General features: G+C 70.0%; 53 protein-coding genes (1 of these 53 cut by a window edge). 24 read left to right on the top strand and 29 right to left on the bottom strand.

Translation table 11 applies throughout. The features are described 5' to 3' along the window. From ACYVKL_RS33665 to ACYVKL_RS33635, 7 genes are all read right to left on the bottom strand, one after another. Positions 1-409, bottom strand: the 5' portion of a protein-coding gene (locus ACYVKL_RS33665; RefSeq protein WP_379167069.1) for a Dabb family protein. The gene continues 191 nt to the left of window position 1, outside the view; 409 of the gene's 600 nt are visible here — the first part of the coding sequence; the start codon lies at positions 407-409; its stop codon lies beyond the left edge, outside the window. Beyond that, complete coding sequence (locus tag ACYVKL_RS33660; protein WP_379167071.1) at positions 406-732, bottom strand: hypothetical protein; 327 nt, start codon at positions 730-732, stop codon at positions 406-408. Before ACYVKL_RS33660 ends, ACYVKL_RS33665 begins: the two co-directional genes overlap by 4 nt. Continuing rightward, entirely contained in the window at positions 729-1634 is a 906-nt protein-coding gene (locus ACYVKL_RS33655) for an LLM class F420-dependent oxidoreductase (RefSeq protein WP_379167073.1), read from the bottom strand. Before ACYVKL_RS33655 ends, ACYVKL_RS33660 begins: the two co-directional genes overlap by 4 nt. 194 nt (positions 1635-1828) lie before the next feature. After that, positions 1829-2644 carry an SDR family NAD(P)-dependent oxidoreductase gene (locus tag ACYVKL_RS33650; RefSeq protein WP_379167075.1) on the bottom strand — a complete coding sequence of 272 codons (816 nt, stop codon included), beginning with the start codon at positions 2642-2644 and terminating at the stop codon, positions 1829-1831. Positions 2645-2673: 29 nt separating this feature from the next. Further along, the gene (locus ACYVKL_RS33645; protein ID WP_379167078.1) at positions 2674-3405 is read right to left on the bottom strand and encodes a glucose 1-dehydrogenase; all 732 of its coding nucleotides are present in this window, start codon (positions 3403-3405) and stop codon (positions 2674-2676) included. 1 nt (position 3406) lies between these two features. Continuing rightward, entirely contained in the window at positions 3407-5104 is a 1698-nt protein-coding gene (gene kstD / locus ACYVKL_RS33640; protein WP_379167080.1) for a 3-oxosteroid 1-dehydrogenase, read from the bottom strand. A gap of 12 nt (positions 5105-5116) precedes the next feature. Continuing rightward, positions 5117-5872: a glucose 1-dehydrogenase gene (locus tag ACYVKL_RS33635; protein WP_379167081.1), complete on the bottom strand. Its 756-nt coding sequence runs from the start codon at positions 5870-5872 to the stop codon at positions 5117-5119. Between the two features lie 154 nt (positions 5873-6026). Between ACYVKL_RS33635 and ACYVKL_RS33630 the strand changes: the two genes are divergently transcribed. From ACYVKL_RS33630 to ACYVKL_RS33615, 4 genes are all read left to right on the top strand, one after another. Then, entirely contained in the window at positions 6027-7154 is a 1128-nt protein-coding gene (locus tag ACYVKL_RS33630; RefSeq protein ID WP_379167083.1) for an LLM class flavin-dependent oxidoreductase, read from the top strand. A gap of 34 nt (positions 7155-7188) precedes the next feature. Continuing rightward, positions 7189-7941 carry an SDR family NAD(P)-dependent oxidoreductase gene (locus tag ACYVKL_RS33625; RefSeq protein WP_379167085.1) on the top strand — a complete coding sequence of 251 codons (753 nt, stop codon included), beginning with the start codon at positions 7189-7191 and terminating at the stop codon, positions 7939-7941. Positions 7942-7990: 49 nt separating this feature from the next. Then, positions 7991-8944 (top strand): alpha/beta hydrolase, encoded by a 954-nt coding sequence (locus tag ACYVKL_RS33620; protein ID WP_379167086.1) that lies wholly within the window; start codon positions 7991-7993, stop codon positions 8942-8944. Positions 8945-9017: 73 nt separating this feature from the next. Beyond that, positions 9018-9449 carry a DUF4189 domain-containing protein gene (locus ACYVKL_RS33615; protein ID WP_379167088.1) on the top strand — a complete coding sequence of 144 codons (432 nt, stop codon included), beginning with the start codon at positions 9018-9020 and terminating at the stop codon, positions 9447-9449. 30 nt (positions 9450-9479) lie between these two features. Here the strand turns inward: ACYVKL_RS33615 and ACYVKL_RS33610 are convergent, their stop codons facing one another. The 3 genes from ACYVKL_RS33610 to ACYVKL_RS33600 all read right to left on the bottom strand — a co-directional run bounded on the left by ACYVKL_RS33610 (position 9480) and on the right by ACYVKL_RS33600 (position 10843). Beyond that, on the bottom strand, positions 9480-9848 hold the full coding sequence (locus tag ACYVKL_RS33610) for a DUF5313 family protein (protein ID WP_213557328.1): 369 nt from the start codon (positions 9846-9848) through the stop codon (positions 9480-9482). Beyond that, complete coding sequence (locus ACYVKL_RS33605) at positions 9845-10330, bottom strand: MarR family winged helix-turn-helix transcriptional regulator (RefSeq protein ID WP_379167090.1); 486 nt, start codon at positions 10328-10330, stop codon at positions 9845-9847. Before ACYVKL_RS33605 ends, ACYVKL_RS33610 begins: the two co-directional genes overlap by 4 nt. 90 nt (positions 10331-10420) lie before the next feature. After that, on the bottom strand, positions 10421-10843 hold the full coding sequence (locus ACYVKL_RS33600) for a nuclear transport factor 2 family protein (protein ID WP_379167093.1): 423 nt from the start codon (positions 10841-10843) through the stop codon (positions 10421-10423). An 84-nt stretch (positions 10844-10927) separates the two neighbouring features. On the opposite strand from ACYVKL_RS33600, the gene ACYVKL_RS33595 reads away from it, so the two are divergent. The 4 genes from ACYVKL_RS33595 (at position 10928) to ACYVKL_RS33580 (ending at position 15086) form a co-directional block, all read left to right on the top strand. Next, positions 10928-11485, top strand: a complete 558-nt coding sequence (locus ACYVKL_RS33595) for a TetR/AcrR family transcriptional regulator (RefSeq protein ID WP_379167095.1) — start codon at positions 10928-10930, stop codon at positions 11483-11485. A gap of 44 nt (positions 11486-11529) precedes the next feature. Beyond that, positions 11530-12393 (top strand): aminotransferase class I/II-fold pyridoxal phosphate-dependent enzyme, encoded by an 864-nt coding sequence (locus tag ACYVKL_RS33590; protein WP_379167097.1) that lies wholly within the window; start codon positions 11530-11532, stop codon positions 12391-12393. Between the two features lie 171 nt (positions 12394-12564). Beyond that, positions 12565-13788: a glutamate ABC transporter substrate-binding protein gene (locus ACYVKL_RS33585; RefSeq protein ID WP_379167099.1), complete on the top strand. Its 1224-nt coding sequence runs from the start codon at positions 12565-12567 to the stop codon at positions 13786-13788. Positions 13789-13862: 74 nt separating this feature from the next. After that, complete coding sequence (locus tag ACYVKL_RS33580; RefSeq protein WP_379167101.1) at positions 13863-15086, top strand: RtcB family protein; 1224 nt, start codon at positions 13863-13865, stop codon at positions 15084-15086. A 6-nt stretch (positions 15087-15092) separates the two neighbouring features. On the opposite strand, the gene ACYVKL_RS33575 is transcribed toward ACYVKL_RS33580, so the two are convergent. Further along, positions 15093-15572, bottom strand: a complete 480-nt coding sequence (locus ACYVKL_RS33575) for a hypothetical protein (RefSeq protein WP_213557333.1) — start codon at positions 15570-15572, stop codon at positions 15093-15095. 365 nt (positions 15573-15937) lie between these two features. On the opposite strand from ACYVKL_RS33575, the gene ACYVKL_RS33570 reads away from it, so the two are divergent. The 3 genes from ACYVKL_RS33570 (at position 15938) to ACYVKL_RS33560 (ending at position 18572) form a co-directional block, all read left to right on the top strand. After that, a complete protein-coding gene (locus ACYVKL_RS33570) occupies positions 15938-16123 on the top strand; it encodes a hypothetical protein (protein WP_379167104.1) in 186 nt (61 codons plus the stop codon). 90 nt (positions 16124-16213) lie between these two features. Then, positions 16214-18355 carry a RecQ family ATP-dependent DNA helicase gene (locus tag ACYVKL_RS33565; RefSeq protein ID WP_379167106.1) on the top strand — a complete coding sequence of 714 codons (2142 nt, stop codon included), beginning with the start codon at positions 16214-16216 and terminating at the stop codon, positions 18353-18355. Positions 18356-18392: 37 nt separating this feature from the next. Beyond that, entirely contained in the window at positions 18393-18572 is a 180-nt protein-coding gene (locus ACYVKL_RS33560) for a hypothetical protein (RefSeq protein ID WP_379167108.1), read from the top strand. 5 nt (positions 18573-18577) lie between these two features. On the opposite strand, the gene ACYVKL_RS33555 is transcribed toward ACYVKL_RS33560, so the two are convergent. Further along, positions 18578-19063 (bottom strand): MarR family winged helix-turn-helix transcriptional regulator, encoded by a 486-nt coding sequence (locus tag ACYVKL_RS33555; protein ID WP_357193047.1) that lies wholly within the window; start codon positions 19061-19063, stop codon positions 18578-18580. A 92-nt stretch (positions 19064-19155) separates the two neighbouring features. Between ACYVKL_RS33555 and ACYVKL_RS33550 the strand changes: the two genes are divergently transcribed. Continuing rightward, a complete protein-coding gene (locus ACYVKL_RS33550; RefSeq protein ID WP_379167110.1) occupies positions 19156-19995 on the top strand; it encodes an NAD(P)H-binding protein in 840 nt (279 codons plus the stop codon). Positions 19996-20127: 132 nt separating this feature from the next. Then, a complete protein-coding gene (locus tag ACYVKL_RS33545; RefSeq protein ID WP_379167112.1) occupies positions 20128-21231 on the top strand; it encodes a methyltransferase in 1104 nt (367 codons plus the stop codon). Positions 21232-21482: 251 nt separating this feature from the next. On the opposite strand, the gene ACYVKL_RS33540 is transcribed toward ACYVKL_RS33545, so the two are convergent. The 5 genes from ACYVKL_RS33540 to rplU all read right to left on the bottom strand — a co-directional run bounded on the left by ACYVKL_RS33540 (position 21483) and on the right by rplU (position 25884). Further along, a complete protein-coding gene (locus ACYVKL_RS33540; RefSeq protein WP_379167114.1) occupies positions 21483-22022 on the bottom strand; it encodes a DUF4254 domain-containing protein in 540 nt (179 codons plus the stop codon). A gap of 379 nt (positions 22023-22401) precedes the next feature. Continuing rightward, a complete protein-coding gene (gene proB / locus ACYVKL_RS33535; RefSeq protein ID WP_379167912.1) occupies positions 22402-23481 on the bottom strand; it encodes a glutamate 5-kinase in 1080 nt (359 codons plus the stop codon). A 176-nt stretch (positions 23482-23657) separates the two neighbouring features. After that, entirely contained in the window at positions 23658-25109 is a 1452-nt protein-coding gene (gene obgE / locus ACYVKL_RS33530; RefSeq protein ID WP_379167116.1) for a GTPase ObgE, read from the bottom strand. Positions 25110-25265: 156 nt separating this feature from the next. After that, positions 25266-25532, bottom strand: a complete 267-nt coding sequence (rpmA, locus tag ACYVKL_RS33525; RefSeq protein WP_040806195.1) for a 50S ribosomal protein L27 — start codon at positions 25530-25532, stop codon at positions 25266-25268. A gap of 40 nt (positions 25533-25572) precedes the next feature. Beyond that, positions 25573-25884 (bottom strand): 50S ribosomal protein L21, encoded by a 312-nt coding sequence (gene rplU / locus ACYVKL_RS33520; protein ID WP_213557343.1) that lies wholly within the window; start codon positions 25882-25884, stop codon positions 25573-25575. A 307-nt stretch (positions 25885-26191) separates the two neighbouring features. Here rplU and ACYVKL_RS33515 point away from each other — a divergent pair, with 307 nt between their 5' ends. Next, positions 26192-26599: a DUF3224 domain-containing protein gene (locus tag ACYVKL_RS33515; RefSeq protein WP_379167118.1), complete on the top strand. Its 408-nt coding sequence runs from the start codon at positions 26192-26194 to the stop codon at positions 26597-26599. 333 nt (positions 26600-26932) lie between these two features. Here ACYVKL_RS33515 and ACYVKL_RS33510 read toward each other — a convergent pair whose 3' ends face one another. The 5 genes from ACYVKL_RS33510 to ACYVKL_RS33490 form a co-directional block, all read right to left on the bottom strand. Continuing rightward, positions 26933-29926, bottom strand: a complete 2994-nt coding sequence (locus ACYVKL_RS33510; RefSeq protein WP_379167914.1) for a translation initiation factor IF-2 N-terminal domain-containing protein — start codon at positions 29924-29926, stop codon at positions 26933-26935. Positions 29927-30466: 540 nt separating this feature from the next. Continuing rightward, positions 30467-30883, bottom strand: a complete 417-nt coding sequence (gene ndk, locus ACYVKL_RS33505; protein ID WP_213557345.1) for a nucleoside-diphosphate kinase — start codon at positions 30881-30883, stop codon at positions 30467-30469. A gap of 165 nt (positions 30884-31048) precedes the next feature. After that, the gene (locus tag ACYVKL_RS33500; RefSeq protein WP_379167120.1) at positions 31049-31453 is read right to left on the bottom strand and encodes a DUF4233 domain-containing protein; all 405 of its coding nucleotides are present in this window, start codon (positions 31451-31453) and stop codon (positions 31049-31051) included. Next, on the bottom strand, positions 31450-32895 hold the full coding sequence (gene folC / locus ACYVKL_RS33495) for a bifunctional tetrahydrofolate synthase/dihydrofolate synthase (RefSeq protein ID WP_417629431.1): 1446 nt from the start codon (positions 32893-32895) through the stop codon (positions 31450-31452). Before folC ends, ACYVKL_RS33500 begins: the two co-directional genes overlap by 4 nt. Continuing rightward, a complete protein-coding gene (locus tag ACYVKL_RS33490; RefSeq protein WP_357193029.1) occupies positions 32892-35576 on the bottom strand; it encodes a valine--tRNA ligase in 2685 nt (894 codons plus the stop codon). Before ACYVKL_RS33490 ends, folC begins: the two co-directional genes overlap by 4 nt. 199 nt (positions 35577-35775) lie before the next feature. Between ACYVKL_RS33490 and ACYVKL_RS33485 the strand changes: the two genes are divergently transcribed. The 7 genes from ACYVKL_RS33485 to ACYVKL_RS33455 all read left to right on the top strand — a co-directional run bounded on the left by ACYVKL_RS33485 (position 35776) and on the right by ACYVKL_RS33455 (position 41235). Continuing rightward, positions 35776-36417 carry a class I SAM-dependent methyltransferase gene (locus tag ACYVKL_RS33485; RefSeq protein ID WP_379167122.1) on the top strand — a complete coding sequence of 214 codons (642 nt, stop codon included), beginning with the start codon at positions 35776-35778 and terminating at the stop codon, positions 36415-36417. A gap of 168 nt (positions 36418-36585) precedes the next feature. Beyond that, complete coding sequence (locus ACYVKL_RS33480) at positions 36586-38055, top strand: MFS transporter (protein WP_379167124.1); 1470 nt, start codon at positions 36586-36588, stop codon at positions 38053-38055. Further along, the gene (locus ACYVKL_RS33475; protein WP_379167126.1) at positions 38052-38429 is read left to right on the top strand and encodes a nuclear transport factor 2 family protein; all 378 of its coding nucleotides are present in this window, start codon (positions 38052-38054) and stop codon (positions 38427-38429) included. Before ACYVKL_RS33480 ends, ACYVKL_RS33475 begins: the two co-directional genes overlap by 4 nt. Positions 38430-38460: 31 nt before the next feature. Next, the gene (locus ACYVKL_RS33470; protein WP_213557350.1) at positions 38461-38901 is read left to right on the top strand and encodes a MarR family winged helix-turn-helix transcriptional regulator; all 441 of its coding nucleotides are present in this window, start codon (positions 38461-38463) and stop codon (positions 38899-38901) included. A gap of 50 nt (positions 38902-38951) precedes the next feature. Further along, positions 38952-39773: an SGNH/GDSL hydrolase family protein gene (locus ACYVKL_RS33465; protein ID WP_379167128.1), complete on the top strand. Its 822-nt coding sequence runs from the start codon at positions 38952-38954 to the stop codon at positions 39771-39773. 25 nt (positions 39774-39798) lie between these two features. Further along, positions 39799-40458 (top strand): DUF4386 domain-containing protein, encoded by a 660-nt coding sequence (locus tag ACYVKL_RS33460; RefSeq protein WP_379167130.1) that lies wholly within the window; start codon positions 39799-39801, stop codon positions 40456-40458. 12 nt (positions 40459-40470) lie between these two features. Continuing rightward, entirely contained in the window at positions 40471-41235 is a 765-nt protein-coding gene (locus ACYVKL_RS33455; RefSeq protein ID WP_379167132.1) for an SDR family NAD(P)-dependent oxidoreductase, read from the top strand. Between the two features lie 60 nt (positions 41236-41295). On the opposite strand, the gene ACYVKL_RS33450 is transcribed toward ACYVKL_RS33455, so the two are convergent. Together ACYVKL_RS33450 and ACYVKL_RS33445 are read right to left on the bottom strand one after the other, a co-directional pair. Further along, entirely contained in the window at positions 41296-42222 is a 927-nt protein-coding gene (locus tag ACYVKL_RS33450; protein ID WP_213557354.1) for a diacylglycerol/lipid kinase family protein, read from the bottom strand. Further along, the gene (locus ACYVKL_RS33445; protein ID WP_379167134.1) at positions 42219-43853 is read right to left on the bottom strand and encodes an FAD-binding oxidoreductase; all 1635 of its coding nucleotides are present in this window, start codon (positions 43851-43853) and stop codon (positions 42219-42221) included. The genes ACYVKL_RS33450 and ACYVKL_RS33445 overlap by 4 nt, the downstream gene beginning before the upstream one ends. 62 nt (positions 43854-43915) lie before the next feature. On the opposite strand from ACYVKL_RS33445, the gene ACYVKL_RS33440 reads away from it, so the two are divergent. Beyond that, positions 43916-44512, top strand: a complete 597-nt coding sequence (locus ACYVKL_RS33440) for a TetR/AcrR family transcriptional regulator (RefSeq protein ID WP_379167136.1) — start codon at positions 43916-43918, stop codon at positions 44510-44512. 157 nt (positions 44513-44669) lie between these two features. Beyond that, the gene (locus ACYVKL_RS33435; protein ID WP_379167138.1) at positions 44670-46208 is read left to right on the top strand and encodes a glycerol-3-phosphate dehydrogenase/oxidase; all 1539 of its coding nucleotides are present in this window, start codon (positions 44670-44672) and stop codon (positions 46206-46208) included. Positions 46209-46327: 119 nt separating this feature from the next. Here the strand turns inward: ACYVKL_RS33435 and ACYVKL_RS33430 are convergent, their stop codons facing one another. Beyond that, on the bottom strand, positions 46328-46738 hold the full coding sequence (locus tag ACYVKL_RS33430) for a hypothetical protein (protein ID WP_379167139.1): 411 nt from the start codon (positions 46736-46738) through the stop codon (positions 46328-46330). Between the two features lie 184 nt (positions 46739-46922). On the opposite strand from ACYVKL_RS33430, the gene ACYVKL_RS33425 reads away from it, so the two are divergent. After that, a complete protein-coding gene (locus ACYVKL_RS33425) occupies positions 46923-48533 on the top strand; it encodes an FHA domain-containing protein (protein WP_379167141.1) in 1611 nt (536 codons plus the stop codon). 25 nt (positions 48534-48558) lie between these two features. On the opposite strand, the gene ACYVKL_RS33420 is transcribed toward ACYVKL_RS33425, so the two are convergent. The 4 genes from ACYVKL_RS33420 to ACYVKL_RS33405 all read right to left on the bottom strand — a co-directional run bounded on the left by ACYVKL_RS33420 (position 48559) and on the right by ACYVKL_RS33405 (position 56260). Then, the gene (locus ACYVKL_RS33420) at positions 48559-51633 is read right to left on the bottom strand and encodes an FAD-dependent oxidoreductase (protein WP_379167142.1); all 3075 of its coding nucleotides are present in this window, start codon (positions 51631-51633) and stop codon (positions 48559-48561) included. 213 nt (positions 51634-51846) lie between these two features. After that, positions 51847-54024 carry a serine/threonine-protein kinase gene (locus ACYVKL_RS33415; protein ID WP_379167145.1) on the bottom strand — a complete coding sequence of 726 codons (2178 nt, stop codon included), beginning with the start codon at positions 54022-54024 and terminating at the stop codon, positions 51847-51849. After that, positions 54021-55754, bottom strand: coding sequence for a hypothetical protein (locus ACYVKL_RS33410; protein WP_379167148.1), 1734 nt, complete (start codon positions 55752-55754; stop codon positions 54021-54023). The genes ACYVKL_RS33415 and ACYVKL_RS33410 overlap by 4 nt, the downstream gene beginning before the upstream one ends. Positions 55755-55798: 44 nt before the next feature. Next, entirely contained in the window at positions 55799-56260 is a 462-nt protein-coding gene (locus tag ACYVKL_RS33405) for a hypothetical protein (protein WP_357192997.1), read from the bottom strand. Between the last annotated feature and the right edge of the window lie 97 nt (positions 56261-56357).

Raw genomic sequence — 56357 nt, 5'->3', positions numbered from 1 at the left:
GGCCGGGCACCCGGCTCAACGACCAGGACTTGATGGCCGGGATGTGCGCGGGCATGGCCATCAGGTCGGATTCGAAGCGCGACACCGTCTCCGGCGACGTCCCCTCGCGCACCGTGAGCAGCAGGGTCCGCTTGACTCGGCGGCGCGCGTCCAGCCGCACCACCCGAGCGTGCACGGGAGCCAGCGGCACCACATCGGCGGCCGCGGTCAGTCCCGGCAGCACCGCGGCGGGCGCGGAATCGGTGGTCAGATCCCACACCGCGCCCTGCCCGCCGGTGCTGCCCGGCAGGTCGACCCCGGCCGAACAGTGCGTGACGCGGGGACTCGCGGCGGCCGCCGAGGCGAAGGCGGCCAGCCGATCGTCGGTGTCGTCCGGGTGCGGGGCGGCGAGAATCACCCAGCGGCTCATACCGATTCCTCCTGCATCGCCATGACATGCCGTTCGCGGGTCAGCGCGACGGCATCGGTGTCCGACCAGAACGCCGCCACCGCGGGATCGGCCGCCGCGGCGGCGCGCATGCCGTAGAAGTCGTAGATGCCGGGCAGCTCCCAGATGATCTGCAGCGCCACCGAATCGGTTCCGGTGTGCTCGCGCAGCACCTGCGGGGCGCGCAGGCCGCGGGCGGTCGCGCCGGGCAGGTAGTCGCCGCGCCAGCGGGCCAGCCAGTCCTGGGCCCGGTCCGCGGGCAGCACGACCCGGTCGAGGACGCGGACGGGGGTCGCCGGGTTCACAGCTTCGCCTCCACGTCGTTGCGGTAGCGATCCACATACGCCGCAAGGTTTTCCACGCCGTTGAGCAGCGACTCCGGGCCGAACATGGGCGGGGTCAGCACGATGCGGCTCGCGCCGGCGGTGACGTAGGGGCGCACGTAGTCGGCGTCGAACTCACGCACGAAGTCGAAGGAGCCGGGCCAGATGGTCATCTCGACGGCGTCCTCGGAACGTCCGGCGGCCGCCGACAATTCGCGGATCTTGTCCGCGCCGTGCGCGAAATCCTCCGACGAGATCGTGTACGGGAACCAGCCGTCACCCTCCCGGGCCGCCCGGCGCACGGCCGGAGCGCTGTTGCCGCCCAGCACGATCGGGATGGACCGTTCCGGCTGCGGCTGACAGAACTGCCGGTCGAACGACACGTGCTTGCCGTGATAGTTCGCCGGGGCCTCCGTCCACAGAGCGCGCATCGCCCCGATGCAGTCGTCGAGGCGGCCGCCACGATCCTCGAACGGGACGCCGATGGCCGCGTATTCCTCTTTCTGCCAGCCGATTCCGAGGCCCAGCAGCAGCCGTCCGTCCGAGATCCGGTCGAGGGTGGCCGCCCGCTTGGCCAGCACCACCGGACTGTGCAGCGGGGCCACCATCATGGCGGTGCCCAGCTTCACGGTGTGCGACGCCGCGGCCACGAACGCGAGGGTCTCCAGCGGGTCGGTCATCGGCACCCCGATGCCGCCGCCGCCCGGCATCCGCCCGTCCGGCGAGTACGGGTACAGCGGCTCGTAATCCTGGGCCACCACAACGTGTTCCACGGTCCAGATCGATTCCAGCCCGCATTCCTCGGCCGCCGCGGCGAACTCCCGTAGGAATCCGCCCGAGGTCACCAGGCCGTCGAGATATGGCATGAGCATGCCGATGCGCATCGGCCGCCTCCGTCCTTCCGGGTAACGGCCCGTCAGTGGGCCACGCGTCGATCGTGGCGTGTTGCCGAGGTCACAATCAGGAAGGGTCCCGTTCACTGGGACCGTATATAACCGCAGGTCAGATCTATTTTTCCGGACAATGACCGGTAGCCCCGCACCTGGGGTGCGGGGCTACCGGAACGAACGTGAGTTGCTTAGATTTCCTTGCGCATCTGGGCGGTCAGGGGCTTCATGTAGCCCGAACCCAGCAGGCGGCGCATGACGTTCATCGCCTTGGCGTCCTTGCCGATCAGGATGAGCGGCTTGTTCTTGCGGATGCCGTTGACGATGGTCTTGGCGCAGTCCTCGGGGCTGGTCTGGGCCAGGCGGTCGAAGTTGGCGGCCAGGTCGTCGCGGTCACGGGTGGCGGCGGCCCGTGCCTTCCAAGCGATCTCGGTCTTGATCATGCCGGGGTGGATGCTGGAGACGCCCACGTTGTGGCCGGCGATGATCATCTCCTGACGCAGCGCATCGCTGATCGCGTGCATGGCGTACTTGGAGGAGCTGTAGCCGCCCTGGCTGGGGCAGGCCACCAGGCCGAACATGCTGGAGACATTGGCGATGTGGCCGTCACCGGAGGCGACCACGTGCGGCAGGAACGCCTTCACGCCGTGCAGGGTGCCCCAGTAGTTGATGCCGAAGATCCACTCCAGGTCTTCCCAGGAGACTTCCTCGATATTGGCGGTCAGCGAGACACCGGCGTTGTTGATGACGATGTTGACCTTGCCGAAGTCGGCCACCACTTCGTCGGCGTGCGCGTAGACGGCGGCACGGTCGGCCACGTCCAGCTTGTAGGCGCGGGCCTTGGCGCCCGCCTTCTCGCACAGCGCCACGGTCTCGGCGACGTTGTCGTAGTTTCGGCCGGACAGCGCGAGCTGCGCCCCGTTGCGAGCCAGCTCGAGGGCCAGCGCGCGGCCGATGCCCGCGCCCGCACCGGTGATCACAGCGACTTTGCCGTGGAAGTCCTTCATGGGTGTTTCCTTGTCTCGCAACGGAGTTGTTACTGGGTGGTGAAGCCGCCGTCGGCGATGAACTCGGCGCCGGTGCTGTAGGAGGAGTCGTCGGAGATGAGGAACAGCACCATGTTGGCGAGTTCCTCGGGGGTGGCCGGGCGGGCGATGGGCTGGTTGGCCGCGATGCTCGCCGACCGCTCGGACGCCGCGACCATCTCGGTGGCGACGATGCCCGGGTGCACGGAGTTGACGCGGACATTGTCGGCCGCGAATTCCTGTGCGGCGGTTTTGCTCATGCCGCGCACCGCCCACTTGGAGGCCACGTAGCCCAGGATGTTCGAGTAGCCGATCAGGCCGCCGGTCGAGGAGATGTTCACGATGGAACCGACCCCGGCGCGACGCATGGAGCCGATGACGGCTTTCATACCGAGGAACACCCCGACCTGGTTGACGTCGATCACCTTGCGGTAGTCGGCCTCCGAGAGCTTTTCGATCGGGTCGACGTGCACGATGCCCGCGTTGTTGACCAGACCCGAGATCGGCCCGAAGGCCGCCTCGGTCTGCGCGACCACGTCGTTCCAGGCCGCCTCGTCGGTCACGTCGAGCGGGAAGAACCGTGCGGTGTCACCGATTTCGGCGGCGACAGCCTGCCCGGCCTCGGTGAGCACGTCGGTGATGACCACCTTCGCACCCTCGGCCGCGAGCTTGCGGGCGAAGGCCGCCCCCATGCCCCGTGCACCGCCGGTGACGATGACGACCTTCGAATCAACCCGTCCCATGTCAGTTCTCCTGTGCCGCTCGGGATTCCGATGCCACGACGGCTTCCGCGTCCGCCAGATGGTTGGCCGCGATGAAGCCGAACACCATGGCGGGGCCGATGGTCGCGCCGGCGCCGGCGTAGTCGTTGCCCATGACGGCGGCGGAGTTGTTGCCCGCCGCGTACAGGCCGTTGATGACCGTGCCCTGGTCGTCGAGCACGCGGGCGTACTCGTCGGTGACCAGGCCGCCCTTGGTGCCCAGGTCGCCCGGCACCATCTCGACCGCGTAGAACGGGCCGCGCTCGAGCGGGGCCAGGGTCGGGTTGGGCTTGACGGTCGGGTCGCCGTAGTAGCGGTCGTAGGCCGAATCTCCGCGACCGAAGTCCTCGTCGCGGCCGTTGCGGGCGAAGCCGTTGAAACGGTTCACGGTCGACGCCAGGGTGTCGGCCGGAACGCCCAGCTTGGCGGCCAGCTCGGCGAGGGTGTCGGCCTGCTTGATGATGCCCGCGTCGAAGTACTTCTGGGGCAGCGGCCGCTTGGGGAAGTTGCCCAGGAAGAGGTACCGGTCACGGAAGTTCTGGTCGAAGATGAAGTGCGCGGGAATGCTGCCCGGCACCTTCTTCTCCTCCTCGTACATGGTGTGCACGACGTTCACGTACGGCGCGGACTCGTTGACGAACCGCTCGCCCTTGGCGTTGACCACGATGGCGCCCGGCTGCGAACGCTCGGCCAGCATGAAGAACGGCGGGCCGTCGGGGTTGCGCACCGAGGGACCCCACCAGGCGTCGTCCATCAGATCGACCGCGGCGCCGGCCTTCTGGCCCGCCACGATGCCCTCGCCGACGTTCTCGGTCGCGCCCACGGTCCAGCCGGTGTTCTGCGGGCCGTCGATGTACTGCTCGCGCATCTCCAGGTTGTGCTCGAAGCCGCCCGCGGCCAGCACCACGCCGCGGCGCGCCTTGATGGTGACCGTGCGGCCCTCGTGCTCGGCGCGCACGCCGACCACGGTGCCGCCCTCCACGACCAGGTCGGTGAGCGGGGTGTTCAGCCACACCGGCACGCCCGCGTCGCGCAGCGACAGCCACAGCCGCGCGGCCAGCGCCTTGCCCAGGCTCAGCGGCTTGGCGCCCTTGATCATGTTCAGCGCGGTCTGGGCGCCGACCTTCATGGCGGTCTTCTTGCCGGCCCAGGTGCGGGCGATCATGTTCAGGTCGTGGAAGTCCTTGACCGTGATCGCGATGCCCTTGGGGGCGGACATGGTCGGGCGGTTGATCTTGTCCAGATCCGCGCCGAGCAGACGGCCGTCGATGATCTTGGGCTCGATGCTGCGACCCTGCGCCAGACCACCCGGGAACTCCGGGTGGTAGTCGGAGTAGCCGCGGTCATAGGCGAAGGCCCAGTGCTTGGAGCGGGCGCCGATGTAGCGGAACATCTCCGGGCCCTGCTCCAGGAAGGCGCGCTGCTTGGCTTCCGGAACCCGGTCGCCGACAACGGCTTTCAGATAGGTGCGGGCCATCTCCGGGCTGTCCGGCACGCCCGCGGCCTGCAGCACCGGGTTGTTCGGCACCCAGATGCCGCCGCCCGAGCGCGCGGTGGAGCCGCCGAACAGAGCGCTCTTCTCGATCAGGGTGACCGACAGGCCCCGGTAGGCGGCGGTCAGCGCGGCGGTCATGCCGGCCGCGCCGGAACCCACCACAACGACGTCGAATTCGAATTCCATGAATCTCTATCCTTAGTAGCCGCAGCTGGTCAGCATGCCGCCGTCGACGACGAATTCGCCTCCGGTGCAATAGCTCGAGGCGTCGGAGGCCAGGAACAACGCCACCTCGGACACCTCGACCGGCTGACCCCAGCGCGGAATGGGCAATTCGGAGAAGAAGGAGTTGCCGTCCACCCCGGACGCGCCCGCCACGGACGCGGTCATGGGGGTGGCGATGCCGCCGGGATGAATCGAGTTCACCCGGATACCCGAGTGACCCAGCTCCCGGGCGGCCGACTTGGTGAGACCGCGCAGCGCGAACTTGCTCGCGCTGTAGGCGGACAGACCGGCCGCACCGACGAAGCCCTCGACCGAGGACACGTTCACGATGGACCCGCCACCGGCGGCGATCAGCGCGGGCGCGGCGGTCTTGATACCGAGGAAAGCGCCCGTGACGTTGATGTTCATGATGGTGTTGAACTCGTCCAGGCTCATCTCGAGGATGCGCTTGAACCGCAGGATCCCGGCATTGTTGACCAGCACGTCCAGCTTGCCGAACTGCTCGACAGCCGCGGAAACCGCCGCCTGCCAATCGGATTCGCTGGTGATGTCGTGGTGCACGTAGTGGACGGCGTCGCCCAGCTCGGCGGCCAGCGCCTTGCCTTCGTCATCGAGCACGTCACCGAACACGACCCGCGCGCCCTCGGCGACGAACCGGCGCACATGCTCCGCTCCCATGCCGCGAGCGCCACCGGTCACCAGTGCCACCTTGCCGTCCAGCTGTCCCACCTGATCCCGTCCTTCCTCCGCTGTTCAACCGACGCTAAGTCCCGATGCGGAGGACCGGCACGGTGTGGTCCCGGCCACTGAGACAACCTCATGACCTGAGGCTATGGGTGCCGTTGTATTTCGTTTAGGCATAGCGGCGCGGTAAGGAGCTCGGATGAAGTTCTCGATGATCTTCGAAGCGCAGATGACCGACCCCACCGCCGCCCACGAAGCCCAGGTGCTGCGCGACTGCGTCGAACAGGCCGTGCTCGCCGACCAGGTCGGCTTCGACACCGTGTGGGCCGTCGAACACCACGGACTCAAGTGGTACGCCCACATGAGCGCACCGGAGATCTTCCTGACCTGGGTCGCCGCCCAGACCACCCGGATCCGCATCGGGCACGGCGTGGTGTGCATGCCGTTCAACTTCAACCACCCCGTCCGCGCCGCCGAACGCGCCGCCATGCTCGACGTGCTCTCCGGCGGCCGGCTGAACCTGGGCGCGGGCCGCGGCGCGACCGCCGTCGAAACCTCCATGTGCGGCGTCGACCCCGACCGCACCTACCAGGAGGTCGAGGAATCGCTGCGGATGATCGCCGCCGCCTGGCAGGACCCCGAGGGCGGATTCGAATACCACGGCGAACTGCTCGACATCGGCCCGCACCATCTGCTGCCCCGGCCGGTGCAGCGCCCGCATCCGCCGCTGTTCATGGCCTGCACCAAGAAGGACACACTGAAACTGGCCGCCGACTACGGAATCGGGGCGCTCGTGCTGGGTTTCGCCGGCATCGAGGAAATCGCGGAGCTGCGCCGCATCTACGATGCCGCCATCGCGGCCCGCACCGGCGAACGCTTCGTCTCCACCGTCGTCAACGACCACTTCGCGGCGCTGTGCCCGACCATCGTCCTCGACGATCGCGAGCGGGCCCGCCAGATCGGCGCGCGCGGACAGCGGTTCTTCGCGCAGTCCATCAAGTACTACTACGGCGCGGGCCCGGTGCCCGACGAGGCCGTGGACCCGGGCGCGGACGAGCTCGCCAAGATGCGTGAAGTCGCCGACGAGCACGTCGCCTACCTGCACGAGGCCAAGATCCCGGTGAAGACCGGGGCGACGGCCATCTTCAACACCGAGCACGCCTACGGCACCGCCGAGGACGCCATCGCCTACGTCGAGCGGCTGCGCGACGCGGGCGCCGACGAGATCCTGTGCCTGATCCAGATGGGCACCGTCCCCCAGGAGGCGTGCCTGGAAACCATCCGTCAGTGGGGGGAGAAGGTCATCCCCCACTTCCGCAACAAGTAGCACCGTCTCAACTCAGACAGAGAAGGAAACCGAAATGGCTGATCTGACCGGCAAAGTCGCCCTGATCACCGGTGCCGCTCGCGGCCAGGGCGCGGCCGAGGCCCGCCTGTTCGTCGAGCGCGGCGCGAAGGTGGTCATCACCGACGTGCTCGAGACCGAGGGCAAGGAACTCGCCGAATCCCTCGGCGAGAACGCGCGTTTCGTGCGCCACGACGTCACCGACAGCGACAGCTGGGACGCCGGCGTCGCGGTCGCCGTCGACACCTTCGGCAAGCTGGACGTGCTGGTCAACAACGCGGCCATCTACACCATGAAGCCGATCGCCGAGACCACTCCCGAAGAGCTGGAACGGATTCTGACGGTCAACCTGGTCGGCGCGTTCCGCGGCATCAAGGCCGTGCTGCCGGCGATGACCGCGAACGGCGGCGGCTCCATCGTGAACATCTCCTCGCAGTCCGGGCTCGAGGGTCTGATGAACCACTCCGCCTACGGCTCCTCCAAGTGGGGCCTGCGCGGCCTGTCCAAGGTCGCCGCGCTGGAGCTGGGCCTGTCCCAGATCCGGGTCAACTCGGTCTATCCCGGTCCCATCGCCACCCCGATGGTCCCCTACCTGACCACCGGCCCCGGCAGCTTCCCGACGCTGCCGCTGGAGCGCACCGGCCTGCCCGAGGAGGTCGCCGAACTGGTCGCCTTCCTCGCCTCCGACGCCTCGGCCTACATCACCGGCGCCGAAGTGGCGGTCGACGGCGGCCTGGCCGCGGGCAAGTTCATTCCGCGCGGCATGTAGCAGCCCCGCGGAACCCGAACCACGACAGCGCGATCCAGGAAGGCCCGAAATGACCCTGTCCCCCGAATGGCAGACCTTCGTCGACGCCGCCACCGCGGCGTTCCCGGCGCTCGGCACCGAGGTGTTCGACGCCGCCGAAGCCCGGGCCTTCCTGGCCGCCCGCAAGGCCGCTCCGGTCGAACCGATTCCCGTTGCGGGAGTGGAAGACTGGCTGGTGCCCGGCGCGATCGGCGCACCCGAGGTGCCGGTGCGGGTGTACCGGCCACTCGACGCCGAAGCCGTTCCGGCCGTGGTGGTCTTCTACCACGGCGGCGGATTCGTGCTGTGCGGCTTGGACTCTCACGACCGCTTCTGCCGCACCATGGCCAACGACGCCGGGGTCATCGTGGTGTCGGTCGACTACCGGCGCGCACCCGACGCGCGCTTCCCGGCGGCGGCCGACGACGCCTACGCGGTGCTGCGCTGGGTCGCCGACCACGCCGAAGCCCTGGGCGGGGACCCGGATCGGATCGCGGTGGGCGGGGACAGCGCGGGCGGCAATCTGGCCACCGTCGCCGCCATCACCGCGCGCGACAACGGCGGGCCCGACATCGCGTTCCAGCTGCTCATGTACCCGATGCTGGATCCGGCCTGCGACCGTCCGTCGCACACCGAGAACGCCGAGGGCTACTTCACCACCGCGGCGCACATCCGCTGGTACTGGGAGCAGTACCTGTTCTCCGACGCCGACAAGTCCGACCCCTACGCCAATCCCACCATCGCCGACCTGACCGGCCTGCCGCCCGCCCACATCGCCACCGCGGAATTCGATCCGCTGCGCGACGAGGGCGAGGCCTACGGACAGCGGCTGCGCGCGGCCGGCGTGGAGACCGAGATCCACCGCTGGGACGGCACCGTGCACGGGTTCATGTCGATGGCGTTCCATCTGCCGGAAACCCAGCGCGCCAACGCTTCCGCGTTCACCGCGCTGCGCCGGGCGCTGTCGCGCACACCCGTCGTCTGAATTTCGGCATTCGTTCACGGGCCGACCGGTTAGCATCACCTACGTTCGCCCGTTTGAAACGTCAGGAATTCAGTTGCCGGTTGCACGCCCTACCCCGACCGTCACCGCAGCGGCCGCGCTCACCGCGGCCATGGCTCTCACCGCCGCACTGGCCGGCAGCGCCGACGCCGCCCCCCAGGGCTACGGCACGCTGGCCCTGTCCCGGCTGCGCAACGCCGCGGTCGCGCTCACCGACACCAACAAGGTCGTCGCCGACGCCGCCGCCATCCGCGACTGCGCCAGCTACGACTGCGAGATCGTGCTCCGCTTCACCGACGGCTGCGGCGCCGTCGCGCAGGGCGCCGACGGCACCTGGGGCTGGGCCCTCGGCCCCAGCCTCGCCGAAGCCGAACAGAACGCGGTCACCGGCCTGGGCCAGAGCGCTCCCCCGTTCCCCGACCTGGGCAGCGCCCAGCCGCGCGCCGCCCGCGTCGCGGCCAGCGCGTGCACCAATGGCGTGCAGTAGCAGCGAGATTCGCGAGTTCGCGACCGGGGCTCAGTGCGGGTACTGGGCCTCGTAAGCCGCGCGTTCGGCAGCCCGGCGCGCGGCCCGGGCCGGGCTCTCCAGATCCTGCGGGAAGCCATGCTTCATCAGCCGATGCGCACGGTTCATCGGCATGTACGCCACGATGTAGAACAGCGCCAGCAGCAGGCCCAGCAGAATCACCGCCAGCTGCAACCACAGCTCACCCGGCAGCAGGAACGCCAGCGCGAACACCGGCAGCAGCGGCACCAGCTGACGCACCACGTGCCGGGGTCCGGCCCAGGGGCCGGTCAGATCGTTGCGGACCCACTCGCGCAGCTCCTCGGGCAGCACCGCGCCGCACGAGTAGCCGATCCACTGAACAGGGTTGGGGCGCTTCATTTCCGGGTTCCCTTCTGCGATCCGGCCTGCTCGGTCTCCGCCGAAACCGACTGCCGCGCCGCGGCATTCACCCGGTTCAGCACATCGCGCAGTTCTTCGAGGTCGGCCAGGCTGACGCCGAGCCGGGCCACCACCGCCGGCGGAATCTTCTCCGCCTCGTTGCGCAGCTCCCGCCCGGCGGCGGTCAGGTCGACGACCAGGTTGCGCTCGTCGTGGCTGTCACGGCGGCGGGTGATCAGACCCGCCGCCTCCAGCCGCTTGAGCAGCGGTGAGAGGGTCGGCGAATCGAGCTGAATGGCCTCGCCGATGTCCTTGACCGACATCGGCGCCTCACCCCACAGCGCCAGCATCACCAGATACTGCGGATGCGTCAGGCCCATCGGTTCGAGCAGCGGCCGATACACCGCCAGCACCGCCCGATTCGCCACCGCCAGCGCGAAACACACCTGCCGGTCCAGCCGCAGCGGGTCGTCGACCTCCACTGTTCCGCCCTCCTCGCTCGCCTTCGTTAGGGCAATAATAGTTAATGCACTAACTGTTAGTCGACGACCCGGTGCGTAATTGGCGTCACATCACCCGCGCGAAGCCCGCATCGCCGCGATCCGGCCGGTGTCCATGTAGTCGCGGAACAGCGTGACCAGGCCGTTCTCGACCCGGATCACATTGACCGAGGTGCGCACCCACTGCCGGTCGGAGCCCGGGCGGGTGACATCGACGTCGACCTCGGTGATGAGCAGGCCCGGATCCACGGTCTCGTGAATGACCGGGCGGATGGCGTGCACCTCGACGCCGGGCATGTTCGACCACCGCGCGGCCAGGTAGGCGCGAATCTGCTCGCGGCCCGCGATGCGGGTCGGCTCACCCTGAATCGGGAAGGGGATCTCGAAGACGACATCCGGGGCGAGCAGCGCGGCGAATCGATCCGCATCGCGCGAGGGCAACACCTCGAACAGTCGGACAACCAGGTCACGAGGGGTTTCTACAGCGGTGGACACGAAAGCCTCCTAAACGGAACGTTGGACCCGCTTAATAATCGGGGCGTGCGCCCCGCTTGTCAACGGCTGGGTAGGCTGTCGGACGTGACGGACCGACCCCTGCGCGCCGACGCCCGCCGCAATCGCGAGCGGGTACTGGCCGCCGCCCAGGAAGCCTTTGCCGCCGAAGGCATCTCGGTGCCACTCGACGAGATCGCGCGACGCGCGGGCGTCGGCGCGGGCACGGTGTACCGCCACTTCCCCACCAAGGAAGCACTTTTCGAAGCCGCCATCCTGGATCAGGTCGAAAAGATCACCGCACATGCGCGCGCACTGACCGCGGCCGAGGATCCCGGCACGGTGTTCTTCGACTTCCTGGCGATGATGGTGCTCGAGGGCGGAGTCAAGCGCGACCTGGCCGACGCGCTGCGCTCCGGCGGCGGCGAATATCCGCGCACGGTGTCCCACGATCTGAAAGCGGCCCTGGGCACGCTGCTCGCCCGCGCCCAGGACGCCGGGGCGGTGCGGCCCGAGATCAGCGTCGACGATCTGCTGACCATCATCAAGGGCGTCTTCCTCGCCGTCCACGAGGCCGGAGCCGCACCGGGATTGCGCGAACGCACCTTCGCCGTGATTGCGGATGGATTGCGAGCGACCCGCTGACCTGCGACAAAGGGGCGGACAACGCTGTCTGGCACTCGAGGCCAATGTCGGCCTGCTCCAGGCCGATCTGCGATGCCGAGACCCCGGTGTACATCGACTATCTGGCCCACATGTCGCTGTGGCAAGGCGCGAAACTCGCCGGAGCCCCGATCCATCCGTTCCGCCACAACGATGCCGAGCAGCTGCGTGACCGGGTGGACGAGTACGGGCCCGGCGTCATCGCCGTCGACTCGCTGTACTCCACCAATGGCAGCCGTGCCCCACTGGTCGAGCTGTGTGCCGTGGCCGCAGACACCGGCAGCGTCCTGGTCGTGGACGAATCCCACACCCTGGGCATCTACGGACCGGACGGTGCAGGACTGGTGGTCGAGGAAAACCTCGCCGACCGAGTGCATTTCCGCACCGCGAGCCTGTCCAAAGCCTTCGGCGGGCGCGCCGGATTCATCACCACACCCGACCGCGAGTTCGCCGACTACTTCAAGATGGAGTCCTACCCGGCGATCTTCTCCTCCACCCTGCAACCGCACGACATCGCCGGACTGGCCGCCGCGCTCGCCGTGATCCGCGGCGCCGACCAGCGGCGGTCCCGGCTCCGGGAGGTCGGCGTGCGCCTTCGAAACGGACTGCGACACATGGGATTCGACCTGGAGGACTCGGTCGGCCAGATCATCCCGGTACTCGGCGGACCTGAGCAGCGCACGATGGCCGTGCGCGACCTGCTCGAGGAACACAACGTGTTCGGGTCGGTCTTCTGCGCGCCCGCCACCTCCCAGGATCGAGCGATCATCCGGCTCTCGCTGCACGCCGCCCTGACCGACGACGATGTCGACCAGATCCTGACCGCTTGCCGAACGGTTCGCGACACCCTGGGCGCGCGCCCGCCCGCTCACCTCCGCCGCGCCTCCTGATTCCGCTCGCAGCCGCCAAGCAATGTCGCTGAAATATTGCGGAATAAACTGAAGCGCAGGCGAATCGCGCCCGTGCTGCCGCAATATCCGGGCATTTCGCCGAATCTGGTGCTTTGATGCTCCCTGTGCTGAACAATTGCCACCGGAGCTGATGACAGGAGATCAGATTCGATGAAGCGTGCGATCCGCGCCGTCGCCCTCACCGCCGGTCTGACATTGGCAGCCTGCGGCAATAGTCCGAAACCCGACGACGCGCCGCCACCGCCGCCACCGCGGACGCTGACCATCGGCATCAAATTCGACCAACCCGGCCTGTCGGTCAAAGGAATCGACGGCCGGCCGCGCGGCTTCGACATCGACATCGCCACCTACATCGCCGGCAAGCTGGGCGTCACCCCCGAACACATCACCTGGCGCGAAGCCCGCTCCGACCAGCGCGAAACCCTGCTGACCTCCGAGACCGTCGATTTCGTCGTCGCCTCCTACTCGATCACCGCCGCCCGCCAGCAGCTGGTGTCCTTCGCCGGGCCCTACCTGATGGCCGGTCAGGACCTGCTGGTGCGGCAGAGCGAGCGCGCCATCGACGCACCCGAGGACCTGGACGGGCGCACCGTCTGCACCGCCGAGGGCTCCACCTCCGCCGACAAGATCCGGAGCAGCTTCGCCCGCTTCGTCAAACTCACCACCCGCGAGACCTACCCGCAGTGCGTCGCCGACCTGATCGCCGGCACCGTCGACGCCGTCACCACCGACGACGTCATTCTCGCCGGCTACACCCACGAACAACCCGGGATGCTGCGCCTGGTCGGGCACCGATTCACCCGCGAACGGTACGGGGTCGGCGTGCGCAAAGGGGATCTCGAATTGCAGAGCCGCATCACCGCGATCATTCACGCGATGATCGACGACGGCAGCTGGCGGCGCGCATTGGAAGCCCACCTCTACGGGACGGGCTACAAACCGCTACCCGCACCGGTGGTATTCAACGCCCCCGACAGAACCGTCGAACCCGGCGACCCGGCCACCCTCGATCCCGCATTGGTGAATGCCGCCAAAGCCGTCGCCGCCACCTCCAATGCCCGTGACTGGGAAGGATTCCGCTCCCTGGTCTGCCCGGAGAACGCCGACGCCATCGACGAAATCGTTTTCCAATACACCCCCCAATACGACCGGAGCCTGGGCGCGGAAATACGCAATGCCGGGTACACCAATACCGTCACCGGCGTCACCCAATCCGACCCGAACTCCGGCACCTTCGCATTCCACGAAACCTTCACCAACGTCCCCGAGAAATACCGCGCATACTTCAAGGACATCGATTACACCGGAACGATGGTCCGCCGCGACGGCGCCTGGAAGCTGTGCGGCCTCACCGCCGACTTCGTCGAACCCTGACCGCCGAATAATGCGGTGCGCCGGGACGGGCGGTGCACCTACCGTGAACGGCAGTCGAAAGAAAGGACTGTCCAATGTTTCCCGTCGAGCTGCGCGGTACTCGAGCGCAGACGCTCATGTGGGCCCACGAGCACGAAGTCGGAGCGGCCGCGCTGCAGCAGTTGCGCGACATCTCCCAGCTGAAATGGGTGTACGGCGTCCGCGTGATGCCGGACGTGCACCTGGGCAAGGGCGCGACGGTCGGATCGGTCATCGCCATGCGGGACGCGGTCGCGCCGGCCGCCGTCGGGGTGGACATCGGGTGCGGCATGGAAGCCGTGCTGACCTCGCTGACCGCGTCCGACCTGCCCGATAACCTGCACTCGCTGCGATCGCGGATCGAGGCGGCGCTGCCGGTCGGGTTCGCGGCGCACCGCGAACCGGTGGACGTGAACCGGCTGAACGCGGAGGTCTTCGGCCAGCGCGCCGCGGGCACCACCATGCGGGCAGGCTGGGAGCGGTTCTGGAAGGCCTTCGACTCGCTGGATCCGATCGTGCGGCCCCGGGAATCCAAGGCCCACAACCAGATGGGAACCCTCGGCGGCGGCAACCACTTCCAGGAACTGTGCGTCGACACCGAGGATCGGGTGTGGATCCTGCTGCACTCCGGCAGCCGCAATATCGGCAACGAGATCGCGCAGCGGCACATGGCAGTCGCGCGCACGCTGCCGCACAACCAGGACCTGCCGCATCGCGACCTGTCCGTATTCCTTTCCGACACCCCGGAAATGGACGCGTACCGGCGCGATCTGACCTGGGCCCAGGAATACGCGGCCCGCAACCGGGCCGTCATCCTGGCACTGGTCTGCAGGGCCGTCCGCGATGAATTCGACGGTTTGGCAGTGCATTTCGACGAGCCGATCTCCTGCCACCACAACTATGTGGCGGAAGAGGTCATCGACGGAATCCCCATGCTGGTCACCCGCAAGGGCGCGGTCCGGGCGGGCGCGGGCGACCTCGCGCTGATTCCCGGCTCCATGGGGACGCGGTCGTATGTGGTTCGGGGCAAGGGAAATCCGGCCTCGTTCCAGTCGGCGTCGCACGGCGCGGGGCGGCGAATGAGCCGCAACGCGGCCAAGAAGCAGTTCACGGTGGCCGACCTGGTCGCGCAGACCGAGGGCGTGGAGTCCCGCAAGGACGCCGGGGTGATCGACGAGATTCCCGCGGCCTACAAGGACATCGACCAGGTCATCGCGGCACAGTCCGACCTGGTGGACGTCGTCGCCACGCTGCGGCAGGTGCTGTGCGTGAAGGGGTGAGCCGGGTCAGCGGCGACGGAAGGTCGCCGCTGCACCCGCACCCACCAGCAGGATGCCCACGATGAGCGGGAATCCGGTTTGCAGCCACTGGTACAGCGCGACATGCATCTCATCGGACAGCGGGAGATCGCCGATCAATCGGAACGTGTCGTCCGGGAAGATGAAATGGATGATCCCGGGCAGCACGCCCCACACCAGGCCGGCCACGATGGTGCCCGCCGGGGAGTAGGCGGCCAGGGCCGCGACCACCAGGAAAAGGGCTGCGGCCAGCAGAATCTGGATGGTCGAGCCGACGCGGTCGGCGAAATCCCCCAGAATCGTCCACTGCCTGGTTCCGGCCGCCCCGCGCGCGGCCAGGGCGATGCCGACGGGCGTGATGAGCAACCCCGTCAGTGTGCCGGCCACCGTCCGCGAAACATTGCCACTGCTGCGGAACTGCGCCCCCGGCGGAGTCCACCCCGCGGGCGACGGAAACTTCTCCGGCATGTGCGTCTCCCTGCGCGCCCCCGGACGCCCTTCGTGCCCGGAACCCTATTGTCCGTCCGCGCACCGGATTCCGCGCGATCTTGACGGCACCGCAATCAAGGCGGTGTCCAGCGGCGTCCTAGACCTCGAGCGACTGTCCGGTTTGGAGTAATTGCACGGTTGTCTGCGGGGCCAGTTCGGCTGCGGCGGCACGGAAGTGCTCCGCGCCCGCGCGATCACCCTTCGTCATGACACGATCGCCGAGCGGTCCGCTGGAGAAGGCGTAGTGAATCAGGACCCACCCAGGCCACTACCGCGTCTTGTTCGGCACCTCCGGCACCCCCGGCAGGGAACCCAGCAGCGGCTAACTCCCCGGCCTGCCCACCATGATGCTGCTCGTCGACACCGCGGCCGCCGCCGGCGCACCCGACCCCGAAGCCACCGCCCAATGCCTGTGGGCGGGCATGCACGGCCTGATCACGCTGCGCCAAGACCGGCCCAGCTTCCCGTGGCTGCCCCTCGATCGCCTGGTCGAGACCCTGGTCCGCGCCTACCTCCGCACCGGCGGCTGATCCGCGCGTGCCCGTCCACGCCACCGGGCGGGGTGCGAAGTTGCCCGAATTCCGAGCGGCGAGGTCACCGTGTCGGTGCGGTGGGGCACGATGGAGCGCGTGACCCCAGCCGACTCGAACCGCTCCGACCTCGAACTCGTCGATTCCGCGCGCCCCGGCGACGGCGGATTACGGGACGACGCGGAACGGCTGCTGCGGGAGCTGGCCGGGCCCGCCGCACGGTTGCGGGAGGATCAGTGGGTCGCGATCGAGGCGCTGGTGGTGCAGCGGCGACGAGCCCTGGTGGTGCAGCGCACCGGGTGGGGTAAGTCCGCGGTGTACTTCATCTCCGCGAAACTGCTGCGGGCCCAGGGGCGGGGGCCGACGGTGATCGTGTCGCCGCTGCTGGCGTTGATGCGCAACCAGGTGTCCTCCGCCGAACGGGCGGGAGTCGTTGCGGCGACCATCAATTCGGGCAACGTCACCGAGTGGGACGAGATCCACGCGCGGGTGGCCGCGGGGGACGTCGACGTGCTGCTGGTGAGCCCGGAACGGTTGAACAATCCGGACTTCCGGGATTCGGTGCTGCCCAAGCTGGCCGCCGACGCCGGGCTGGTGGTGATCGACGAAGCACACTGCGTCTCGGACTGGGGGCACGACTTCCGGCCCGACTATCGCCGGATCCGCACCCTCATCGCCGATCTCGGCTCGGAGGTGCCGGTGCTGGCCACCACGGCCACCGCCAACGACCGGGTGGTGACCGACGTGGCCACCCAGATCGGCACGGACACACTCGTTCTGCGCGGCAGCCTGGACCGCGAGTCGCTGCACCTGTCGGTGGTGCGGATCGCCGACGCGGTGCAGCGCACCGCCTGGCTCAGCAAACGGCTGCACGAACTGCCCGGGTCGGGCATCGTCTACGCGCTCACCGTGGCCGCCGCCCACGATCTCGCCGACGTATTGAACTCGCACGGACACCACGTCGCCGCCTACACCGGGCAGACCGATCCCACCGAACGCGAAGCGCTCGAGGCCGCACTGTTGAACAACGAGGTGAAGGCGCTGATCGCCACCTCCGCGCTCGGAATGGGTTTCGACAAGCCGGATCTCGGGTTCGTGGTGCACCTGGGCGCACCCTCCTCCCCCATCTCCTACTACCAGCAGGTGGGCCGCGCGGGCCGCGGCACCGAGCGGGCCGAGGTGGTGCTGCTGCCCGGCCACGAAGACCGCCAGATCTGGAGCTACTTCGCGTCGGTCGCCTTCCCGCGCGAGCACATCGTGCGCTCGGTGCTGGCCGCCCTGGACACCGAGCGTCCGCTGTCCACCGCCGCCCTGGAACCCTTGGTGGAGCTGAATCGCTCCCGCCTGGAGATGGTGCTCAAGGTGCTCGACGTCGACGGCGCGGTGCGCCGGGTGCGCGGCGGCTGGCTCGGCACCGGCGAACCCTGGGTCTACGACACAGAACGCTACGAACGCCTCAGCGTCGCGCGCGAGGCGGAGCAGCAGGCCATGATCGACTATCAGTTCACCGCCGAATGCCGGATGACGTTCCTGCGCAGCCAACTCGACGATCCGGGCCTGGTGCTCGGCACCCACTGCGGCCGCTGCGACAACTGCACCGGCGCCCGCCAGGACACCGCCGTCGACGACACCGAACTGGCCGAGATCCGCACCCGCCTGGACCGCCCCGGCATCGATCTCGCGCCCCGCAAGCAGTGGCCCACCGGCCTGGCCAAACTCGGAATCTCGCTGTCCGGCAAGATCACCGACGGCCCCGAGACCGGCCGTGTGCTGGGCCGCTTGAGCAATCTCGGCTGGGGCCAGCGCCTGCGCCCCCTGCTCGACGGCCCCGACGCGCCGGTCCCCGACGAGGTCTTCCGCGCCTGCACCACCGTACTGCGCGAATGGGATTGGGCCCAGCGCCCCACCGCCGTCCTGGCCCTGGACTCCGGCACCCGCCCCATGCTGACCCGATCCCTGGCCGCCCGCCTCGCCGAGATCGGCCGCCTCCAGGACCTCGGCGTCCTCTCGCTGCGCCCCGATCTACCGCCGGTGTCGGCCGCCAACTCGGCCCACCGCGTCGCCGCCCTCCACAATGCCTGGGAGACACCGGATCTCACCGCGGTGGACGGCCCGATCCTGCTGGTCGACGCCCTCACCGACACCGGCTGGACCTTCACCATGGCCGCCCGCACCCTCCGCGCCGCCGGAGCCGACGCCATCCTGCCCTTCGCGTTGGCTACCCCGTCCTGACCTTGGGGCGTACCGTCGAATGGGGAAGGGAGAGAGCATGACTACGGGGAACAGCGGCGACGAGGCGAACGATCCACGGGCGCGCTGGCGCAAGCTACCGCCCGAGCCGACGCAGTGGATCGAGGAGGTCGACCGGGAGCATTCGGCCGTCGACTTCGGCCCGGACCCCGATCCGGACGCCAAGGCCACCCTCTACGGGGGAACCTCCGGGCCCTGACGCGCTCAGGCGTCGTGGGCGGGCCGCCGGTTCTCGAGGTTCTCGATGGCGTCGACGTAGCGCAACATGAGGCGCGCGAAGTCGAGGCGGTCCTGTTCCGGCCACTCGGCCGTGATGTATTCGAAGGCGACGCGCTGCTGTCCACGGAAGCGGGTCATGAACTCCAGGCCCTCGGGGCTGAGTTCGAGGACGGCGCGGCGGCCGTCGAGCTGTGAGGGGACCCGCAGCAGGTAGCCCGCCTTGATGTTGTCGGTGACCATGCGACTCGCCACCGACGGGTCCACACACATGGCCGCGGCGATACCGCCGACGGTCATCTCCCCCGGCTGGTCCTGCCCGCAGCCCAGGACCAGGCCCAGCACCAGGGCGCGGGTGGAGTCCTTGGCGCTGATCGGATTCTCGACCTGCTGCAGGACACCGCGGCGGAGCTTGCCGAACGCCGGGCCGATGGCATCCAGCAGCTCGTCGGGGGTGCGGTCGTCCGTCGTCATCCCCACATCGTATCTGCATGCATATCAGCATCTGCGTGCACATCGGAACATATGTGTTGACGCACAACTGTGTGCATGACAGCATGCATTTCATGACCATTCTCGTCACCGGCGCTCGCGGCCAGATCGGCCGCGCCGTCCTCACCACCCTGCACGCGCGCGGCCTGCCGGTTCGCGCCGCCAGCAAGGACCCCTCGGCCCTCGACCTCCCCGCCGGGATCGAGGCCACCAGCCTGCCCGAGGACCTCGAAAGCCTCACCGCCGCACTGAAAGACGTGCGCCAGGTCTTCCTCTACGCCAACCCGGCCGCCGCCGACACCTTCGCCCAGGCCGCCGCGGCCGCCGGCGTGGAGCACGTCGTGCTGCTGTCGTCCTCGGCGGTCAACGATCCGAACGCCGCCGCCAACCCCATCGGCGCGAGCCACCTGGCCGTCGAGAACGCTCTCGCCGCCGCGAATCTCGCCACCACCACGCTGCGTCCGGGAGGCTTCGACAGCAATGCCTTCGGCTGGATCGCGGCGGTGTCGGCGGGCGAGCCGATCGAGCATGCCTATCCCGACGCCGCCCTGGCCATGATCCACCCTCTCGATATCGCCGACATCGCGGTCGCCGCCCTCACCGGCGACGAATTGCGCGGCCGCACAGTCACTCTCACCGGACCGGCGGCGATCAGCTTCCGCGCGCAGATCGGCCACCTCGCCGAGGCCATCGGCCGCGAGATCCCGATCACCACCATCACCCCGGCCGAGGCCGAGGCCCAGCTGTCGCGCACCATGCCGCCCTACATCGTGAATTCCCTGCTCCAGATCTGGGCACTCACCACCGACCAGCCCGAAACCCCCGCCGACACCACCGAGACCCTGCTCGGCGTCCCCGCCCGCACCTTCGCCCAGTGGGCCCGCGAGAACGCGCCCGCCTTCAGCGCCGCCTGAGCCACGCCGCAACCCGCCCGAGCCACGCCGCGCCCGGTAGCCCGGTCGTCGCGGAAACCACTGCCCACCAGGGGCGCGGCGCGTAGGCTCGGACGAATCCCGCAGTCGCCGAACGATCCCGGGGAGTTCAGCATGGCGTCCGCACCACCACCGAAGGTTCCACCACTGCCGCTCCTGCGCGCCCTCACCTGGGTCCGCGACGGACTGGCCGCCCTGCACCGGCGGCTGGTCCCGGGGCACATCGCCCTCCTGGAATTGTCGACTTCCGGGTACCTGACCCAGGCCACCTGCGCGGCGGCCGAACTCGGCATCGCCGACGCCCTGGCCGAGGGCCCCCGGCAGCCCGCCGACCTGGCGCGCGCCATCGGCGCCAGCGAGGACGGGGTGCGCCGGCTCATGCGCCTGCTGATCAGCGCGGGCGTGTTCGGGCAACGCCGCGACGGGGCCTACGAGCTGACCGGCATCTCCCAGGGGCTGCGCGCCGACGCCGCGGTCTCGATGCGCGACCTGTTCGTGTTCCTCGGAAACGACCTGCACCGCAAGCACTGGTCGTTTCTGGCCGACTCGGTCCGCTCCGGCCGATCGCTGTGGCCGGAACTCGAAGGCATGGAGTTCTTCGAGTTCGCCGAGCAGCATCCCGAGGCCGGGCAGATCTTCGACCAGGCCATGACCAGCGTCGGCAGCCTGTCCACCGAACCGCTGCAGGCCGCCTTCGATTTCGGGCGCTTCGGCTCGATCGTGGACATCGGCGGCGGCCGCGGCAGCCTGCTGGTGGACATCCTGCACCGCCATCCGTCCATGCGCGGCACCGTGTTCGACCTGCCGCGGGTGGCCGACGGGCTGGAGGAACAGCTGCGGGGCCCCGGGCTCACCGGCCGCCTCACCGTGGAGGGCGGCAGCTTCTTCGACACGGTCCCCAAGGGCGCGGACGCCTACCTGCTCAAGCACATCGTCCACGACTGGTCCGACGCGGACGCCGAACGCATCCTGCGGACCGTGCGCACCGCCATGGAATCCGAAGCGCGGCTGCTGATCATCGAGATGGTGATGCCGGAGCACCACCGCCCGCACCCCGGCAAGGTGATCGACCTGGAGATGCTGGTCAATACCGCGGGCGGGCGGGAGCGCACCAAGACCGAGTTCGGAAACCTGCTCTCCCGCAGCGGTTTCGTACTCACCGGGATCACCCCGACCGCCGCCCCGGAGTGTGTGATCGAGGCGCATCCAACGTGGTGAACCAGGCACATCCCCTGGTTATCGCAGCGTGGCGCGTACTGAACGAGTAGCGTCCTGCCCGGTGACAGATACGTGCCGGGCAGGCTGATCTCCCGACGCGCCCGGTGACAAATACGTGCCAGGCAGGCTGATCTCGACGCGCCCGGTGACGGGCACCGGGAACGAGGCGCCCGCGGGGCGTGTGCGGCGCAATCCACACGCCCGGCGCGGGCTACCTCCGACCGCCCGGATCCGGTTGTGACACCGGCGTTTCAGGCGGTACGGCGGATCCGTGGGCCGACAACCCCTGCGGCCCGATCGGTCCAACCGTCCGCCATCTGCGCCAGCAGAAACCAGGCGGCGTGTACTTGTTCGTCCGACACCTTCGCTGCCGTTCTGAGCAGATGCACCGCGCGCACGTGTGCGGCGGCCATGGCGTCGACCACGGCTCCCAAGGATTCGGCCCGCGCTGCACCCCTCGGCAGCGCCCGGCTCGATACCCACTCGTCGATGAAGGTCACCAGCTGAGCGCGTAGCTCGTCGATCCCGCCCACATCGCCGGAGCGGGTGTGACGCCGTTGCAGATGCAGCTCCGCCAGCGCCCGGGACCAGCGGGTGACCGGGTGGTCCTCGGGCTGGTCCCCGATGTGCCCGCAGAAGGCGGCCAGCAGTTCGTGCCAGTCGGGTAGCAGCGGACGATCGTCGTCGAACCGGGCGGTCCGATCCTCGGCGGGGCCGTGGCGGTGGTCGAATCTGGTGTCACGGCCGCTCGCCCGCCACAGCGGTGTGCTATCAGGTTGCGGTACGTACATACCTACCTCCACGGGCGGTGCGGGCGCACCCGGGCCGCGGGCGGCCACCGGACCGCGAGCCCGGCGCGGCAAGGGCGGACCGCGCCGGATCCGGGCAACCGCTATCGGCGAAGGGCACATCTCGATGCGGCACCGGGTGCACCTCCAGCATGAACCGATCGGCTGTCCCGGCCACCGCCCTTCCCCCGCCCTCGCACTGCCCCTCCAGCGCGAGACCAACCGCCCAGTCCGTACTGTTACTTGCCCTCTCCCCCAATGCAATTCGCTCGTAACAGACATGTCGCCACCACGTAGCCCGGGCGACGCCAGACCTTCACCCGAGCCGCGAAACCACGCTGCCACCACGCAGCGAAATCAGATCACCACGAGGGCAGCGGACCTAGACCTTCACCAGGTCGTCGGCGTGCACCACCGGACGCTGCATGCTGTCCGGCAACGCGGTGGTGGAAAGACCCTTCATGGTCTCCAGCTCATCACTGTCATACGCCGCGACCCCGCGCGCGACCAGCACACCGTCCGGCGCGATCAGATCGATGACGTCACCGCCGTAGAAATGCCCCGTCACCGAGGTGATGCCCGCCGCCAGCAGCGAATGCCGGCGCTCAGACACCGCCGACACCGCACCGGCGTCCAGATGCACCGCGCCCCGGGCGTCGGCGGCGTGCCGGACCCAGAACTTGCGGGCCGACAACCGAACCGGGCGCGCGGCGAACGCCGTACCGACCGTCGCACCCGAAAGTGCCGCCGCCGCATCGGAAGCCGCGGCCAGCAGCACGGGCACGCCGGCATCGGCGGCCAACCGGGCCGCCGACAACTTGGAAGCCATGCCCCCGGTCCCCAGCGCGCCACCGGAACCGGCGATCACACCATCCAGATCCGCGCTGCTGCGCACCTCCGGAATGAAATTCGCCGAACCCTTGCGCGGGTCACCGTCGTAGAGGCCGTCCACATCCGACAGCAGGATCAGCGCGTCCGCGCCGACCAGATGCGCGACCAGCGCGGCCAGCCGGTCGTTGTCGCCGAAACGGATCTCTTCCGTTGCGACGGTGTCGTTCTCGTTCACCACCGCGATCGCGTGCAGCGACCGCAGCCGGTCCAGGGTGCGCTGGGCATTGCGATGCGGCTCGCGGCGGCCGAAATCCCCGGCGCTCAACAACACCTGGCCGACCACCCGGTCGTAGCGGGCGAAAGAGGTTCCCCACGCGTGCGCCAACGCCAGCTGCCCGACACTCGCCGCGGCCTGCTTGGTCGCGAGATCCTTGGGCCGCTTGGACAATCCGAGCGGAGCCATGCCCGCACCGATCGCGCCCGAGGACACCACCACGAGATCCGAACCCGCGCGCATGCGGGTCTCCACCGCATCGGCCAGCCGGTCCAGGCGGCCGGTATCGAGACCGCCCTCCAGGCTGGTCAGCGCCGACGAGCCGATCTTCACCACCACGCTGCGCGCCGACGCGATGGCCTGCCGCGCCGCGCTGAGTTCCCCGGCGCCCCGCTCGGCCGCCTGAGTGCCACTCGAACTCACTTGCACCACACCTCAATTCGCCTGCGATACCGAAGCACCGTCGCACCCGAATCCGTCGTTCACCCACACCGGGCTGTCCGCTCCGTCGCGAACAGCCCAGTGGCACTGTATTACTCGTCCTCGTCGACCAGGCCACGGCGCACGCGGGAAGCGTGCTTGCGCTCGGCCGCGCCGATGCGCTCGGTCTGATCCAGGCGCGGGTCCACGCCGCGGCGGGTCAGCAGGGTGTCCACACCCGCGGAAATCGAAGGCTCCCAATCGAAGCAGTAATCCGCGATGGTCACCGAAGCGCCCGGCTCGGCGCCCAGCTTGACCAGCTGGTCCTCGACACCGAGGCGGGCCAGGCGATCCGCCAGGTAGCCCACGGCCTCGTCGTTGTCGAACTGGGTCTGACGCACCCACCGCTCGGGCCGCTCGCCCACCACGATGAAGCCGCCCTCGACCTCGGGATCACGAATGACCCGGAAACCGCTGTCGCCCTTGGCGACCGGGCGGATGATGGCCCGCTTCGGCTCCGCCTTCGGATGCGCCTCGCGGTACTCGGCGACCATCTCCGCCAGCGCGAAGGTCAACGGCCGCAAGCCTTCCCGGCTCACCGCCGAGATCTTGAACACCGGCCAGCCGCGCTTCTCGAACTCCGGCAGCACGAACTCGGCCAGCTCGTCGGCATCGGGGATGTCGGCCTTGTTGAGGATCACCACGCGCGGACGATCGGCCAGATCACCCAGACCGGTGTCACCGGCCAGCGCGGGCTGATACGCCGCCAGCTCGGCCTCCAGAGCGTCCACATCCGACACCGGATCACGGCCGGGTTCCAGCGTGGCGCAGTCCACCACATGGGCCAGCACCGCGCAGCGCTCCAGGTGCCGCAGGAAGTCCAGACCCAGACCGCGGCCCTCGCTCGCGCCCGGAATCAGACCCGGCACATCGGCCACGGTGAACGTCGTATCGCCGGCGAGCACCACACCGAGGTTCGGCACCAGCGTGGTGAACGGGTAATCCGCGATCTTCGGCTTGGCCGCCGACAGCACCGACACCAGTGACGACTTTCCGGCCGACGGGAAACCCACCAGGCCGACATCGGCGACCGACTTCAGCTCCAGAACGACATCGCGCTCCTGGCCGTCCTCGCCGAGCAGCGCGAAACCGGGAGCCTTGCGCGCCTTGGACACCAGCGCCGCGTTGCCGAGCCCGCCGCGACCACCACGGGCCGCCACGTACTGGGTGCCCGCGCCGGTCAGGTCCGCCAGCACCTCGCCGTCGGTGCTCATCACCACGGTGCCGTCCGGCACCTTCAGCAGCAGCCCCTCGCCCTGCTTGCCATTGCGGTTGCTGCCCTCACCGGGCTTGCCGTTCCCGCCCTTGGCATGCGGGTGGAAATGGAAGTCCAGCAGCGTGTGCACGTTCGGGTCGACCTCGAGGGTCACGTCCCCGCCGTTGCCGCCGTTACCGCCATCGGGTCCACCCAACGGCATGAACTTCTCCCGGCGCACCGAAGCGCAGCCGTGTCCACCCTTGCCCGCACGCACGTGCAGCTCGACACGGTCGATGAATTTGGACATATCGGTGATCATCCTCCTTCAGGACTTGTCGACTGAATGTGACGCCCCGGGACTCGGCAGGAAGCGCGAGCGGGGCTGCGAACAGCAAAGCGGGCCAGGGTTAGTGCAACCCTGACCCGCTTCGAAAAGCTAGTGGAGCGGACTCCGGTGCGCCGGTCAGGCGTTCACCGGCTCCGGCACCACGATGTTGACGGTCTTGCGACCACGCTTGGTACCGAACTGCACCGCGCCCGCCTCGAGAGCGAACAGCGTGTCGTCGCCGCCACGGCCGACGTTGACGCCGGGGTGGAAGTGCGTGCCGCGCTGGCGAACCAGGATCTCGCCGGCCTTGACGGTCTGACCGCCGAAGCGCTTCACGCCGAGCCGCTGGGCATTCGAATCGCGACCATTGCGCGAGCTGGATGCACCCTTCTTATGTGCCATTTCAAACTCCTCGTGCCGGGGTGACGAACCCCAAGTCGGATTACTTGATGCCGGTGACCTTCAGGACCGTCAGCTTCTGACGGTGGCCCTGACGCTTGTGGTAGCCGGTCTTGTTCTTGAACTTGTGGATGCGGATCTTCGGGCCCTTGGTCTGTTCGACGACCTCGGCGGACACGGAAACCTTCGCCAGCTTGTCAGCATCGGTGGTCAGCTCGGCGCCGTCAACGACCAGCACCGGCGCCAGGGACACAGCAGTGCCCGGCTCACCCTCGATCTTCTCGACCTTCACCAGGTCACCGACCGCGACCTTGTACTGCTTTCCGCCGGTCTTGACGATTGCGTACGATGCCATCGGTCGGCTGCCCTTCTTTCTTTACAAGTGCTCGGCACTATGTTCACACGGCTGGTCATCCGATTCACAACCGGTAACCGCCGCAGACTGGTCTGGGTATTCACCGCCGCCTCGGGCCAGTGGCTCTAACGAACCGAACCGGGCCCACTCACAGCACTAGTCACAACAGAGTGCCGTCGCAGGGGGCAGCGACTGACCAAGACTACAGGACACCGGTGACCACTCCAAACCGGGGCTGCCGCACCGCTCTCCCGCAGGTGTCGCGTTCTTACAAGATCGCGGCACGCCACCCGGGCAAAATCGAATCATGCGAGCGACAGGCACCTTCAGCGTCAAGTCCTTCACCCCCACCGACATCACCCCCGACCCCGCCGTCGCCACCGGACTGCCGGTCGGACTGTCGAAGATGGAGAAGCAGTTCGAGGGCGAGGTCGCGGGGCGTTCCGCCACCCTGTTCACCGCCGCCTTCGACCAGGAGCAGGGCATCGGGACCTACCTGGCGATGGAATCCTTCGAAGGCGCCCTGAACGGGCAGGCGGGCGCGTTCAACTTCGTGCACGCGGCCTCGACCACCGGTACCGACCGCAGCGACGGGTTCTTCGCCATCGTGCCGGGCAGCGGCACCGGCGCGCTGACGGGCATCACCGGCGAGGGCGACATCGCCATCGACGCGGACGGCACCCACCGCATCTGGTTCGACTACGAACTCGCCTGACGCACACCGAAAGACCGTGGCCCCGCCGGGATTCCGGCGGGGCCACGGTCGTCTCACGCGAGCTGCGAGCTACTTCGCGCTGAGGGTGCTGCTGCCGGCGGACAGCAGCTTGGTGATGATCTGGACGAGCAGGTCGCTCAGGAAGTCGGCTGCGGAACCCATATGATTTCCCCTTCTGTGATGGATCGAACGGTGTGATGGATCGAACGCCCGGAGCCTGTGCGAACAACGTTGCCGGACCGTGAGCGGTCCGTGAATGGCGTTCATCATACGAGAAAAAGCTGTGGCCCCACCGGAATCCGGCGGGGCCACAGTCGATCTCCGACGTGGAGGCTAGTTCTCGCCCTCCGGCGCACCGGCGGGACGGCCCGCGGCCCGGCGGCGCGGGCGGGCGCGCGGCGGGACCACGGCCGGAGCCAGGTCGTCGAGGTTGAAGCCCGGCTTGTCGGCCTGCTCACCGCTGGAGAGCACGAACACCGCGCCCTGGCTGTCGGACGCGGGAGCCGCGGCCGTGCGCGCCACCCGGCGACGGGCGGGACGACGACCCGACGTCACCGGTGCGGCGGCCTCCGCCGCGGCCACGGCGGCGACGGCCGCCTTCGCCTCGGCGATCGGCGATTCGATTGCCTCCGGCTCGGATTCGACCACCACGGTGTCCGCGGCGGGCGCGGACGCGGCGGCCTGCACCTCGGACGCGGCCTCGGCCTCGTCCACCAGCGCCTCGGCGGCAGCGCCGTTGGTGAGCGCCGCGCCCTCGGCGGCCAGTTCCTCGTCGGTGGCGTGCGCGGCCATGGCGAGAGCGACCGGGTGGGCCCGCTTGGTGGCGGCCTTCTCGGCCTTCTCCGCCAGATCCTCGGGCTTCTCGGCCGGCTCCTCGGCCACCGGTTCGACGGCCGGGGCCGGCTCGGCGGCAGCGGCGTTGCGGTCCTTGCGACGACGACGCGAACCCTCGCGACGGCTCACGCCCTCCCCGCTGTCCGCACCGGCCGGAGCCGAGGATTCGACCGGGTAGTTGTGCACCAGGATGCCGCGGCCGTGGCAGGTCTCACAGGTGGTGGAGAACGCCTCGACCAGGCCGGTGCCCAGCTTCTTACGGGTCATCTGGACCAGGCCCAGCGAGGTGACCTCGGAAACCTGGTGGCGGGTGCGGTCGCGGCCCAGCGCCTCGGTCAGGCGGCGTAGCACCAGATCCCGGTTGGACTCGAGCACCATGTCGATGAAGTCGACGACGATCATGCCGCCGATGTCGCGCAACCGCATCTGGCGCACGATCTCCTCGGCCGCCTCCAGGTTGTTGCGGGTCACCGTCTCCTCGAGGTTGGACCCGCCCGACCCGGTGAACTTGCCGGTGTTGACGTCGACCACGGTCATCGCCTCGGTGCGGTCGATCACCAGGGTGCCGCCCGAGGGCAGCCACACCTTGCGGTCGAGCGCCTTGGCCAGCTGCTCGTCGATGCGCAGGCTGCCGAAGACGTCCACTGCGCTGTTGTCGTAGCGCTCGACGCGGGCCAGCATGTCCGGAGCGACCGTGCGCACGTAGTTCTCGACCGTGGTCCAGGCGCGCTCGCCCTCGATGACCAGCTTCGAGAAGTCCTCGTTGAACAGGTCGCGGACCACCTTGACCAGCAGGTCAGGCTCCTCGTAGAGGGTCTTGGGCGCGCCCGAGCCCTGCTTGGACTGCTCCTCGATGGTGCGCCAGGTCGCCTGCAGCCGCTCGACGTCACGCGCCAGCTCCGGCTCGGAGACACCCTCCGACGCGGTACGGATGATGACACCCGCGTCCTGCGGCACGATGTCGCGCAGGATCTCCTTGAGCCGCTTGCGCTCGGTGTCGGGCAGCTTGCGCGAGATGCCGGTCGAGGAGCCGCCCGGCACGTACACCAGGAAGCGACCGGCCAGGCTGATTTGCGTGGTCAGGCGGGCGCCCTTGTGGCCCACCGGATCCTTCGAGACCTGCACCAGCACGGTGTCACCGGGACGAAGCGCCTGCTCGATCTTGCGCTCCTTGCCGCCCAGCCCGGCGGCCTCCCAGTTCACCTCGCCCGCGTACAGCACGCCGTTGCGGCCGCGGCCGATGTCGACGAAGGCGGCCTCCATCGACGGCAGCACGTTCTGCACCTTGCCCAGGTACACGTTGCCGACCATGGACGCCGAGCCCGTGGAGGTCACGAAGTGCTCGACCAGGATGTTGTCCTCGAGCACCGCCACCTGGGTGGTGGAGGTCGGGTGTTCGGGGAAGTGCTTCTCGCGCACCACCATCACCCGGTCCACCGCTTCGCGGCGGGCCAGGAACTCCGACTCGGTCAGGATCGGCGGGCGGCGGCGGCCGGCCTCGCGACCGTCGCGGCGGCGCTGACGCTTGGCTTCCAGGCGGGTGGAACCGCTGATGCCCTGCACCTCGTCCACCTGCGCGGCGGCGCGGCGCTTGCTGCGCGGCTCCCGCTCGTGCACGACGGTGTTCGGCGGATCGTCCTCGGAGACCTCGGGCTCGTTGTCGTCCCCGCCCTTGCGGCGGCGACGGCGACGGCGGCGACGGCTACTGGAACCCTCGGGCACGCCCGTGTCCTCGTCCTCGTCGGCGGCCTCGGTGTCGGCAGCTTCGGCCGACTCGTCCTCGGTGTCGGACTCCTCGTCCTCGCCCTCGGCGTCGCCGTGCTGCTCACCGCGACCCCGGCCGCGGCCGCGACGGCCCCGGCGGCGGCGACGCGAGGTGCCCTCGCGCTGCTCCCGGTCCTGATCGCCGTCCCAGTCGCCCTCGTCCTCGGCGTCCTCGGCGGCGGTGTCCTCGGTGACCGCGGTCTCCTCGGTCACCTTCTCCTCGGCGACCGGCTCTTCGACGCGCGGCTTGCGCTCACGGCGCTTGCGGCGGGTCTCCTCGACGGCCGTGGCGTCCGGCGACAGGAACAGCGGCGCCGCGACGACGGCGGCCGGCTGATACTGCACCTGCTCCTCGGCCTGGGCCTCGCTCAGGAAGGGGCTGGCGAACAGGGTGGACTGCGACGAGGTCGGGGTGACCGCAGACTCGGCGGCCTCGACTTCCTCGGCGGCCAGCTCGTCGGCGGCCCGGTCGTCGCCCGCGGCGATGGCGGCGTCGACGGTGTTTTCGGCGATCGGTCCCGGACCCGCCGGGGCGGCCTCGACATCACGCGGCCCGAAGGCGTCGCGCACGGTCTCGGCGACGGTGCGATCCAGACTCGACTGCGGGCTTCTCGCTTGAGCGCCCATCTCGGTCAGGTGGGCCAGAATACGTTTGCTGGTGGTGCCCAGCAGCTTCGCCAGTGCGTGCACTCGGATCCGTTCCGGCAATTGTCCGGCAGCCGGGGTGATCTGAGCGCCCCCTTCACCGTTCACCTGCGATGCGTCCTGCGGCTCTTGATCGGCCACGAAATCTCCTCGGGGCCCCCGGGCGCGTTCCTACTTAGGAGTGACGCGGCCGACGCGGGGGCACTGTTCTGTTGGCCTCACGCCCGGAGGCGCGAGATCGTAAGTCTTCGCGCCGCGTGGCCCGTTATCACCGGTGTCTCGTCGTTCGGGCTAACAGGTCACGTGGCGCCTGGTTGGTTGGCTCAACTCCGTGTCACGAGCGTTCATCCAGCGTGCCTGTCCAACGGCCGAGTCTAGGAAGCCGTCGGCGGCAGCGATGATCGTCCGTCGCTCCGCGGTGTCGTTCGGAGGTGAACGATGCCTGCCGCAAACGGCCGGCGTCGGTCACTTCCAGAGCCAGTATCCCACACCACGCCGGGGCGTCGTGCCCACGCGGCCCGGAGCGGGCCTCGCGAGTGTCATGGGCGTTCACTACGCCGAAGGTCCGGGGGCGTACCCCCGGACCTATCGATAGAGGATTCGGGGGCAAACACCCCCGCGAGATCAGTGCGCGAACCCGGGGAACCAGATGTCGATCTCACGCTTGGCGGACTCGGGCGAGTCGGAGCCGTGCACGAGGTTGAACTGGGTCTCGAGGGCGTAGTCGCCGCGAATGCTGCCGGGGACGGCCTTCTCGACCGGGTCGGTGCCGCCGGCGATCTGGCGGAAGGCGGCGATGGCGCGCTCACCCTCGAGCACGGCCGCGACGACCGGACCGGAGGTGATGAATTCGATCAGGGAGCCGAAGAACGGACGCTCGGCGTGCTCGGCATAGTGGACCACCGCCACTTCCTCGGAGACGTTCACGAGCTTCAGCGCCGCGATCTTCAGACCCTTGCGCTCGATGCGGGTGATGATCTCCCCGACGAGGCCGCGGGCCACGCCGTCGGGCTTGATGAGTACCAACGTCTGCTCAGTCACGCCCGCAACCTTAGCTCCCCCGCCTCTCCGAGACTCAAGCGCACAGTTGAGAGCCGCAACCAGTCCCATTCGCGGACCGGCGGTCAGGATCCGAAACAATTCTGGACGTACCCGGCGAGTTACCCCGGGCGCAACGAAATCAGTTGTCACCCTGGGCAACGCAAACTACGACCCGGACATTCGCTGACTGGGGAGCTGGCCTGCGTCCATGCGCTTCTTCACATCCGCGCGCAGGAACAGCACGAACACCCACACGGCGACGAAGACCACGCCGATCACCAGGATCGAGATGTGGATGAAGCCGCCGAGCAGCAACGCCACCTGCAGGGCCAGGTTGAACGGGATGGCCCAGGGCCGGCGCTGCACGCCCGCGCCGAGGAACATCACCACGGCCAGCCCGACGACGTAGAGGACCGACCACCAGCGCAGGCCGCCGCCGACGGCACTGATCACCGGCAGCGCGAGCAGCACGGTGATGGCCTCGAGGACCAGGGTGCCGGCCATGACGCCGCGCAGGCCCTTCCACGGGTCGGTGGCGGGCGGCGGGACCTCGGGGGTGGCGTCCGTCATGCGGGATCCTTTCCGAACAGGCTGCGGGCGGACCCGGCGGTGACGACCGAGCCGGTGATGACTATGCCCGCGCCGGAAACCAATTCGCCGTCCTCCCCGCCTTCGGCGAGCGCGATGGCGGTCTCGATGGCGTCGGCCAGGTCGTGGGCGACGGCCACGCGTTCGTCGCCGAATCGCTGGACCGCGAGGTTGGCCAGGTCGTCGACGGGCAGCGCGCGCGGGGAGCCGTTCTCGGTGACGACGATCTCGTCGAGGATCGGTTCCAGCGCGTCGAGGATGCCGCCGGCGTCCTTGTCGGCCAGCACCGCGACCACGCCGACCAGTTTGCGGAAGTCGAACTCGCTGGTCAGGGTGGCGGCCAAAGCCTTGGCGCCGTGCGGGTTGTGCGCGGCGTCGATGAAGATGGTGGGCGCGCTGCGCATGCGCTCCATCCGGCCCGGGCTGAGCGCGCTCGCGAATCCGGCTCGCACCGCGTCGATGTCGAGCTGCCGCGACGCGCCCGCGCCGAAGAACGCCTCGACCGCGGCCAGCGCGAGCACGGCATTGCGGGCCTGGTGTTCGCCGTGCATGGGCAGGAAGATGTCGTCGTAGACGCCGCCGAGGCCCTGGAGTTCGAGCATCTGGCCGCCGATGGCGACGCGACGCGAAAGCACCTGGAACTCAGAGCCTTCGCGAGCCACGGCCGCGTCGACTTCTACGGCGCGGCGCAGCAGGACGTCCATGACTTCGGGTTCCTGCTGGGCGATGACGGCGACGGTGTCGCGCGGGGACAGTTCGTCCTCGGGGGCCTTCTTGATGATTCCGGCCTTCTCCCCCGCGATGGAGGTGAGGTCGGGGCCGAGGAATTCGGTGTGGTCCAAGCCGATCGGGGTGATGACGGCGACCTGGCCGTCGATCACATTGGTGGCATCCCAGCGACCACCCAGTCCGGTCTCCACCACGGCCACATCCACCGGCGCTTCCGCGAAGGCCGCGTACGCCATCCCGGTGAGCACCTCGAACTTCGACATGGCCGGGCCGCCTGCGGCTTTCGACTGCGCGTCGATCATCTCGACGAACGGCAGCAGCTCCCGGTACACCTCCACGTAGCGTCCCGGCGTGATGGGCGCGTTGTCGATGGCGATGCGCTCGGTGGCCAGTTGCAGGTGCGGGCTGGTGATCCGCCCGGTCCGCCGGTGCAGCGCGGTGAGCAGCGCGTCGATCATGCGAGTCACCGAGGTCTTGCCGTTGGTGCCGGCGATGTGGATGGCCGGATAGGACTGCTGGGGCGAGCCCAGCAGATCCATCAGCGTCGCGATCCGCGACAGCGACGGCTCGATCTTGGTCTCCGGCCAGCGCCGATCGAGTTCGGCCTCGACCAGCGCCATCTCGGCCAGATCCACCGGCGAGGTGCCGTGGGTCAGCGAGCCCTCCGCGTACTGACGCTCCGGTTCGTCGTTCACTTGGCGGCCAACTCGGCGAGCCGGGCGGTGACGCGCTCGACATCGCCCTCGGCGATCTCCTTGCGCGCCTTGATCTTCGCGACCACGTCCTCGGGGGCCTTGGCCAGGAAGGCCGCGTTGCCGAGCTTGCCGTTGGTGCCGGCCAGTTCCTTCTGCGCGGCGGCGAGGTCCTTCTCCAGGCGGCGGCGCTCGGCGTCGAGGTCGACCGTGCCGGAGGTGTCGATCTCGACGGTGACCGTCGCGGTGCTCAGGCGCACCTCGACCGACGCGGTGGCCGCGAAGTCCGCGCCCGCCTCGGTCAGCTTGGCCAGGTTGGCGATGCCCGCCTCCTGGGCGCGCAGGTCGGCGGCGTCGATGCCGGCGATGCGGGCGGCCACCTTCTGGCTGTCGGCCAGGCCCTGGTCGGCGCGGAAGCGGCGGATCTCGGTGATCAGCTTCTGGGTGTCGGCCACCCGCTGGGCCGCGGCGGTGTCGGCGGTCGCGCCGGAGACGGCCGGCCAGGCGGAGATGACGATGGACTCGCCCTCGGCGCCGTCGGTCAGCGCCTGCCACAGGGTTTCGGTGACGAACGGGACGGCCGGGTGCAGCAGGCGCAGCACGGCGTCGAGGACGTTGCCGAGCACGATGCGGGTGCTCGCGGCGCGCTCCTCGGACTCGGCGAACTGAACCTTCGCCAATTCCAGGTACCAGCTGCAGAATTCGTCCCACGCGAAGTGGTAGAGCCCTTCGAGGGCCTTGCTGAACTCGTAGCGGTCCAGGGCGCCGTCGACCTCGGCGATGACCTCGTCGAGGCGGTCGAGGATCCACAGGTCGCTGTCGGTGAGGGTGTCGCGGGCGGGCAGTTCGCCCGGCTGCGCGCCGTTCATGAGCGCGAACTTGGTGGCGTTGAACAGCTTGGTGATGAAGCTGCGCGAGGCGGTCACGTGCGAGGTGCCGACCGAGAGGTCGCCGCCGGGCTGGGCGCCGCGGGCCAGGGTGAAGCGGGTGGCGTCGGCGCCGTACTCGTTGATCCAGTCCAGCGGGTCGATGCCGTTGCCGCGCGACTTGGACATCTTCTTGCCGTGTTCGTCGCGAATCAGGCCGTGCAGGAACACATCCTGGAACGGGACCTGCTTGGCGTCCTTGCCGGCGGTGAGCACCGGGTCGTCGGAGACGAACATGCCGAACATCATCATCCGGGCGACCCAGAAGAAGAGGATGTCGTAGCCGGTGACCAGCACGCTGGTCGGGTAGAACTTGCGCAGTTCCTCGGTGGAGTCGGGCCAGCCCATGGTGGAGAAGGGCCACAGGCCCGAGGAGAACCAGGTGTCGAGCACGTCGGGGTCCTGGACGTAGCCCTCGGGGGCCTGCTCGTCGGGTCCGACGCAGACGATCTCGCCTTCGGGGCCGTACCAGATCGGGATGCGGTGGCCCCACCACAGCTGCCGCGAGATGTTCCAGTCGTGCATGTTGTCGACCCACTCGAACCAGCGCGGTTCCTGGCTGGCCGGGTGGATCTTGACGTCGCCGTTGCGGACCGCGTCGCCGGCGGCCTTGGCGATGCCCTCGACCTTGACCCACCACTGCATGGACAGGCGGGGTTCGATGGGTTCACCGGAGCGCTCGGAGTGGCCGACCTGGTGGATGTAGGGGTACTTGCGCCCGACCACGCGACCCTCGGCCTCGAGGCGCTCGCGGATCTTCAGCCGCGCCTCGAAGCGGTCCATGCCGTCGAATTCGGTTCCGCTGTCGGCGATCTTGCCGGTGATGTCCATGATGGTCGGCATCGGCAGGTTGTGGCGCAGGCCGAGCTCGAAGTCGTTGGGGTCGTGCGCGGGGGTGATCTTGACCGCGCCGGAGCCGAACTCGGGGTCCACGTAGTCGTCGGCGACGATCGGGATCTGGCGGCCGGTGATCGGGTGGTAGACGGTGGTGCCGATCAGCGCCTGGTAGCGCTCGTCGTCGGGGTGCACCGCGACGGCGGTGTCACCGAGCATGGTCTCCACGCGGGTGGTGGCCACGATCACGTGCGGCTCGTCATCGTTCAGCGAGCCGTAGCGCAGCGAGACGAGCTCGCCCTCGACCTCCTTGTGGTCCACCTCGAGGTCGGAGATGCCGGTCTTCAGCACCGGCGACCAGTTCACCAGGCGTTCGGCGCGGTAGATGAGGCCGGCGTCGTAGAGGCGCTTGAAGATGGTCTGCACGGCGCGGGACAGGCCCTCGTCCATGGTGAAGCGGTCGCGGCTCCAGTCGACGCCGTCGCCGAGGCGGCGCATCTGGCCCTGGATCTGGCCGCCGGATTCGCGCTTCCAGTCCCAGACCTTGTCGACGAACAGTTCGCGGCCGAAGTCTTCCTTGGTCTTGCCGTCGACGGCGAGCTGCTTCTCCACCACGGTCTGGGTGGCGATGCCGGCGTGGTCCATGCCGGGCAGCCACAGCACCTCGAAGCCCTGCATCCGCTTGCGGCGGGTGAGCAGGTCCATGAGGGTGTGGTCGAGGGCGTGGCCCATGTGCAGGGTGCCGGTGACGTTCGGCGGCGGCAGCACGATGGAGTACGCGGGCTTGGCGCTGCCGGTGTCGGCGGTGAAGTAACCGGCGCCTACCCAGCGCTCGTACAGGTCGGCCTCGACGTCGCTGGGGTTCCAGCTCTTGGGGAGGGCATCGGCACGATTTCGCGGGTTCTCAGAGGCTGCGCTGGTCACCGTGTGATTCTAAGGGCTGGGATTATCGCCCAACGACCGGGTTTTTCCCAGGGGTGATTTTGGATAGCCGAAGGGCGAGGCTTCCGGCGGATGAGGGACACCGGAAGCCTCGCCCTCGACGTCCACACTACCGCCGTTTTGCGCGATTCCCCCGAATCCATACCCAATTCTCAGGTTGTGACCCAGTAGCCTGAAAACCATGAATCCGATTGTCACACGGTTGATGTCGACGGTCGCCGGCCAGCTGGGCCACCCCCACGGCCGCCTCGGCAAGCTCGTCGCCCGCATGCTCAACCGCGGCAACCACCCCCTGATCGAGGCCGCCGTCACCGCCGCCGAGGTCACCCCCACCGACGCGGCCGCCGACATCGGCTTCGGCGGCGGTCTCGGCCTTACTCTGCTGTTGGGCCGGGTCGGCACCACCGGCACCGTGACCGGCGTCGAGCTCTCCGCGGACATGCTCACCCGGGCGCGCCGCGAGTACGCGGCCGACGTGTCCTCCAACCGGCTGCGCCTCGTCGAGGGTTCACTCACCGGACTGCCCCTGGCGGACGACTCGCTGGATGCCGTAATCACCTGCAACACCATCTATTTCGTGCCCGAGCTGGACGCGGCGTGCGCCGAGCTGGCTCGCGTCCTGAAATCCAAGGGCCGCTTGGTGATCGGCATCGGAGACCCCGACGCCATGGCGAAAATGCCTTTCACCCCATACGGATTCACGCTCCGCCCGGTCGCCGAAGTCCGTGCGGCGCTGGAGCGGGTCGGCCTCACGGTCGATCAGCGTGAGGTCACCAGCAGGCCGATGACGGGCCATCTGCTCATCGCCCGCCCCACCGGATAGGGGTCGAGCGGTCGCGGTCCGGGCGTACTTCGGTTGCGCCCGGCCTTCGCGGCCACCATGAAGTGATCGTCGACGGGTTCCGGCACACTTCTGTCCCGCAAACGTTTGACATCTAATCATTCGATATCTAACGTTTCACTCGGATTGGTTCTACCGAGGAGGAACGTGGTGGCTGTCGACAGGGCCGGGGCGAGTCCCCCGGTGCGGGACGAGGTCGAGCCGACACCGGCGACCACCCGGCAGTGGGCCGTGCTCGTGGTGGTTTCGTTGACGCAGTTGATGATTGCGCTCGACGCGACCGTGATGAATGTGGCGTTGCCGTCGGCGCAGGCGGACCTCGGGTTCTCCGATTCGGGGCGGGCGTGGGTCATCACCGCGTACACGCTGGCGTTCGGCGGGCTGCTGCTGATCGGGGGCAGGCTGTCGGATCTGCTCGGGCGGCGGCGGGCGCTCACTATCGGATTGGCGGGATTCGCGCTGGCCTCCGGAGCCGCCGGATTGGCACGGAATCTGGCCGAACTGGTCGCGGCCCGAGCCGCGCAAGGCGTGTTCGGCGCGTTGCTCGCGCCGACGGTGCTGGGCCTGGTGAGCGTGACCTTCGCCGATCCCCGGCTGCGGGCGAAAGCCTTCGCGGTGTTCGGGGCGATCGCCGGTGGCGGTGGCGCGATCGGGCTGGTGCTGGGCGGCCTGCTGACGCAGACATTGAGCTGGCGCTGGTGCTGCTATGTGAACATCGCGCTGGTGGCCGTGGTCCTGGCCGGTAGCCGGCTGCTGGTGCCGGGTGATCGCGGGATCCGCCGGGAACGACTCGATATCGTCGGCGCGGTCCTGGCGACCGGCGGCGTCACGGCGGTCGTGTTCGGTGCGTCCCAGGCCGCGACCTCGGGATGGGCGTCGATGTCGACGCTCGCTCCCGGAGCGGGCGGGGTGATCGGGCTGGCGCTGTTCGGGCTGTGGGAGGCGCGGGTCGCCGATCCGCTGCTGCCGCTGGGATTGTTCGCGAACCGCAATCGGGTGGGGGCGGTGCTGACGGTGGCCTGCGCGGTCGCCGGGATGCTCGCGCTGTTCCTGTTCCTCACCTACTACCTGCAATCGGTGCTCGGGTACGGCCCGCTGCGGGCCGGGCTCGCTTTTCTGCCGCTGTCGTTGGCGGTAGCCGCTGCGGCGCAGCTGATTTCGGCTCGCCTGACGCATCGGGTCACGCCCCGCACGCTGATCGTGCCCGGGTTGTGCGGCGCCGGGCTCGCAATGGCATTGCTCACCCGTTTGACCCCGGACAGTCACTACGCCTCCGGCGTGCTGCCCGCGCTGCTGCTGCTCGGCGCGGGAATGGGCTGCGTGTTCGCCCCCGCGATCAGTGTGGCCACCGCCGACGCGCCGCCCCGGCAGGCGGGCGTGGTGGCGGCCGTGGTGAACGCCGGTCAGCAGATCGGCGGCTCGCTCGGGGTCGCGGTGCTCAACACCGTCGCCACCAGCGCGGCCGCCGGATTCCTGACCGGACGTCCGGACCGATCCGCCGTCGCCGCCGTGGTCCACGGCTACACCACCGCCACCGCCTGGGCGGCGGCGCTGCTCTTCCTCGCCGCACTCGCGGCGGGGTTGCTCATCACCGGAAATCCACGAAAGGGAGACCAATGACCGTCGAAGATCAGGTGCGCGAGTTGTGCCGGCGCTGGGCCGCGGCCGAGCAGCTCGAAGACGTTGCGGCACTGAACGATATGGCTGTGCCGGACTTCACCCTGGTCGGGCCGGCCGGGTTCGTGCTCGACAAGGGCGCGTGGCTGGACCGCTACCGCAACGGGGCGCTGCGGACCACGTCGATCGTGTGGGAGGACCCGGTCATCGTCCGCGATTACGGCGCCGCCGCCATCGCGATCGGCCGCTACGTCCAGGAGGCCGAATACCAGGGCAACAAGGCCGACGGCCGGTTCCGGAGCACGCATGTCGCGGTCGAGCGGGACGGCCGCTGGCAGCTGGCCGGACTGCATCTGAGCACCAGCGTCGGACCGTAGCGGCGCGAATCCATCGAGGTACGTTGAGGGAATGCCGAGACCCGACCGAACCCCCGTAGGCCTGGTTCTGACCCGCACCGCGAAAACGGTCAGCCGCGCCTTCGACGAGACCCTCGCCGCCTCGGGAGGTTCGCTGCCGGTCTGGCTGATCCTGCTGACCTTGAAGACTCAGCAGCTCGGCAACCAGCGGGAGCTGGCGAAGGCGGTGGGTATCGAGGGCGCGACGCTCACCCACCACCTCACCGCGATGGAGAACGAGGGGCTCGTTACCCGGCGCCGGGATCCGGCCAACCGCCGGGTGCAGCAGGTGGAACTCACCGAGCGCGGGGACGCCCTGTTCCTGCGGCTGGCCGGTGCGGCCGCCGCCCACGATCAGCGCCTGCGGGCCGGATTCAGCGATGACGAGGTCGCCGTGCTCAGCGATCTGCTGGACCGGCTGGCGCACAACATGAACAAGCCGACCGTCCCCTGACCCCGGTTCGAGGTCACCCGGGAGTCGGCACCGCCCGAACTGGAGTGACCATGAACCCCGAACTGCTCGCCAAGCTCATCCGATTCCAGCAGCCCGAGAAGGCGCTGCCCTACCTGAACGGTCTCGACGACGCCCGCGTCGCCGGACTGTTCGACCTCGATCCGGGCGAATACCGGGACCTGCGTGCGGGATTCGCCGATCAGACCCGCCAGGCCGCCGAGGAACTGCTCGAGGATGCCGAATTGGCGGCACAGGTGGACCGGCTGCCGTTCGCGGCGGGTCAGCACGTGCTCGCGCTCGGTGAGAGTTCCACGGCGGATCGACTGTCCTGGTTCGAGATTCTGCGTCAACTGCTGGCCATCCGCCGCCCTGGCGACGCGATCCAGTTGACCAATGCGGCCGTGACCGGGTGCACCACAACACAAGCGCTGACCACACTGCCGGGCCTGGGCTTCCAGCGTCCGGACTGGGTGCTGTGCCAGCTCGGCGCGAACGACGCACAACGGCTGGGCAGCACCCGAACCCGGCTGGTCAGCGCCACCGAGACCGCACGCAACCTGCTGCTGCTGCGCGACCGCGGCCTGGAAATCACTTCCGCACAGTGGGTTTGGCTCACCCCGACCGCGGTCGACGAGGGCCGCGCCGCCACCTTCACACATTTCCGGAGGGCCGGAATCACCTGGGCCACAGCGGATATGGCGGACACCGCGAAGGTGCTGTCCGTTCAACCGGAACCCGTGGTCGACGCCCTGTCGGTCACCGAACCCCTCCCCGGAGCCGAGCTACATCTCGACGACGGCGTGCATCTGACCATCGACGGCCAGATGGCGGTCACGGTCGAGCTGGTCGCCACCCTGTCCCGGATTTCCTGACTCTCGAGACCAAGGATCACCGCTCATGACGATCATCGCCCCCCGCTCCAGACTCCTGACACTGGTCCCCGTCCTGCCCTTCACCGGGCTCACCATCGCCTACGTCGCCACAAATTCCGCTACGCCGCACCCGGATGCCAGCGGTGCGGCCGTGCTGGCCTACACCACCGCCCATCAGGACCTGATCCATCTCGGCGCGTTTCTGTTGCTGCTGTCGGCCGCTCCGCTCGTCCTCGCGACCGGGCTGTTGCACCGGGCGCTGCGGGCCCCGGCCATCGCGGTCATGGGCGGAGCGCTCGCCGCGTCCGGGCTCACCCTCAGCGCACTGTTCTCCTGGACCGGTGCGCGGCTACCCAGTTCGACCGCACCGGAATCGGCGCGGGCGTTCGCAGATCTGGCGTTCCTGACCGGCGGACCCGCCTATGCCGCCGGGTTCGGGCTGCTCGCCCTGGGTCTGTCGATTCCGGTGCTGATGGACACCGAATTGCCGCGCTGGGTCGGCATCTTCGGATTGGTGATCGCCGGCGCGGCGGCGCTCTCGACGCTGGCGCTGGTGGCCTCCGGGTTCACCTATCTGCTGCCGGTCGTCCGCTTCGGCGGGCTGATCTGGTTGATCTGCACCGCCGTCGTGGTGTCGCGGCGTGCGTCGTTCCCGACGGAATCCGCGCTCCCCGCGCATGTTTGAAAGGTCACCGCAATGATCAGCAGCTATTCCGACCTGTCCGGCAAGACCGCCGTCATCACCGGCGGCTCGCGAGGCATCGGCGCGCGGACCGCGCGCGCCCTGGCCGCCAATGGGGCACGGGTCTGCGTGGTGGGCCGCGACGAGCAGGCTCTGGGCGAGGTGGTCACCGCGATCACCAGTGCGGGCGGGACCGCGGTCGCCGCCGTCGCCGACGTCACCTCCGACGCCGACCTCGCCTCCGTGCGTGAACTGGTCGAGAACGAGCTCGGTCCGGTCGATATCCTCGCCGCGTTCGCCGGCGGTCAGGGCTACCCGACGCCGAGCGCCGAACTGACCGAGCAACGCTGGCATCAGGTCCTCGACTCCGATCTGACCTCGGTCTTCCTGACCATCCGCACCTTCCTGACCGGCATGATCGAGCGGGCGCACGGCAGCATCATCACCATGTCCTCTTCGGCAGGACGGCAACCGTCCCAGGCGAATCTGGCCTACGGCGTCGCCAACGCGGGCGTGGTGATGCTCACCCGTCACCTGGCCACCGAGCTCGGTCCGCACGGCATCCGCGTGAATGCGCTGGCCCCCACCGCCATCCGCACCGAGAAGGTCGCCGCCAATATGCCCGAGGCGGTTCAGCAGCAGGTGGCGGCGCAGCATCCGCTGCGCCGCCTGGGCACCCCCGACGATGTCGCGGAGGCCGCGCTGTTCCTGGCCTCGGATGCCTCCGCCTATCTGACCGGCATCACCATCGATGTCGCCGGGGGCCGGATCACCAACTGAGGCCCACCCCGATACGCACTGTGCCCCATGCCTTCCGGCATGGGGCACAGTGCGTCGACGTCATGGGACGAGGACGTCCAGGACGCCGGGGTGGGCGCGGAACAGGGCCGGGAGGTGGCCGGCCGGGTCGCCGTCCGCGGTGGCGGGGGCGCCGGGGGCGGTGAGGCGGATCTCGCGGGCCCGGTACTGGACGGCGGCCGGGTGGTCGATGCGCTTGCCGGCCGACAGGGTCGGGAGCAGGCGCAGCATTTCCAGGCGGGACATGGCGCCGACGACGGTGAGGTCGAGCAGGCCGTCGTCGATCTCGGCGTCGGGGGTGATGCGCATGCCGCCGCCGTAGGTGCTGGTGTTGCCGACCGCCACCATGACCGCGTCGAGTTCGAGGACCGTGCCGTCGGGGTGGTCCGGGGAACCGGTCAGTTCGATGCGATACGGGACCGCGAGCTTGCCCACGAGTTCGAGCAAGGCCGCGACGGTGTAGCGCATGGGACCGTTGGGCCAGCGTAAGGCGTTGGCGCGCAGGGTGACCCGGGCGTCGAGGCCGGTGCCGGTGACGGTGGCGAACCAGACGGCACGACCCGATTCCTCGGTCTCGACGGTGCCGAGGTCGATGGCGCGGGTGCGGCCGTCCAGGATGGTGGCCACCGCGGCGGCGGTGTCGTCGGGGATGCCGAGTTCGCGGGCCAGGTCGTTGCCGGTGCCGCCGGGTATCAGGCCCAACGGCACGCCGGTGCCCGCGAGCGCCTGCAGCACGACGCCGACCAGGCCGTCGCCGCCCGCCGCCACCACGGCATCGGGACGCTTGTCGGGGTCGGCCAGCGCCTTGCGGACCAGTCGTTCGCTGTCGGCGGCCGACTCACCGCGGATCTCGGTGACCTGGACGCCGAACTCGACGAACCGGTTGGCCGCCTCGACGGCGACCAGTGCGCCCTTGCCGTGACCGGAGAGCGCGTTGGTCACCAGGGCGATGGAGCGGATGGTTCTCACGGAATCAGCTTCCCAGGGTTCAGGATTCCGGTGGGATCCACGGCGTTCTTCACCGCGCGCAGCACCTGAACGCCCAGGTCACCGATCTCATCGGTCATCCAGGGGCGGTGGTCGGCGCCGATCGCGTGGTGGTGGGTGATGGTGCCGCCCGCGGCCACGATGGCATCGCCCGCGGCCTTCTTGGCGACGGCCCAGCCGGCGATCGGGTCCTGGGCCTGCTTGGCGACGACGGTGAAGTACAGCGACGCGCCGGTCGGGTAGGTGTGCGAGATGTGGCACATGACCAGGGCCGGCAGGCCGAGCGCGTCGACCAGCGCCGCGGTCACCTTGGCCTTCAGGTTGTCGAGATTGCTCCAGGTGGTGGCGGTTTCGAGGGTCTCGCACAGCACGCCCACGTCCAGCAGCGCGTCCCGCAGGTAGGGGGCGGCGAAGCGGCCGTGCTCCCATTCGCGGGCCGGGCCCTCGCCGAGAGCGGTGCCGCCGGTGGCGGCCAGCAGGGCGGCGGCCTCGGTGCTGCGGGCGGCCACGTGCGCGGCGGTGCCCTCGAAGGTGGTGACGGCCAGGCAGCCGCCGACGGCCGCGCCGCCGATGTCTCCGGCCCGGGCCAGGTTCAGGCCGGTCTCGGCCTCGTCGGAGAGCCGCATGACGGTGGGGGCGGCCCCGGCCTGGATGACCGCGCGCAGGGCGGCCGCGCCGGTGGCGAAGTCGGGGAAGGACCAGGCCTGGTAGCCGGTGGTCTCGGGGACCGGGTGCACGCGCAGGGTGACCTCGGTGATGATGCCGAGGGTGCCCTCCGAGCCGGAGAACAGTTCGCGCAGATCGGGTCCGGCGGCGGAGGCGGGGGCGCGGCCCAGGTCGAGATCGCCTGCGGGGGTGGCGATCCGGAAGCGCTGGATCATGTCGTCGAAGCGGCCGTAGCCGGCCGAGGCCTGGCCCGAGGAGCGGGTGGCCGCGAAGCCGCCGATGGTGGCGTATTCGAAGCTCTGCGGGAAGTGGCCGAGCGAAAGGCCGTGGCGGGCAAGCAGTTCCTCGGCCTGCGGGCCGGTGAGGCCCGCGCCCAGGGTGGCGGTGCCGCTGACCGGGTCGACGTCGGTGAGGGTGTCGAGGCGGCGCAGGTCGAGAGCGATGACGGCCGGGAACTCGCCGCGGGCCGGGTCGAGGCCGCCGACGACGCTGGTGCCGCCGCCGAAGGGCACGACCGCGATGGCGTTGGCGGCGCAGTACTTCAGGACCGCGAGGACTTCGTCGTGGTCGGCGGGGAAGGCGACGGCGTCGGGCGCGTCCTGCTCGCCCTCGGCGCGGCGGCGCAGCAGGTCGGGGGTGGACTTGCCACCGGCGCGGAGCAGCCGGTCGCGGTGGTCGATCGACAGGTTCTCGGCTCCGACCACCGCGACGAGTCCGGCATGCTGATCCGGCGTGAGCGCCGAGGCGCGCAACGGCACATCGCCCTCATCGCGACGGGTCGCCGGCTCGCCGGACACCCCGAATACCTGCGTGAGCAGTCCCCGGATCTGCTCGGACAGTGGTTTGTGTCCGGCCGGGGAACCCCAGGCGTCCCACACCATACTCGCGCGGGCGTGCGCCTCGCCCGAGTTTTCGGTGGATGCGGAAGCTGCTTGTGTGTCGACCATGCGTTACAGTGTGACATAGAATGTCAAGCAGTAACGGCAACTACTCTCCCATGGTGGCAACCATGAGTTCTACCGAACCATCATCCGCCGTCGACCGGGCCATCCTGGACGCGGCACGCGCCTGCGTGGCCGAATTCGGCGTCCGGCGCACCACCCTGACCGAGGTGGCCCGCCGTGCCGGTGTCAGCCGTCCCACCGTGTATCGCCGCTGGCCCGACACCGGCTCGCTGGTGGCCGACCTGCTGGTGCGCGAACTGCGCGAGATCATCGTCGACACCGCCCCCAGCACCGGCACCGGCCGCGCGCGCCTGGTCGGCGCGATCGTCGGCGGCGGGTCGATGATCCGCCGAAACCCCCTGTTCGCCAAGATCTTCCGCGCCGACGCCGACGTCATGCAGACCTACGTGTTCGAACGCCTGGGCCGCAACCAGCGCGCCCTCATCGACCTGTTCGCCGACGGCATCCGGCAAGGCCAGGCCGACAACTCCATTCGCGACGGCGACCCCCAGCACCTGGCCGCCATGCTGCTGCTCATCGCCCAATCCGCGGTCCAGTCCGCCTCCGCGTTCGCGGTGGTGCTCGAGAGCGACCACCTCGACGCCGAACTGACCCACGCCCTGAACGGCTACCTCACGCCCGGCGACCCCGGCCCGCGATGACCATGTCCGGCGACCGAATCCCCTCCCGCGCAACGATTCCGCTCCTTAGGGCGGATACGGCGCGGCACGGAACGGGCGCCGGAACCGCGGACCGATCGGCCGTCCGTCGCCACGGACTCACTCCCTTCCATCGACACCCGCATCGAAAGGCCCTGATATGACCAGCAATCCGGATCGGTCCAATTCCGCGCTCAATCGGGAGCGACGGCAGCGGGAGCTGACCGCGCTGGGCGACGGGGCCCCGATCGACGTGCTGGTGATCGGCGGCGGCATCACCGGCGTCGGGGTGGCGCTGGACGCGACCGCGCGCGGTTTGCGGACGGTGCTGGTGGAGAAGCACGACTTCGCGTTCGGGACCAGCCGGTGGAGTTCCAAGCTGGTGCACGGCGGCCTGCGGTATCTGGCCAGCGGTGGCGTCGGGATCGCGCACGAGAGCGCGGTCGAGCGCGACATCCTGCTGACCTGCACGGCGCCGCATCTGACCCGGGCGCTGCCGCAGGTGGTGCCGCTGCTGCCGAATATCGGTGCGGCACAGAAGCTGCTGGTGCGGGCCGGGTTCCTGGCCGGGGACGTGCTGCGCCGGACGGCGGGCACGCCGGCGTCGGTGCTGCCGCGGTCGCGGCGGGTGGCCGCGGCGGAGGCGCTGCGGTTCGCCCCGACCGTGCGACGGGACGGGCTGCGCGGCGGATTGCTGGCCTGGGACGGGCAATTGGTCGATGACGCGCGGCTGGTGGTGGCCATCGCCCGCACCGCCGCGCGGGAGGGCGCCACGGTGCTGACCCGGGTCGAGGCCGGGAACGTGACCGGCACCTCGGCCACCCTGACCGACACCCTCACCGGTGAAACCCTGGACGTGACAGCGCGTTCGGTGGTGAACGCCACCGGCGTGTGGGCCGATCAGGTGGATCCGAGCATCGAGCTGCGGCCGTCGCGCGGCACGCACCTGGTGTTCGACGCGGCCGCGTTCGGCGGTCTCACCGCGTCGCTGACCGTGCCGATCCCGGGCAGCACCAGTCGTTTCATCTTCGCCTTCCCGGCCGCGCACAACCGCGTGTACCTGGGTCTCACCGACGAGGAGGCGCCCGGCCCGGTGCCCGACGTCCCGCACGCCACCGACGGCGAGATCGACTTCCTGCTCGACACCGTCAACACGGTGCTGCGGGAGCCGTTGCGCCGCAGCGATATCCGCGGCTCCTTCGCGGGCCTGCGACCGCTGCTGCGCACCGGCGACGACAGCACCGCCGACATCTCCCGCGAGCATGCGGTACTGACCTCCCCCACCGGCGTGATCACGGTGGTGGGCGGCAAGCTCACCACCTACCGCAAGATGGCCGAGGACGCCACGGACGCCGCGGTGGCGCACGCGCGGCTGTCCGCGGCCCCCTGCCGCACCCGCGCGCTGCCGCTGGTCGGTGCGGTGTCCGGCGCGGCTCGCGATGCCATTCAGGCCCCGCCCCGGCTGGTCGAGCGCTACGGCAGCGAGGCCGCCGCGGTTCTCGAACTGGCACAACAGCATCCGGCCCTGGCGGCGGAGGTCGCGCCCGGGATCGACGTCACCGCGGCCGAATTCGCCTTCGCGGTCTCCCACGAGGGGGCCGTGGACGAAGCCGACCTGCTCGACCGCCGCACCCGCATCGGCCTGGTCGACACCGATCGCAAGGCCGCCGAGCCCGCCGCCCTGGCAGCTTTCCAGTAGCTGTCGGGTACCGAATTGCCGCGCCGCTTTCGTGTGGGGCGGTTGCGGCGCCGCGGTCACGGCCGGTAGCCGCACCGCCTCCACCGGCGGCCGTTGCCGCGAGGCCGCGCCGGGCCCGGTCAGCCGGGGACGGCGCAGCCGGAACCGGTGGGCAGGCCGGTGCCCACCTGGATGTCGACGTAGGGGAAGACGTCCGCGGCGCCGGCGTGGCGCTGCCAGATCTGCAGGCGGTGCGGTCCGGGGGTAGCCGGGGTCCAGTGGGCCTGCGCCAGCGAGCCGGAGGGGTTGGCGACGGCGAAGGGAACGTTGTTGTCGTAGAAGACGACCGGGGTGACCGGGTCGTCCACGACGCCGTCGATGGCGTAGCTGCAGCCGGTGCCGTAGTTGGTGGCCAGTCCGAAGCTGATACCCGGATCGATGCCGACCCGGGTGCCGGTCGCGGCGGCGGGGGCGGCGAGCGCGGCGATGGTGGCGACCGTGGCGCAACCGACCGCGGCGGCGGTCGTGGTCCTGATGATCGAGCCCGTCATGGTTCGGTCCTCATCGGGTGCTGCCGGGGCCGAATGCACCGGCACGATGCCACGATCCTCGCTCGCGCATCCCGGCTTCGGGGTGCATTGCCGCAATCGGGCGGATTACGTGTCGCTGCGAACCCGGGTGGAACGGTCATATGCTTGGCTGCGATATTCCGAGCGCCGGGAGAGGGAGGCGCGGATGGGCCGAATGCCGACGCGGGTCGGAGTGATACCGGGGGCCGGCCTGGTCGCCCGGTACGGAAACGTGGTCATCTTCCTGTACGGGGACAGCCCGTCCACGGACCGGATTCTCGGCACCGCCGAGGCCGCCGCCACCGCCCACGACCCGGGGATGGCCATCGCCCAGCGGCTCGCCGCCACCGTCTTCACCGGCTCCGCCCAGCCCCCCGCCTTCGGTGTGGTCGCCCCGACCGCCGGCGGCCTGCTGATCCTGCTGCGCGGCCCGGTCACCGCCGCGGTCGACGGCCCCGAGGGCTCCCGCAAACTCTCCGGGGAACGGGCCATGACCTGGGCCGACGAGATCGTCGGGCACCCGGTCCGCCGCCTCACCCTGGCCGCCGACGGCGCGAGCGGCGAAATCCCCCACACCGATCTGCGCGCGGGCGTCGTCCCGGGCCGCGGCTTCGTCCTGCACGCGCCGGTCTCCGGCCTGTCGGCCCCACGCACCGCCGACCCCGCCCCGAGAGCGGCTGCGGCCCATGAGCCGGTCGCCCGGGAGCGCACGCCCGACCACCGGCCCCCGGCGGGCCCAGCCGACCGGCCCGCGTCAGGCCCCATCCCCGCCCCGGCCCAACACGCGTCGAAGCCTGCTTCTCCCCCACCTGACCACGGTTCGAGGCCGGCTGCTGCCTCACCCGAGCACGGTTCTAGGCCGGCTGCCGCCCCAGCTGAACACGGGTCGAAACCGGCTGCTGCCGTACCCGATCACGGGTCGAAACCGGCCCCCGCCGCGCCCGAACACGCCTCGAAGCCGATCCCCGCGCCGACCGAGCGTGCGTCCGGGCCCGCGGCCGCCCCGTCCTCGCCGGCGTCGCCGCCTGGCTCCGGGCCGAACCTGGATGTGACCCGGCGCGTTTCGACTCCCCCGCCGTCACGTATCCGGTTCTCGACGCCCACGCCCGGATCGGGCGCGGAACCCGCTTCCGCACAACAGGTTTCCCCGTCAGGCCCCGATTCCGAGCCCGGGCCCGCGTATCCGCGGAACGCGCCCACGGCTCCCGCTCAGGGACAACGACCGGGTGCCCCGCGAGCCGAGCACCCCGCGCAAGCTCCCCGGGCTGCCGGGCCGGATTTGTCGAAGCGGCCCGCGGCGGATTCGCCGCCTGCCTCCGGGCGGGAGAATCGCCCCGATCCGGGGGAGCAGCCGCCGACCGCCGCCTACTCCCCCGAGTCCGAGGGAGCCGAGACCCGGGTGCCGTCCGGTCCGCCCTCCACGTCCACGCTGGCGGGGGCGGGCGCCGCGCTCACGAGCACGGAGGGCGAGACGTATCCGTTGGATCGCCCGTATGTGATCGGCCGCGATCCGATGATCGACGAGGCGGTGCGGCGGGCGGTGGCCTCGCCGATCGTGATCGCGCGCGACCGGCATGTTTCCCGCGTGCACGCGCGGGTGTTCATCGAGAAGGGTCAGGTGTTCGTGCGGGATGCGGGCACCCCGGGCGGCACGTTCGTGGCGGCGCCCGGCGCCGCGGAGTGGATTCGCGTGGGCCAGCAGCCGACGGAGTTGAAGGCGGGCTGGAGTCTGCGCATCGGGGAGCGGATCCTCACCTACCGTTCGAGCCACCCGTAGTCGAGCGCCGGCGAGCGGCCGACTGTCATTGCAGCGCCGACCAATCGCCGCGCTGGAGGGCGTTGCGGGCTACCGGCGGAATCGGCTTGCGGGCGCGCACGGCCTGCTGGGCGGCGGCCACGTCCGAGGGATGGTGACCGAGCACGATCGCGCCGGCGACGCGGCCCTGGGCGAGGACCAGGCGGCGGTAGGAGCGGCGGGGCGAGTCGTCGACCACGATCACCTCGTCGCGCTGTTCCGGTTCGACCTGCCCGATGCTGAACAGTTCCAGGCCGACGCCCTTGAGGATGGTGGCGGGTGTCTCGGCGGTGAGGACCTGTTCGCCGCCGAGCGCGTTGACGGCCGCGGCCTGGGCTTGTTCGGCCGCGATGGGCCACAGGCCGAGTACGCGGTCGCGGTGTTCGGCCACGTCACCGGCGGCGTACACGTTGGGTGCGGCGGTGCGCATCCGGTCGTCGACGAGAATGCCCTTGCCGCAGCGGATTCCGGCGCGCACGGCCAGGTCGGTGTTGGGCCGGATGCCGGTGGCGGTGAGGAACACGTCGCACGGCAGCAGGCTGCCGTCCTTCAGCACGACGGTGCGGACGGGGTCGCCGCCGCGCGGTCCGGCCGCTCGGGGATCCCCGGTCAGCGCGGCGGTTTCGGCGCGATGGCGGACTTCGATTCCGGCGCGGGCGAAGTGGTCCTCGACGATGGCGGAGGCGCGCGCGTCGAGTTGTTTGCTCAGCAGGCGGGCGCCGCGTTCCAGCACGGTGACCCGTAAGCCGAGCTGGTGCAGCGCGTAGGCGGCTTCCAAGCCGAGCAGCCCGCCGCCGGCGACGATCGCCCGGGTACAGGTCCGCTGCTGGGCGTAGGCGCGAATGTTCAACGCGTCCCCGGCTTCCCGGAGCACGAAGCTGCCCGGACGCTGCAGTCCCTCGATATCGGGCAGGGCGGCGGAGGCGCCGGTGGCGAGAATGAGCCGGTCGTAGGGCAGCACGTCGCCGGTGCCGAGGTGCACGCGCTGGGTGCGCGGATCCAGCTGCGTGGCCAGGGTGTTGAGCCACGGCGTGATGCGATGGTCCTCGTACCACTGTTCGGGTTGCAGGTAGAGGCCCTGCATGGCGGAGCGGCCGGGGATGAGGCGGGAGATACCCATGCGGTTGTAGAAGTCGTGGGGTTCCCGTCCGACCAGATGGATTTCGCAGTCGGGGTGGCCGCGGCGCAGGAAGTCGGCGGCGGTGACGCCCGCGATACCGGTGCCGATGACCACCAGACTGACCAGGGATCGATCGAAATGGGCGGGGCGGTCGCCGGTTCCGTGGCCGGGTTGCGGGGTGAGCGAGACCCGCACGCCGCCCTCGTTCACCCGCGCGCAGCAGGCCATACGGGTGTTATCGGCGAAACCCAACCGGCGCAGCGTGTTCCGTTCGTCACCGGTCGGCTCGCAAAGTTTGTCGCCGCCTTCGAGAACGGCGACCGGGTCGGCCCCGCAGACGCCCATGCGGCAGCCTGATTCCAGCGGCAGGTTCGCCTTTTCGGCGAGGTCGAGCAGACTGACGCCGAGTTCGGCCGCCACCGCGCGGCCGTCGAATTCCACCGAAGCGCCAGGTGCCGTGTCCTTTTCGGCGTCCACGCGGGCACGCGGGAAGGGCAGCAGGACCGGTTCGGTTCGCGCCCCGGTGGTGAGCGCGTACTGCAGTTCACTGACCCGGGTGCGGGCCACGAACAGCACGGTCGCCCCCAGCACGAACAGGCTGATCGGCCACCGCAGCCACGCCACACCTCCAACACCGGTCACCGTGGTGAACGCGCCGAGCAGCACCGGACCCGCGAACCAGTAGAAGCCGTTCAACGCGACCGCCGCGTACACCGCCGACAGGACGGCCGCGCTCACCCCGGTCAACGCCTCGACCGCGAAGTACCCGCCCACCGCGACCAGCACCGCGGCCCCCAGCGCCAGATATCGCTGCGGCACAGCGACACCCGGGTATCCTGCCAGCACCATGAACCCGAGCACGAACCCCGGCAGCGCGGCGGCGAACAGCTTGCGCGGCGCGCTCCAGCCGGGGTCCGGGTCGGCCATGTCGGCCTGGTAGGCGGCGCGCGGTTTGAAGTCGAAGCAGTTCTTGGCGCAGCCCACGCAGGGTTGGCAGTGATTGTTGGCGATGGTGACGAACGGCGTCTGCCCGTAGACGCGTTGCAGCGGGAACAGCGGGCAGATGCTGCTGCACCAGCCGCTCTTGCCCTTGAAGGCGATGCCGCCGGTGAACGCGGCCAGCAGGACCGCGGAAAGCACTATGCCCGTGGCTGTTCCGCTGCGGTCCAGGCCCGCCACCCGGGATCCGGCGATCCCGAAGAACAACGCGACCGCGATCAGATAGCCGCGCTGCTGCAACCACGCCGGCGCGGTGGCGGCGCGGGTGAACCGCAGCAGCCGCGGCAGCTGGTTGGTGGCGGCGAGCGGGCAGGTGTTGCGCCACAGGCCCGGTGCGATCAGGAACAGTCCGGGCAGCAGCGGGACGACGATCTTGAAGAAGACGAACAACCCGCCCGCGGGCCGCACGAACATGGTGACGATGAGCGCCAGGTAGGCGGTGATGCTCAGCACGCGCGCGGCCTGCCAGACCCGCAGCGGGATCCGGCTGGTCAGATCGGTGAAGGCGGGGAACAGGTTTCGTTCCCCGGAGGGGTCGAGGCCGAGGACCCGGTCGGCGACGGCCACCCAGCCCGGCGCGGGCTCCGGTTCGCCGCCCGGTGGACGCGGGATCGCCCCCGTGGGCCCGAGCACGGTCTCCGACCCGTCGAACCCGTCCGGTTCCACGGTCGGCGTGTGCAGCACGAGGATCTCGCAACGCCCCAGCCTAACCACGTCGCCGGTGACCAGTTCGCGCCGCCCGGTCAGCGCGACGCCGTTCACGGTGGTGCCGTTGCGGCTGCCCAGATCGACGACCGACAGTGCGGTGGGAGTCGGCACCAGCCGCAGATGCTGCCGTGAGACCCCGCCGTCGGCGAGTACTTCCTGACTGCCTTCCCGCCCGAACACGAGTGGACCGTCGAGCATGCGCCGCCGCGCGGGCCGCCCCCACTCCCGGATCTCGATGACCGGCCGACCCGCCATAGTCCCCACCCTTCCGCGGCGCGGTCGTCGATCGTGCCGCGCTCGTGCGTATATCGCCGAAATCCGGACCGACCATTACCGTGCCGCGATCTTCATCGCCGTGATGACGGCCGCCGGTATCGGCGCGCCCGTCCGCCGAGCGCCCCGGTCAGGCGCTCATCAACGCCTGTCGGGCACCACAGTCAGCCCGTTCCCGCAGGCGATGCACCCACATCACGCCCTCTCCCGTAGCCGTTGCACCCGCACATACCGGTACCGCTTGCCGACTCGGCGGCACCCGGTGGCGAGCGCCAACCCCGCCGCGGCACCGCCTGCGGCACAGGCGATCACACCGAGCAGCGTCGGTTCACGCCCGAGCAGCACCCACGCCGCGCCGACCGCCGCCACGCCGAGCAATCCCATGCTGACGGCCAATCCGACGGTGGCGGCGAACCGGGCGCTGCCGTGCCGCAGGGTCCGCGCGTTCGATTCGGCGTAGGCCGCCGCGAACAGCAACAGCAAGGCCAGCCCGACAGCGGTGGCGGTGGTGGTCGCGGGCTGCCGCGTGCGCACCCCGAACGTGTAGTCGGCCGTCTCGGACCCGTTGCGGGACAACGACAATTCCCCCGTCAACCGCCCCGCCAGCACAAACCGGTTCACCGGCGCGGCCAGCTCCCCCGCCCCGCCCGCCAGGTCGGCGCTCTCACCCCCGGCCCGCACACCCAGCACATTCACCGACAGCTTCGCCCCGTCGGCCGCGCCACCGGACACGGTGACCGGCACCGGCTTCGACAGATCGAGCACCACCGTCTCGGCGGCCGGGTCGACCCCGCCGATCCGCACCATCCCCACCGGCGGCGCACTCCGTTCGGCCACCCCGATCCCGAGCACCGCCACCCCACCGGTCACCACCGCCAGCAACGCCGCGACCACGAACGGCACCCGCGACGACCGCAAAGTGACAACCTGCTGCACCGGCACCAGATCCGCCCGCGCCACCTCCGCGAGCTTCGCCCCGCCGTGCGGAATCGGCTCCCGAGGCCGAATCCGCTCCATCGGCAGCGTGCCTCCCGGCCCGCCGACGCGGCCGGGCATGACCCCTGGACTCTGACCGGCCCGCATCGTCGGCGCGGAGCGGCGGTCGGCGGGAGTTGTCGCGCGGGCGGCGTTCTCGGCCGCGGCAGCCGAGCCGAACCGTGTGGGTTGCCCGCCCGGGCCGTCCGGTGCCCGGCGGGGATCGCCGGGTGGCATCGGTCCGCCGGCGGTGGAGTTGGGCGGGCGCTGGGAGCGGATCGGTTGCGGTCCTGGCGTGATCGGGCCGGATCCGCGCGGTGGAATCGCTGGGCCGGAACGCATTCCAGGGCCGGAGGGCATTCCTGGCCCAGGCCGCATCCCCGAGCCGGGCGGGGGAGTGAAGGGGCCCTGCGGGCCGCGGCCCGGGGGTGGGGTGTGCGGGACGGGGGGAGTCAGGCGGGGGCCGCCGGTGGTGGCGGCGACGATGGTGTCGGCGCCGATCACCGGGATGCCCACGGGGGTGAGCCAATTCGCGCCCCAGAAGTGGGCGGCGGTTTCGGCGATGGCGACGCCGAAGGTTTCGGCGGAGTCGTAGCGTTCGGCGGGGTCGGAGGCGAGGCCGCGCATGACGGCGTCGGCGATGGGGTGCGGGACGAACGGGGCCACGTCGGTGAGGGGGACGGGGTCGCCGTAGGCGTGGGCGAAGAGCAGGGCGAGGGCGTCGGAACCGGTTTGGAAGGGGAGGACACCGGAGAGGAGCTGGTAGAGCATGGTGGCCAGGGCGTAGACGTCGGTGGCCGGGGTGAGCTGGTTTCCGCGCACCTGTTCGGGGGCGATATAGGAGGGCGTGCCGATGATCTCGCCCGCCTTGGTCACCAGGGTGTCCTCACCGCCGACGATCTTGGCGATGCCGAAGTCGGTGAGTTTGAGCGCGCCGTTGGCGGCGAACATGAGGTTGGAGGGTTTCACGTCGCGGTGCAGGATGCCGCTGCGGTGCGCCGCGTCCAGCCCGGCCGCGCAGGACAGCGCGACCGCCACCGCCGCCGTCGCCTCGAATCCCGCTGTGATGAAACGGTTCTCGACGGTGCCACCGGGCAGATACTCCAGCACCAGCAGGCACAGATCGTCGTGCTCGATGTAGTCGTACACCGGCACCACGTGCGGATGGTCGAGCGCTGCCATCACCCGCGCCTCGTCGACGAACCGGCGCCGCACCTGCATGTCGTCGGCGAAATGCGGCGGAATCTGTTTGATGGCGACCCGCCGGTGCAGCCCGCGATGCACCCCGGCCAGCACCACCCCGCACCCGCCGCGCCCGATCTGCCCGCCGATCTCGTACCCGGGCAGCGCCGCTCGCACGCGCGCCACATCGGCGTCGCTCAGATTCCCCGCACTCATCTCCCCGCGCCCTCCGACCGGAATCCTTGTCCCCCAGGGTCACTGCGCACCGTCGGTTCGTCGTCGGCCTCGGCCGCCTCGGCGCCCGGCCCGGCGGGACGGCCCCCGGCGTCGCGCCCCGGCCCACGCCACACCGGGCCCTGGGCGCGCCCGGCCACCGTCTCCCCCGAGCCTCCCGCTCCACCCGGCGGTTGCACGCCCGCCGGATATCCGGCGGTCGCCGCACCGGCGCCGGCGGCGTCCTGACCTGTGGGACCGGTCGTGCCGCCGGGCCTGCTGACCGACGGCACCCCGCCCGACGGCAGCAGCGTCTCGGCCCCGGTGTCTCCGGAACGTCCTGGCAGTGGCCCGGTTCCGACCGGCCCGGACGGTAGGCGTCCCGATTTCGGTGAATCTGTTGCAGAGGTGCGGGTTTCGCCGGTATCGGGTTGCATGGCGGAGGCGAGGGGGCCGCCGCCCAGGTAGGAGCCGCCGAATCCGGGAGATGAGATGCGGGTGGTCTCGCCGCTCTGGAAGTCGGCGGGGTTGGGCGTGGGGTTCGGGCTGGGCGCGGGGCCGCCCGGGAAGACACGCATCGGGCCTTGCGGTGCGCCGGGGGCAGACTGGTGAGCGGTCCCGGCTCCGGCGGGGCCGTAAGGGACGAACTCTGTTGCGGCGCTGGATGGTTGATTGCGAATATCCAGGTCCGGGTAGGTACCGCCGGGTCCCCCGACCGGCGGCAGGTCGCGGAAGGTGCCGCCGTAGGGCGGGTTCGGACCGATCGGGGCGGCACGGGGATCGGGTTCGGGTGAGCCGGGGAAGGGATTCGGTCCACCACCCGCGTAGGGCGCGCTCCCGCCGAAGGGCACACCGGTCCCGCGAGGTGCACCGATCCCGACCGGTGCGCCGATCCTCAGTGGCGCGCCGGCGCCGGCGGGGAAGCCGCGGGCGTCGAGTTCCTGTGCGGCGGCGAGGTCTTCGGGGTCGAGGCCGAGGTCGTCGGACTGGCGGGGCGTGGGTGAGAAGTAGCCGGCGAGGAAGAAGACGGTGGCGAGGGCTCCGGCCAGGGCCAGCCACAGCGCGGTGCCGGGCACCCACCACCGGGCCACCGACCCGGTGAAGCCGATCATCAGGCCGATGCCGATGCCGGGGGCGAGCAGCCGCAGGCCGCGCTGCCAGCGGTTGGCCGAGAGGCGGTGGCGGGCAACGGTGAGGGCGGCGTCGGTGATGGCGAGGCCGGTCAGGACGGCGATGATGATGCCGAACAGTCCGTACACCGAGGCCAGCGAGCCGCGCACGTCGACGACGGTGTGGACGGCGGCGAGCGGCTTGCCGTCCTGGCCGATGAGGGTGAGGTCGGAACCGATCAGACCGGTCGCCTGCCCGTCGAGCCCGGCGGGATCCAAACGGTAGGTGAGCTTTTCGGTCTTGCCCGCCCCCACCGTCAATTCGACGGTCGTGGAGTAGGAGTAGAAGTTCAGTCCGAGCACATGCCCGGCGAGGTCCACGCGCCGGATCGAGACGGAGTTCGCGGACTTGTTGGTCACTTCGACGACGACGAGGGACACCTTCCGGGGATCCAGGCGCACCGGATTCCCGGCGTCCGCGCCCCCGATGGCCCGCCCGTCGAGGGTGGCGGTGGCGCTGACGCCGCCCGCCGCGGCGGCGGGTCCCGCGGTGAACAGCAGTGCCGCGACGGCGAATACGACCGCCGCCAGGCCGGCGCACACCGCCCGGCCCCTTCCCCGCATGCTTCGGGCACCGCGCGCGCTCAGCGGCGGTGACGTGCGAATGGTCATCGGGTCCTCCGTGCCGGGAGATGGGAGATCATCCGGTGGCCGTAGAACCAGCCGCCGATGAGCAGGAAGAACAACAGCACCGTCATGGTGGCCGCGCCGCCGCCCACCTGACTGACCAGCACGATGTCCAAGGGCGCGGCCAGCTTTCGCCCGCATTCCGCGGTCACCTCGTGCTGACCGATCTCGGTGCCGCCGGTGGTGAGGGTGGCCTGGAACCCGCCGTCCGCGCCGGCGGTGGTGTCGGCCGCGGTGGCGCCGCCGATCGAAAGCCGCACGGCCGCTCCGGGATCACAGCCGCTGCCACTGGCCTGCACCGGCGCGCCGGGCGGCACGGCGGGCGGCTCGAGCTGCAACCCGGAACCCTTCGGGGCCACCGGCGTGGTGGTCGGCTGAGTCGTCTCGGTCGTGGGCGGCGGGGTCGTGGTCGTGGGCGGCGGAGGCGGCGCGGCGGTCGTCACCGACGTGATGGGCGGCGGCCTGACACCGGTATCGGTGTTGCACACACCGTTCGGGGGCTTGACCGAACCGTCCGGACAAGTCGGTTTCGGCGATGGA

Source organism: Nocardia tengchongensis, from assembly GCF_054781395.1.
Note: the sequence above shows the minus strand (reverse complement) of the source record. Positions and strands in the feature narration are given on the sequence as shown.

Bases quoted from the DNA above. Each gene is read 5' to 3' on its own strand.
- ACYVKL_RS33580 (WP_379167101.1), top strand. From the start codon at position 13,863: ATGTTTCCCGTCGAGCTGCGCGGTACTCGAGCGCAGACGCTCATGTGG.
- ACYVKL_RS33475 (WP_379167126.1), top strand. From the start codon at position 38,052: ATGACCGTCGAAGATCAGGTGCGCGAGTTGTGCCGGCGCTGGGCCGCG.
- ACYVKL_RS33485 (WP_379167122.1), top strand. From the start codon at position 35,776: ATGAATCCGATTGTCACACGGTTGATGTCGACGGTCGCCGGCCAGCTG.
- ACYVKL_RS33425 (WP_379167141.1), top strand. From the start codon at position 46,923: ATGGGCCGAATGCCGACGCGGGTCGGAGTGATACCGGGGGCCGGCCTG.
- rplU (WP_213557343.1), bottom strand. From the start codon at position 25,884: ATGGCATCGTACGCAATCGTCAAGACCGGCGGAAAGCAGTACAAGGTC.
- ACYVKL_RS33460 (WP_379167130.1), top strand. From the start codon at position 39,799: ATGACGATCATCGCCCCCCGCTCCAGACTCCTGACACTGGTCCCCGTC.
- ACYVKL_RS33620 (WP_379167086.1), top strand. From the start codon at position 7,991: ATGACCCTGTCCCCCGAATGGCAGACCTTCGTCGACGCCGCCACCGCG.
- ACYVKL_RS33445 (WP_379167134.1), bottom strand. From the start codon at position 43,853: ATGGTCGACACACAAGCAGCTTCCGCATCCACCGAAAACTCGGGCGAG.
- ACYVKL_RS33515 (WP_379167118.1), top strand. From the start codon at position 26,192: ATGCGAGCGACAGGCACCTTCAGCGTCAAGTCCTTCACCCCCACCGAC.
- ACYVKL_RS33500 (WP_379167120.1), bottom strand. From the start codon at position 31,453: ATGACGGACGCCACCCCCGAGGTCCCGCCGCCCGCCACCGACCCGTGG.
- ACYVKL_RS33415 (WP_379167145.1), bottom strand. From the start codon at position 54,024: ATGAGTGCGGGGAATCTGAGCGACGCCGATGTGGCGCGCGTGCGAGCG.
- ACYVKL_RS33625 (WP_379167085.1), top strand. From the start codon at position 7,189: ATGGCTGATCTGACCGGCAAAGTCGCCCTGATCACCGGTGCCGCTCGC.
- obgE (WP_379167116.1), bottom strand. From the start codon at position 25,109: ATGTCCAAATTCATCGACCGTGTCGAGCTGCACGTGCGTGCGGGCAAG.
- ACYVKL_RS33630 (WP_379167083.1), top strand. From the start codon at position 6,027: ATGAAGTTCTCGATGATCTTCGAAGCGCAGATGACCGACCCCACCGCC.
- ACYVKL_RS33435 (WP_379167138.1), top strand. From the start codon at position 44,670: ATGACCAGCAATCCGGATCGGTCCAATTCCGCGCTCAATCGGGAGCGA.
- kstD (WP_379167080.1), bottom strand. From the start codon at position 5,104: ATGGAATTCGAATTCGACGTCGTTGTGGTGGGTTCCGGCGCGGCCGGC.
- ACYVKL_RS33610 (WP_213557328.1), bottom strand. From the start codon at position 9,848: ATGAAGCGCCCCAACCCTGTTCAGTGGATCGGCTACTCGTGCGGCGCG.
- ACYVKL_RS33585 (WP_379167099.1), top strand. From the start codon at position 12,565: ATGAAGCGTGCGATCCGCGCCGTCGCCCTCACCGCCGGTCTGACATTG.
- ACYVKL_RS33575 (WP_213557333.1), bottom strand. From the start codon at position 15,572: ATGCCGGAGAAGTTTCCGTCGCCCGCGGGGTGGACTCCGCCGGGGGCG.
- ACYVKL_RS33440 (WP_379167136.1), top strand. From the start codon at position 43,916: ATGAGTTCTACCGAACCATCATCCGCCGTCGACCGGGCCATCCTGGAC.
- ACYVKL_RS33540 (WP_379167114.1), bottom strand. From the start codon at position 22,022: ATGTACGTACCGCAACCTGATAGCACACCGCTGTGGCGGGCGAGCGGC.
- ACYVKL_RS33555 (WP_357193047.1), bottom strand. From the start codon at position 19,063: ATGACGACGGACGACCGCACCCCCGACGAGCTGCTGGATGCCATCGGC.
- ACYVKL_RS33560 (WP_379167108.1), top strand. From the start codon at position 18,393: ATGACTACGGGGAACAGCGGCGACGAGGCGAACGATCCACGGGCGCGC.
- ACYVKL_RS33545 (WP_379167112.1), top strand. From the start codon at position 20,128: ATGGCGTCCGCACCACCACCGAAGGTTCCACCACTGCCGCTCCTGCGC.
- ACYVKL_RS33420 (WP_379167142.1), bottom strand. From the start codon at position 51,633: ATGGCGGGTCGGCCGGTCATCGAGATCCGGGAGTGGGGGCGGCCCGCG.
- ACYVKL_RS33590 (WP_379167097.1), top strand. From the start codon at position 11,530: ATGTCGGCCTGCTCCAGGCCGATCTGCGATGCCGAGACCCCGGTGTAC.
- ACYVKL_RS33645 (WP_379167078.1), bottom strand. From the start codon at position 3,405: ATGGGACGGGTTGATTCGAAGGTCGTCATCGTCACCGGCGGTGCACGG.
- ACYVKL_RS33430 (WP_379167139.1), bottom strand. From the start codon at position 46,738: ATGACGGGCTCGATCATCAGGACCACGACCGCCGCCGCGGTCGGTTGC.
- ACYVKL_RS33565 (WP_379167106.1), top strand. From the start codon at position 16,214: ATGGAGCGCGTGACCCCAGCCGACTCGAACCGCTCCGACCTCGAACTC.
- ACYVKL_RS33650 (WP_379167075.1), bottom strand. From the start codon at position 2,644: ATGAAGGACTTCCACGGCAAAGTCGCTGTGATCACCGGTGCGGGCGCG.
- ACYVKL_RS33550 (WP_379167110.1), top strand. From the start codon at position 19,156: ATGACCATTCTCGTCACCGGCGCTCGCGGCCAGATCGGCCGCGCCGTC.
- rpmA (WP_040806195.1), bottom strand. From the start codon at position 25,532: ATGGCACATAAGAAGGGTGCATCCAGCTCGCGCAATGGTCGCGATTCG.
- ACYVKL_RS33655 (WP_379167073.1), bottom strand. From the start codon at position 1,634: ATGCGCATCGGCATGCTCATGCCATATCTCGACGGCCTGGTGACCTCG.
- ACYVKL_RS33470 (WP_213557350.1), top strand. From the start codon at position 38,461: ATGCCGAGACCCGACCGAACCCCCGTAGGCCTGGTTCTGACCCGCACC.
- ACYVKL_RS33465 (WP_379167128.1), top strand. From the start codon at position 38,952: ATGAACCCCGAACTGCTCGCCAAGCTCATCCGATTCCAGCAGCCCGAG.
- ACYVKL_RS33570 (WP_379167104.1), top strand. From the start codon at position 15,938: ATGATGCTGCTCGTCGACACCGCGGCCGCCGCCGGCGCACCCGACCCC.
- ACYVKL_RS33455 (WP_379167132.1), top strand. From the start codon at position 40,471: ATGATCAGCAGCTATTCCGACCTGTCCGGCAAGACCGCCGTCATCACC.
- ACYVKL_RS33410 (WP_379167148.1), bottom strand. From the start codon at position 55,754: ATGCGGGGAAGGGGCCGGGCGGTGTGCGCCGGCCTGGCGGCGGTCGTA.